Origin of the sequence: Streptomyces sp. ISL-43, from assembly GCF_018614195.1 — a bacterium.
Classification (GTDB): domain Bacteria; phylum Actinomycetota; class Actinomycetes; order Streptomycetales; family Streptomycetaceae; genus Streptomyces.
This window is the reverse complement of sequence record NZ_JAGGOT010000019.1, coordinates 1-57430: the sequence shown is the minus strand read 5'-3', so window position 1 is coordinate 57430 and position 57430 is coordinate 1. Positions and strand designations below refer to the sequence as shown.

General features: G+C 73.2%; 47 protein-coding genes and 1 pseudogene (1 of these 48 cut by a window edge). 16 read left to right on the top strand and 32 right to left on the bottom strand.

Features of this window, described 5'->3' with window-relative positions; translation table 11 throughout:
- The 3 genes from J7F03_RS11420 to J7F03_RS11410 all read left to right on the top strand — a co-directional run.
- Positions 1-558: the 3' portion of a fumarylacetoacetate hydrolase family protein gene (locus tag J7F03_RS11420; RefSeq protein WP_214948599.1), read on the top strand. Its footprint begins 357 nt before the window's first position; 558 of the gene's 915 nt are visible here — the last part of the coding sequence; the start codon falls outside the window, past its left edge; the stop codon is at positions 556-558.
- Between the two features lie 127 nt (positions 559-685).
- Positions 686-1429: an Asp/Glu racemase gene (locus J7F03_RS11415; RefSeq protein ID WP_214948660.1), complete on the top strand. Its 744-nt coding sequence runs from the start codon at positions 686-688 to the stop codon at positions 1427-1429.
- 65 nt (positions 1430-1494) lie between these two features.
- The gene (locus J7F03_RS11410) at positions 1495-2328 is read left to right on the top strand and encodes a PaaX family transcriptional regulator C-terminal domain-containing protein (RefSeq protein ID WP_214948598.1); all 834 of its coding nucleotides are present in this window, start codon (positions 1495-1497) and stop codon (positions 2326-2328) included.
- 22 nt (positions 2329-2350) lie between these two features.
- Here the strand turns inward: J7F03_RS11410 and J7F03_RS40960 are convergent, their stop codons facing one another.
- Positions 2351-2614 (bottom strand): substrate-binding domain-containing protein, encoded by a 264-nt coding sequence (locus tag J7F03_RS40960; RefSeq protein WP_374104307.1) that lies wholly within the window; start codon positions 2612-2614, stop codon positions 2351-2353.
- Entirely contained in the window at positions 2593-2964 is a 372-nt protein-coding gene (locus J7F03_RS40955; protein WP_251071755.1) for a substrate-binding domain-containing protein, read from the bottom strand. Before J7F03_RS40955 ends, J7F03_RS40960 begins: the two co-directional genes overlap by 22 nt.
- Here J7F03_RS40955 and J7F03_RS11400 point away from each other — a divergent pair.
- The 4 genes from J7F03_RS11400 to J7F03_RS42630 all read left to right on the top strand — a co-directional run bounded on the left by J7F03_RS11400 (position 2963) and on the right by J7F03_RS42630 (position 7070).
- Entirely contained in the window at positions 2963-3127 is a 165-nt protein-coding gene (locus J7F03_RS11400) for a hypothetical protein (protein ID WP_214948597.1), read from the top strand. The two genes, J7F03_RS40955 and J7F03_RS11400, sit on opposite strands and share 2 nt — an antisense overlap.
- Before the next feature lie 131 nt (positions 3128-3258).
- Positions 3259-4626 carry a GH1 family beta-glucosidase gene (locus J7F03_RS11395; protein WP_214948596.1) on the top strand — a complete coding sequence of 456 codons (1368 nt, stop codon included), beginning with the start codon at positions 3259-3261 and terminating at the stop codon, positions 4624-4626.
- Positions 4623-5870: an MFS transporter gene (locus J7F03_RS11390; RefSeq protein WP_214948595.1), complete on the top strand. Its 1248-nt coding sequence runs from the start codon at positions 4623-4625 to the stop codon at positions 5868-5870. The genes J7F03_RS11395 and J7F03_RS11390 overlap by 4 nt, the downstream gene beginning before the upstream one ends.
- A gap of 180 nt (positions 5871-6050) precedes the next feature.
- Positions 6051-7070, top strand: a complete 1020-nt coding sequence (locus tag J7F03_RS42630) for a VanW family protein (protein WP_214948594.1) — start codon at positions 6051-6053, stop codon at positions 7068-7070.
- Between the two features lie 39 nt (positions 7071-7109).
- Here the strand turns inward: J7F03_RS42630 and J7F03_RS11380 are convergent, their stop codons facing one another.
- The 4 genes from J7F03_RS11380 to J7F03_RS11365 all read right to left on the bottom strand — a co-directional run bounded on the left by J7F03_RS11380 (position 7110) and on the right by J7F03_RS11365 (position 9417).
- A complete protein-coding gene (locus tag J7F03_RS11380) occupies positions 7110-7637 on the bottom strand; it encodes a tetratricopeptide repeat protein (protein ID WP_214948593.1) in 528 nt (175 codons plus the stop codon).
- A 153-nt stretch (positions 7638-7790) separates the two neighbouring features.
- Positions 7791-8762 carry an NAD(P)-dependent alcohol dehydrogenase gene (locus J7F03_RS11375; protein WP_214948592.1) on the bottom strand — a complete coding sequence of 324 codons (972 nt, stop codon included), beginning with the start codon at positions 8760-8762 and terminating at the stop codon, positions 7791-7793.
- The gene (locus J7F03_RS11370; RefSeq protein ID WP_374104314.1) at positions 8759-8989 is read right to left on the bottom strand and encodes a helix-turn-helix transcriptional regulator; all 231 of its coding nucleotides are present in this window, start codon (positions 8987-8989) and stop codon (positions 8759-8761) included. The genes J7F03_RS11375 and J7F03_RS11370 overlap by 4 nt, the downstream gene beginning before the upstream one ends.
- Entirely contained in the window at positions 8986-9417 is a 432-nt protein-coding gene (locus J7F03_RS11365; protein ID WP_214948590.1) for a hypothetical protein, read from the bottom strand. The genes J7F03_RS11370 and J7F03_RS11365 overlap by 4 nt, the downstream gene beginning before the upstream one ends.
- 128 nt (positions 9418-9545) lie before the next feature.
- Between J7F03_RS11365 and J7F03_RS11360 the strand changes: the two genes are divergently transcribed.
- From J7F03_RS11360 to J7F03_RS11340, 5 genes are all read left to right on the top strand, one after another.
- On the top strand, positions 9546-10646 hold the full coding sequence (locus J7F03_RS11360) for a polyprenyl synthetase family protein (RefSeq protein WP_214948589.1): 1101 nt from the start codon (positions 9546-9548) through the stop codon (positions 10644-10646).
- Between the two features lie 90 nt (positions 10647-10736).
- Positions 10737-11378 (top strand): hypothetical protein, encoded by a 642-nt coding sequence (locus J7F03_RS11355; protein WP_214948588.1) that lies wholly within the window; start codon positions 10737-10739, stop codon positions 11376-11378.
- Positions 11379-11485: 107 nt separating this feature from the next.
- The gene (locus J7F03_RS11350; RefSeq protein ID WP_214948659.1) at positions 11486-11734 is read left to right on the top strand and encodes a ferredoxin; all 249 of its coding nucleotides are present in this window, start codon (positions 11486-11488) and stop codon (positions 11732-11734) included.
- Positions 11727-13118: an NAD(P)/FAD-dependent oxidoreductase gene (locus J7F03_RS11345; RefSeq protein WP_214948587.1), complete on the top strand. Its 1392-nt coding sequence runs from the start codon at positions 11727-11729 to the stop codon at positions 13116-13118. The genes J7F03_RS11350 and J7F03_RS11345 overlap by 8 nt, the downstream gene beginning before the upstream one ends.
- 28 nt (positions 13119-13146) lie before the next feature.
- Positions 13147-14388 carry a cytochrome P450 gene (locus tag J7F03_RS11340; protein ID WP_214948586.1) on the top strand — a complete coding sequence of 414 codons (1242 nt, stop codon included), beginning with the start codon at positions 13147-13149 and terminating at the stop codon, positions 14386-14388.
- Positions 14389-14395: 7 nt separating this feature from the next.
- Here J7F03_RS11340 and J7F03_RS11335 read toward each other — a convergent pair whose 3' ends face one another.
- Positions 14396-14647 (bottom strand): EF-hand domain-containing protein, encoded by a 252-nt coding sequence (locus J7F03_RS11335; protein ID WP_214948585.1) that lies wholly within the window; start codon positions 14645-14647, stop codon positions 14396-14398.
- A gap of 3 nt (positions 14648-14650) precedes the next feature.
- Between J7F03_RS11335 and J7F03_RS42625 the strand changes: the two are divergent.
- A pseudogene (locus J7F03_RS42625) lies at positions 14651-15028 on the top strand (RDD family protein); the annotation flags it as partial.
- 31 nt (positions 15029-15059) lie between these two features.
- Here the strand turns inward: J7F03_RS42625 and J7F03_RS11325 are convergent.
- From J7F03_RS11325 to J7F03_RS11270, 12 genes are all read right to left on the bottom strand, one after another.
- On the bottom strand, positions 15060-16355 hold the full coding sequence (locus tag J7F03_RS11325; protein ID WP_214948584.1) for an MFS transporter: 1296 nt from the start codon (positions 16353-16355) through the stop codon (positions 15060-15062).
- 13 nt (positions 16356-16368) lie between these two features.
- A complete protein-coding gene (locus J7F03_RS11320; protein WP_214948583.1) occupies positions 16369-17592 on the bottom strand; it encodes a 3-hydroxybenzoate 6-monooxygenase in 1224 nt (407 codons plus the stop codon).
- A gap of 31 nt (positions 17593-17623) precedes the next feature.
- Entirely contained in the window at positions 17624-19537 is a 1914-nt protein-coding gene (locus tag J7F03_RS11315) for an anthranilate synthase family protein (protein ID WP_214948582.1), read from the bottom strand.
- On the bottom strand, positions 19534-20196 hold the full coding sequence (locus J7F03_RS11310) for an isochorismatase family protein (RefSeq protein ID WP_214948581.1): 663 nt from the start codon (positions 20194-20196) through the stop codon (positions 19534-19536). The genes J7F03_RS11315 and J7F03_RS11310 overlap by 4 nt, the downstream gene beginning before the upstream one ends.
- Positions 20196-20957, bottom strand: a complete 762-nt coding sequence (locus J7F03_RS11305) for a 2,3-dihydro-2,3-dihydroxybenzoate dehydrogenase (RefSeq protein WP_214948658.1) — start codon at positions 20955-20957, stop codon at positions 20196-20198. Before J7F03_RS11305 ends, J7F03_RS11310 begins: the two co-directional genes overlap by 1 nt.
- Before the next feature lie 5 nt (positions 20958-20962).
- On the bottom strand, positions 20963-22372 hold the full coding sequence (locus J7F03_RS11300; protein ID WP_214948580.1) for an FAD-dependent oxidoreductase: 1410 nt from the start codon (positions 22370-22372) through the stop codon (positions 20963-20965).
- Complete coding sequence (gene shc, locus J7F03_RS11295) at positions 22369-24258, bottom strand: squalene--hopene cyclase (protein WP_214948579.1); 1890 nt, start codon at positions 24256-24258, stop codon at positions 22369-22371. Before shc ends, J7F03_RS11300 begins: the two co-directional genes overlap by 4 nt.
- Entirely contained in the window at positions 24258-24686 is a 429-nt protein-coding gene (locus J7F03_RS11290) for a DUF2834 domain-containing protein (protein WP_308379355.1), read from the bottom strand. Before J7F03_RS11290 ends, shc begins: the two co-directional genes overlap by 1 nt.
- Complete coding sequence (locus J7F03_RS11285; RefSeq protein ID WP_251071754.1) at positions 24670-26229, bottom strand: NAD(P)/FAD-dependent oxidoreductase; 1560 nt, start codon at positions 26227-26229, stop codon at positions 24670-24672. Before J7F03_RS11285 ends, J7F03_RS11290 begins: the two co-directional genes overlap by 17 nt.
- A 29-nt stretch (positions 26230-26258) precedes the next feature.
- Positions 26259-27155 (bottom strand): 1,4-dihydroxy-2-naphthoate polyprenyltransferase, encoded by an 897-nt coding sequence (locus J7F03_RS11280; protein ID WP_214948578.1) that lies wholly within the window; start codon positions 27153-27155, stop codon positions 26259-26261.
- Complete coding sequence (ubiG, locus tag J7F03_RS11275; RefSeq protein ID WP_214948577.1) at positions 27149-27859, bottom strand: bifunctional 2-polyprenyl-6-hydroxyphenol methylase/3-demethylubiquinol 3-O-methyltransferase UbiG; 711 nt, start codon at positions 27857-27859, stop codon at positions 27149-27151. The genes J7F03_RS11280 and ubiG overlap by 7 nt, the downstream gene beginning before the upstream one ends.
- 67 nt (positions 27860-27926) lie before the next feature.
- A complete protein-coding gene (locus tag J7F03_RS11270) occupies positions 27927-28982 on the bottom strand; it encodes a polyprenyl synthetase family protein (protein ID WP_214948576.1) in 1056 nt (351 codons plus the stop codon).
- A gap of 156 nt (positions 28983-29138) precedes the next feature.
- Between J7F03_RS11270 and J7F03_RS11265 the strand changes: the two genes are divergently transcribed.
- The gene (locus J7F03_RS11265) at positions 29139-30536 is read left to right on the top strand and encodes a cytochrome P450 (protein WP_214948575.1); all 1398 of its coding nucleotides are present in this window, start codon (positions 29139-29141) and stop codon (positions 30534-30536) included.
- A 43-nt stretch (positions 30537-30579) separates the two neighbouring features.
- On the opposite strand, the gene J7F03_RS11260 is transcribed toward J7F03_RS11265, so the two are convergent.
- The 13 genes from J7F03_RS11260 to J7F03_RS40945 all read right to left on the bottom strand — a co-directional run bounded on the left by J7F03_RS11260 (position 30580) and on the right by J7F03_RS40945 (position 54634).
- Positions 30580-31686, bottom strand: a complete 1107-nt coding sequence (locus tag J7F03_RS11260; RefSeq protein WP_214948574.1) for a mechanosensitive ion channel family protein — start codon at positions 31684-31686, stop codon at positions 30580-30582.
- A 246-nt stretch (positions 31687-31932) separates the two neighbouring features.
- On the bottom strand, positions 31933-32766 hold the full coding sequence (locus tag J7F03_RS11255; RefSeq protein WP_374104306.1) for an amino acid ABC transporter ATP-binding protein: 834 nt from the start codon (positions 32764-32766) through the stop codon (positions 31933-31935).
- A gap of 7 nt (positions 32767-32773) precedes the next feature.
- Positions 32774-33574, bottom strand: coding sequence for an amino acid ABC transporter permease (locus J7F03_RS11250; RefSeq protein ID WP_308379353.1), 801 nt, complete (start codon positions 33572-33574; stop codon positions 32774-32776).
- Positions 33571-34419: an ABC transporter substrate-binding protein gene (locus J7F03_RS11245; protein WP_374104304.1), complete on the bottom strand. Its 849-nt coding sequence runs from the start codon at positions 34417-34419 to the stop codon at positions 33571-33573. The genes J7F03_RS11250 and J7F03_RS11245 overlap by 4 nt, the downstream gene beginning before the upstream one ends.
- Before the next feature lie 172 nt (positions 34420-34591).
- The gene (locus tag J7F03_RS11240; protein ID WP_214948572.1) at positions 34592-35869 is read right to left on the bottom strand and encodes an MFS transporter; all 1278 of its coding nucleotides are present in this window, start codon (positions 35867-35869) and stop codon (positions 34592-34594) included.
- An 11-nt stretch (positions 35870-35880) separates the two neighbouring features.
- On the bottom strand, positions 35881-37158 hold the full coding sequence (locus J7F03_RS11235) for an alkaline phosphatase family protein (protein ID WP_214948571.1): 1278 nt from the start codon (positions 37156-37158) through the stop codon (positions 35881-35883).
- Between the two features lie 67 nt (positions 37159-37225).
- The gene (locus tag J7F03_RS11230) at positions 37226-38188 is read right to left on the bottom strand and encodes a galactokinase (protein WP_214948570.1); all 963 of its coding nucleotides are present in this window, start codon (positions 38186-38188) and stop codon (positions 37226-37228) included.
- Positions 38185-40119 carry a class I SAM-dependent methyltransferase gene (locus J7F03_RS11225; RefSeq protein ID WP_251071753.1) on the bottom strand — a complete coding sequence of 645 codons (1935 nt, stop codon included), beginning with the start codon at positions 40117-40119 and terminating at the stop codon, positions 38185-38187. Before J7F03_RS11225 ends, J7F03_RS11230 begins: the two co-directional genes overlap by 4 nt.
- Entirely contained in the window at positions 40116-41291 is a 1176-nt protein-coding gene (locus J7F03_RS11220; RefSeq protein WP_214948569.1) for a glycosyltransferase, read from the bottom strand. Before J7F03_RS11220 ends, J7F03_RS11225 begins: the two co-directional genes overlap by 4 nt.
- Positions 41288-42142 (bottom strand): alpha/beta fold hydrolase, encoded by an 855-nt coding sequence (locus tag J7F03_RS11215; RefSeq protein WP_214948568.1) that lies wholly within the window; start codon positions 42140-42142, stop codon positions 41288-41290. Before J7F03_RS11215 ends, J7F03_RS11220 begins: the two co-directional genes overlap by 4 nt.
- Before the next feature lie 7 nt (positions 42143-42149).
- Positions 42150-42476, bottom strand: a complete 327-nt coding sequence (locus tag J7F03_RS11210) for an acyl carrier protein (RefSeq protein WP_214948567.1) — start codon at positions 42474-42476, stop codon at positions 42150-42152.
- A complete protein-coding gene (locus tag J7F03_RS11205; RefSeq protein WP_308379351.1) occupies positions 42466-47118 on the bottom strand; it encodes a polyketide synthase in 4653 nt (1550 codons plus the stop codon). The genes J7F03_RS11210 and J7F03_RS11205 overlap by 11 nt, the downstream gene beginning before the upstream one ends.
- Entirely contained in the window at positions 47111-54634 is a 7524-nt protein-coding gene (locus J7F03_RS40945) for an SDR family NAD(P)-dependent oxidoreductase (protein ID WP_374104303.1), read from the bottom strand. Before J7F03_RS40945 ends, J7F03_RS11205 begins: the two co-directional genes overlap by 8 nt.
- A 482-nt stretch (positions 54635-55116) precedes the next feature.
- Here J7F03_RS40945 and J7F03_RS11190 point away from each other — a divergent pair, with 482 nt between their 5' ends.
- Complete coding sequence (locus tag J7F03_RS11190) at positions 55117-56010, top strand: LysR family transcriptional regulator (RefSeq protein ID WP_214948566.1); 894 nt, start codon at positions 55117-55119, stop codon at positions 56008-56010.
- 139 nt (positions 56011-56149) lie between these two features.
- The gene (locus J7F03_RS40940; protein ID WP_251071752.1) at positions 56150-57430 is read left to right on the top strand and encodes an Ig domain-containing protein; all 1281 of its coding nucleotides are present in this window, start codon (positions 56150-56152) and stop codon (positions 57428-57430) included.

Sequence of the window (57430 nt, the reverse complement as noted above, 5' to 3'; positions counted from 1 at the left end):
GTGCTCTTCAGCAAGCCCGCCACGGCCGTCACCGGACCCGGAGCGCCGATCCTGCACAACGCCGACCTCACGACGCAGCTGGACTGGGAGTGCGAACTCGCCGTCGTCATCGGGGCCACCGCCTTCCGGGTGACCGAGGAGGAGGCGTACGGCCACATCTTCGGCTACAGCATCGTCAACGACATCAGCGCCCGCGACCAGCGCCGCTCGGGCCAGTGGTTCTTCTCCAAGGGCCAGGACTCCTACGCCCCCTTCGGCCCCGCCGTCGTCACCGCCGACGAGGTCCCGGACCCGATGGCCCTGGACCTCGAACTGCGGGTGAACGGCGTCACCAAGCAGAAGTCCAACACCCGCCACATGCTGTTCCCCATCGCCCGGCTCATCGCCGACATCAGCTCCGGGGTGACCCTGGAGCCCGGAGACGTCATCGCGACCGGCTCCCCCTCGGGCGTCGGGGCCGGCATGGTCCCGCCCGAGTTCCTCGTGCCCGGCGACACCGTCGAAGCCACCGTCGAAATCATCGGCACCCTCGTTAACCCCGTCGTCGACGCCCGCTGATTTCCACTGACCCCGCTGACCCCGCTGACCCCGCTGACCCCGCCGGCCATCGCAACAGAACCGAGGAGTACCCGTGTCGCCCCGTACCTACCGCATCGGCCAGATCGTGCCGAGTTCCAACGTCACCATGGAGACCGAGGTTCCCGCGATCCTGCGCGCCCGCATGGACATCGCGCCCGACGAGCGCTTCACCTTCCACTCCAGCCGCATGCGCATGACCCACGTGACCCCGGAGCAGCTCAGGGCCATGGACGCCGACTCCGACCGCTGCGCCGTGGAACTCTCCGACGCGCGGGTCGACGTACTCGGCTACGCCTGCCTGGTGGCCATCATGAGCATGGGCCTCGGCTACCACCGCACCTCCGAGGAACGCCTGCACACGCGCACCGCGGAGAACGGGGCCCCCGCCCCCGTGGTCACCAGTGCCGGAGCCCTGGTCCACGGGCTGCACACCATGGGCGCCAAGAAGGTGGCCCTTCTGGCCCCCTACATGCGCCCGCTCACGCGGACCGTCGTCGACTACCTCACCCACGAGGGCATCGAAGTCCTCGACTACCAGGCTCTGGAGATCGCGGACAACCTCGACGTCGCCGCCCACGACCCGGCCCGGCTTCCCGGCCTGGCCCGCGCCCTGGACTACGCCGACGCGGACGCGGTCGTCCTGTCGGCCTGCGTACAGATGCCCTCGCTCGGCGCCATCGAGGAGGCAGAGCAGCTGCTCGGCAAGCCGGTCGTCTCCGCGGCCGTCTGCACCGCACACCAGATGCTGCGCGCCCTCGACCTGCCCGCCTTGGCTCCCGGAGCCGGGCACCTCCTCTCGGGCGCGTACGCGCAGGCACCCCTCGCCCAGGGGGCGCCGGCCGGGGAGTGACCGCGGGCGGCCCGGCCGCGCCGCCGCTCGGTAGGATCACCACCGCACACCACGGGAAGGTGATCATGTCCGACAGCCCCCTCAGGCCCAGCTCGTTGATCAGTACGGTCTACGGGGCTTTCGTGCGCGGGAGCGGCGGCTGGATCTCCGTCGCCGACCTGATCACGCTCATGTCGGAGCTCGGCGTGGAGAGCCAGGCGGTGCGCTCCGCCATCTCGCGGCTCAAGAAGAAGGGCGTCCTCGAACCGGAACGCCGCGGAGCCACCGGCTACCGCCTCAGCCCGGCCGTCCACCCCGTCTTCGACGCCGGCGACCGGCGCATCTTCGCCAGCCTCGAACCGGCCGACCTCGCGGACGGCTGGGCCATGGCGGTCTTCTCCGTACCGGAGTCCGAGCGCTCCCACCGCTACCAGCTGCGCACCAGGCTGACCTGGCTCGGCTTCGGCAACATCGCCCCCGGCGTGTGGCTGGCGCCGGGCCGGCTCCTGGAGGACGCGCGGGACATGCTCGTGCGGCTCGGCCTCAGCGAGTACGTCCACCTGTTCGCCGCGGCCGACTATGCGGCGTTCAGCGACCTGCCCGAGGCGGTGAGCTCCTGGTGGGACTTCCCCGCGATCCAGGCCCAGTACGCCACCTTCACCGGCTCATACGCCCCGGTCGCCGCGCGGCTCGCCCAGCAGGCCGGCATCGACGCCGCCGAGGCGTTCCGCCACTACGTGCCGATGCTCACCGAGTGGCGCCGGCTGCCCTACCTCGACCCCGGCCTCCCGGCCGAACTGCTCCCCGCGGACTGGAACGCCGTGGGCGCCCGGCAGGTCTTCCAGCAGTTGCACGAGGTGCTCGCGGGGCCGGGCCTGCGGCACGTACGGGACGTGACGGGCTCCGACGGGGGCAGTTAGCGATCGCCGTGTCGCAGGGGGGTCAGGACGATTCGCGGATCACGAGCTCGTTCGGCATGACCACCGGATCCTTGGGCCCGCCTTCGATCAGGCTCAGGAGCAGCCGCACCGTGGCCGTGGCCTGGTCGGCCATGGGGCTGCGTACGGAGGTGAGCGCCGGTGCGGTGTAGGCGGCGGCCTCGATGTCGTCGAAGCCGACGACGGCCACGTCCTCGGGGACCCGGCGGCCCGCCTCGCGCAGGGTGCGCAGCGCTCCGATCGCCATCAGGTCGTTGGCTGCGAACACCGCGTCCAGCGCGGGTCGTCCTCCAGCAACTGCCGCATGGCCTCGGCCCCGGAGGCCCTGCTGAAGTCGCCCAGTGCCACGATCGAGCGGCGGCCGGTGTCGCGCAGCGCGGCGCGGTAGCCGTCGAGGCGCTCGCGTGCCTCGAAGAGGTCCAGCGGCCCGGTGATGGTGGCGATCCGGCGTCGGCCCCGCTCCAGGAGGTGCCGTACGGCGAGTGCGGCGCCGGCCGCGTTGTCCAGTTCCACGTACGGCACGTCCTGGGCGCACGTCCGGTTGAACGAGGCGGTCGGCAGGCCCGTTCTGGCCAGCGCGGCCGGCAGCGGGTCCGTGCCGTGCAGGGCGACGAGCATGACGCCGTCCACGTGGCCGCCGGCCACGTACTCCATCCACGGCGACTTCTTCAACGCCTGGGACGACACCGCCCTGGGGCAGCGCGTGAAGGACTGCGTCGCCTCGATGGAGAAGGCCGGTTCCGAGCAGCTGGCCCTGCTCGACGCGACACATGCCGGATAGAAGTTGAGGATTGTTCACTTTCCATTGACAGGGCGGGCCCGGGGACCCGAAAGTGCCGTGAACGGCACGCCCGACCGCGCTTCCCCGCACCCTCCCCAGGAAGCCGCGCTCCCCGACCGAAGCGAGTCCGCATGACAGCGCCCGTACCCCAGTTCCCGCCCGGCTTCCTCTGGGGAGTCTCCGCCTCCGCCTTCCAGATCGAGGGCTCCCCCACGGCCGACGGCCGAGGCCCGTCCTCCTGGGACGCCTTCACCCGGGAGCAGGGGCGCGTCAAGGACGGCTCGCACGCGGAGGTGGCCACCGACCACTACCGCCGCTACCGCGAGGACGTGGCGCTGATGGGCGGGCTCGGCGTCGACGCCTACCGGTTCTCGGTCTCCTGGTCCCGCGTCCTGCCCGACGGCCACGGGACCGTCAACCGGGCGGGGCTGGACTTCTACGACCGGCTCGTCGACGAGCTGTGCGCCGCGGGGATCGCCCCGGTGCCCACCCTCTTCCACTGGGACACCCCGCTCGCCCTGGAGGAGCGGGGCGGCTGGCTGGAACGCGACACCGCCGAGCGGTTCGCGGCGTACGCCTCGGTGGTCGCGGAGCGCCTCGCCGACCGCGTGCCCATGTGGATCACCATCAACGAGCCCGCCGAGGTCACCCTCCTCGGTTACGGCCTCGGCGAACACGCCCCGGGCAAGCAGCTCGTCTTCGACGCCCTTCCCGCCGCCCACCACCAGCTCCTGGCCCACGGGTTGGGCGTACAGGCCCTGCGCGCGGCGGGTGCCCGCCGGATCGGGATAGCCGCCTCGCACAGCCCCGTCTGGGCCGCCGGCGAGAGCGAAGAGGACCGCGCCGCCGCCGAGTTGTACGACACGCTCACCAACCACCTCTTCGCCGACCCGATCCTGACCGGCGCCTACCCGGACGGGCTGGACTCCCTCCTGCCCGGCCCGGTGGCGGAGGACCTCAAGACGATCTCCGCCCCGCTGGACTGGTACGGGGTCAACTACTACAACCCGATGCTCGTCGGCGCCCCGGCGCCGGCCGGCGGCTCCGCCTTCGGCGGGATCGAGATCCCCTCCGGCCTTCCCTTCGCCATCCGGCAGATCGAGGGGTACGAACGCACCGACTTCGACTGGCCGGTGGTCCCGGACGGACTGCGCGAACTGATCGCGACCCTGCGCGAACGCTACGGCGACCGGCTGCCGCCCCTGTACATCACGGAGAACGGCTGCTCGTACGGCGACGGGCCGGACCCGGGCACGGGCCGGATCGAGGACGCGCGCCGGATCGCCTACCACGAGGGCCACGTGCGCGCCCTGCACCAGGCGATGGCCGAGGGGGCCGACGTCCGCGGCTACTTCATCTGGTCGATCCTCGACAACTTCGAGTGGGCGGAGGGATACCGGCAGCGGTTCGGGCTCGTCCACGTCGACTACGAGACGCTGGCGCGCACGCCCAAGGAGTCGTACGCCTGGTACCGCGACCTGATCAAGAGCGGCAGATGACCGCCGAGCCGAAGGCCGCGGAAGCCGCGGAGACCGGCGCCCCGCCCGGCGGCCGGTGGGTGAGCGCGCTGTCCCTCGCCAACCTCGGGGTCTGGGTCGGGTGGTTCGGCCCGCTGCAACTGCTCCTCGCACGCCAGGCCGAGCACCTCACCCCCGACCACAAGGCGTCCACGCTCGCCATCGTGACGGGATTGGGCGCGGCCGTCTCGATGGTCGCCAACCCCGTCTTCGGGGCCCTGTCCGACCGTACGACGGCGCGCGCGGGCCGCCGTATCCCCTGGGTGGTCGCCGGGGTGGCGGGCGGGGCCGCCGGCCTGGTGGTCCTGTCCCTGGCGCAGAGCGTCACGGCCGTGATCGCGGGCTGGTGCCTGGTCCAGCTCGCCCTCAACGCGGCCTTCGCCGCACTCACCGCGGCCGTCCCCGACCAGGTCCCGCCCCGGCAGCGGGGCCTGGTCGGCGGCTGGCTCGGCGTCTCCCAGATCGTCGGCATCCTGGTCGGCACGGCGCTGGCCACGGTCGCGGGCGGGATCACCGCCGGCTATCTGGCCTGCGCGGCCTTCTCGGTGCTCGCGGCCGTGCCGTACGTTCTGATGCGGCGCGACCGCGTGCTCGCCCCGGCCGCCAGGCCGGCCTTCCGGTGGCGGACCTTCCTCGCGGGCTTCTGGATCGATCCGCGCCGCCATCCCGACTTCGGCTGGGCCTGGCTGACCCGGTTCCTGATGAACCTGTCGTACTCCATCAGCACGATGTACCTGCTCTACTACCTGACCGACGCCGTGCGCTACGAGGGCGACGCGGGCACCGGCGTGCTGATCCTCACCGCCCTCAACGCGCTCACCCTGCTCTGCACGGTGGTGATCGGCGGCATCCGCTCGGACCGCAGCGGCCGCCGGAAGTCCTACGTCATCCGGTCGGGGCTGGTCATCGCCGCGGCCACCGTGCTGCTCGCCGTCTGGCAGACCTGGACCGGCGCGGTCGTCGCCTCGCTGATCCTCGGCCTCGGCTTCGGCGTGTACACCGCGGTGGACTTCGCCCTGCTCACGGACGTGCTGCCGACCGCGGAGGACCGGGGCAGGGACCTGGGTGTCATCAACATCGCCAACGCGCTGCCACAGGTGCTGGCCCCGGTGATCGCGGCCCCGGTCGTCACCCACCTCGGCGGGTACACCGTGCTGTACGGGCTCGCGGGCGGGCTGGCCCTCGCGGGATCATTGCTCGTGCGCCGGATCCGCTCGGTTCCGTAAGCGAAGCGTGACGGCCTGAGTGCGCTCCGGGGTCTCCGCCACCCGGGCCTCTCGTGAGAACCGGCACATTCTTGACCCTTTTCGCCGGATTTGATCCAAGATTGTCTCCGGTTCTGGCGCCTTCCGGTTTTCGAGCGGGCGCCGGGCACCGGACCGGGTTCCAGAGCGACAGGGAGAGACATGCGACGCGCACACGGCCGTACGGCCACCACGCGGATCGCCCTGATATCGGCGGCCACGGCCGCCGTACTCGGCCTCGGCGGACTCCAGGCCGGTTCCGCGGCCGCCGAGGGCCGGACCCCGGCGGACCGTACGGCGGCCGCCGGGGCCGCGACCGAGGCCACCGCCGGGCACAAGGCGCTCTCCTCCTTCACCGTCGCCTTTCCTGCCGCGCCGTACCGCACCCACAACATCGCCCGCGCCGTGGAGCTGATCAACGGCGCCGTGGTCCAGCCGGGCGAGATCTGGAGCTTCAACCAGGCGGTCGGCGAGCGGACCGAGGAGAACGGCTTCGTCGACGGCATCATGATCAATGACGGCCGGTACGTGAAGTCGCCCGGCGGCGGCGTCTCGGCGGTCGCGACGACGATGTTCAACGCCATGTTCTTCGCGGGCCTGAAGCCGGTGGAGTACGGGGCCCACTCCTTCTACATCGAGCGGTACCCCGAGGGCCGCGAGGCCACCGTCGCCTGGGGCACCCTCGACCTGCGCTGGCAGAACGACTCCGGCCACCCCGTCACCGTCCGGGCCTCGTCCACCGGCACCTCGGTGACCGTCACCCTGCTCGGAACCAAGAAGTACGACGAGATCAAGGCGACCAAGGGCCCCCGCACCCACATCACGCCGCCGGGCAAGCTCACGGCCACCGGCCCCACCTGCGAGGCGCAGACCCCGCTGGAAGGCTTCGACGTCTCCGTCGACCGCGTCTTCCTCCAGGGCGGCCACGAGGTGGGCCGGGAGACGTTCCGGACCCACTACACCCCGCGCGACGAGGTCACCTGCGTCCCCGAGTCCCCCACGGCCACGCCCGGCGCGACCGCACCGGCCGGCTCCGGCGCGTCGGCCACGCCCGTCGCCCCCGGCACGCCGGCCGCGCCCACTTCGCCGACCACGCCCGCCACGCCCACCGCGTCCGGCACCCAGGGCGCCCCCGCGAGCCCGGCCGCCACATCCGCCGCACCCTTCCCGAACCTCGGCTGAGGGGCCCGGGCCCGGCGGGAGCGCGGGCTCAACCTGCCGTCACGAAGCTTCCGGCAGCCGCTCCAGACGCCCCCGTACCCCGCGCGCCCGGCCCGAGTCACCGGCCCGCTCGAAAGCCGGGAGCGCCCTCTCCCAGCAGGCCCCGGCCTCGGCCAGGGCGCCCTGGTCGGCGTGCGCGTCGCCGAGGCCGACGAGCGTGAGCGACTCGCCGTACACGTCCCCGAGCTGCTTCTGCAGGGCTACAGCACGCCGGTACGCCTCGGCCGCCTCCGCCGGACGGCGGGCCTTGCGCAGTACGTCGCCCCTGATCCGCAAGCCGATGGCCAGGCTGAGCTCCGCCTCCCGGCCCGTTTTCCTGCGGTGGATCTCCAGGGCCCGGCGGAAGTAGTGGATCGCACCGGTCGGCTGTCCGGTCCTCACCCCGTGGTTCCCGATGCCGTTGAGCATCCATGCCGCCGCCCGCTCGTCCCCGTCGGACGTGGCGGCGGCGAGTCCGGCACGGTGGGTGGAGAGCCAGTCGTCGAACGAGCCGAGCCTGACGTACGACCAGAGGGCCGCCGCCGTCATCCAGGCGGCCGCGTGCAGAGCGGACTCGTGGACCAGGGAGACGCTGGCGACCAGCAGCTCGTGTTCCCTTTCGCACCAGGCGCGGGCCTCCTCGTAGGAGGAGAAGGCGACCGGCCGCGCCCGCTCCTGCTCCGCCTGGACCGTCTGCTGGACTCAGGGGGTGATCAGGATCTTTCCGCGCGCCTCGCCCCGGTGGAGCCGGTCGATCGCTTCGGGGGCGTCGGCCAGCCGGCAGGTGCGCTGGACGGCCGGGGACAGGGTGCCGTCCTCGACGTGCCCCTTGAGGACTTCGAGGTCGGACTGGCGCTCGGCGGAGATGAAGCCCTTGAGGCCGTGGCGCACGAAGGGGTTCAGCAGCGCGGCGCGCAGGACCCGGTCGACGCCGCCGAGCCAGCGGCCGCCGCCCTCGCCGCCGATGAGGACGAGCGTTCCGCGCGGGGTCAGGGCGCGCCTGAGGTGGGACAGGGTGCGGTTGCCGGCGGTGTCGAGGATGAGGTCGTAGTGACGGACGCCGTCGGCGAACTCCTCGCGCGTGTAGTCGATGACCTCGTCCGCGCCGAGCGAGCGCACCAGCTCCGTCTTCGTGGTGCTGCACACCCCGGTGACGTGCGCACCGTAGGCCTTGGCCAGTTGCACCGCGAAGGTGCCGACCCCGCCCGCGGCGCCGATGACCAGCACCCGCTGGCCGGGCCGCACGCGTCCCGCGTCGCGGAGCGCTTGGAGCGCGGTGAGGCCGGACATGGGGAGCGCGGCCGCCTCCTCCAGCGGGAGGCCGGCGGGCTTGTGCGCGAGCTTGTCCTGCCGGGCGCTCGCGTAATCGGCGAAGGAGCCCTCGCAGATGCCGAAGACCTCGTCCCCCGGGCGGAAGGCGGTCACGCCCTCGCCGACCGATTCGACGACGCCGGCGACCTCCCGGCCGCGTACGGGGACCTTGGGCGCGCGCAGTCCGAATCCCATGAGCCGCAGCAGGTAGGGCCGGCCGCTCATCAGGTGCCAGACACCGGCGTCCACGGCGGCGGCCCGGACGGCTATGAGCACCTCGCCCCTGCCCGGCTTCGGAGTCTCGACGTCCCTCAACTCCAGTACGTCACTGGAGCCGTACGTGTCCTGCACGATCGCCTTCACGGCGCCGTCCCTTCCTCGTCCGCGTACTGGAATACCTGTTCGAGCAGCACCGCGAAGACGCGGGCGATCCTGAACGCCGTCTCGAGCGAGGGCGAGTAGCGGCCCTTCTCGATGGCGATGACGGTCTGCCGGGTCACGCCGATGCGCTCCGCCAGCTCCGCCTGGGTCATCTCCGCATGCTCGAAGCGCAGGGTCCTGATCCGGTTCGTGATGCCGGTCGGCTTCACCACGACTGGAACCCCCAGCGGTAGGCGGCGAGCTTCACGACGGAACCGAGCACCGCCGAGAGGACGAAGCCGAGGTAGATCGCGTTGGAGATCCAGAAGCGGTCCGCGCCGGCCATCGACAGGATCAGCGCCGCCACGGCGCCGACGACGAGGAAGGACTGCCCGGCGTGCTCGCCGAGGCGGCCGATCTCCTTGTCCCGCTGGTCCTTGACGTCGGCCTCGCCGGGCGAGGCCGCCGCCACCGCGATGTTGAGGAGGATCGCGGCCACGATGGCTCCGCCGACCGCCCAGAGCAGGGGTGCGATGTACGGGACCTCCACGAGGGGAACGCCGTCACCGGCCCTGCCCAGCACGAGGGCCAGGTAGACCGCGTACCCGGCGACCGCGACTACCCCCATGATCCACGCGCGCTTCTCTTCGAAGGCCACACTCGCTCCTATGTAAAACAACTTTGACATGAGGAATGTAAAAGGATCCATACCCGATGTCAATGATTTCTTACATCAGTAGCGGGCGGTGGCGTCCGCCACCGGGTCGCGGCCCGATACTGATCTTCATGAACGACACGGCCACCGCCCACGCCCTGGAACGGATATCCGGACACCGCAGCCGGTTCGACGCCCGCTTGGAGCAGTACTTCGACACCCTCGGAGAGCGGCTGGACACCCCGACGCACAGCCGCTTCGCGCCGCACTGTCTGGAGCTGCTGCGTGAGCTGTCGATGCGCGGCGGCAAGCGCCTGCGGGTGGTCCTGCTCCACGAGGCGGCCCGGCTGGTCACCACCGACGAGCCGCCGGGCCTGGCGGAGGCCGGTCTGAGCCTCGAACTGCTGCAGACCCACGGGCTCGTCCACGACGACATCATCGACGACGCACCCCTGCGGCGCGGCGGACCGTCGACGTACTACGCCTACCGCCAGGAGCTGCCCGGCGACCTCCCGGCCGCCCTCGGCCTCGCCGTGCTCGCGGGCGACCTCGCCGCCTTCCTGTCGATGCAGGTGCTGCTGGAGGCCGATGTACCCGCGGAGCTGCGGCTCGCCCTGCTGGCCGTCCAGACGCGGACGGCAGGCGAGACCGTCGTCGGACAGATCGCGGACCTGGAGCGGGACACCCTCACGGGTCCCGGCGAGGACTTCCTGCACGAGGTCACCGACTTCAAGAGCGCGCGGTACTCGATCCTGGCTCCGCTGACCATGGGCCTGCTGGCCGCGGGCGAGGACCCCGCGCCACACCGCGAACGGCTGCACCGGTACGCCCGCCTGGTGGGGATCGGCGAGCAGATGCGCGACGACTACCTGGACCTCTTCCACGAGGCCGACCACGTCGGCAAGTCGACCGGGGCCGACATCCGCTCCGGGCGCCGTACCTACGCCGTCAACGCGGTCCTGGCCTGCGCGAGCGGGGCCGACGCCGCCCTGGTGGAAGCCGCGCTCGGCGACCGGGACTGCCCGGACTCCACGATCGCCCGGATCCAGCGGATCGCGCGCGACGGCGGCGCGGACCGGCGGCTGCGCGCCGAGATCCGCCGGTACGCCGAGGCGGCCGCCGCCGAGGCCGCGTCCTGGGCCCCGTACTGGCGGGCGGAGGCCGTGGGCTTCTTCCGGAGCCTGCCCCTGTGGCACATCGACCAGTTGGACCGCACGGACGGGGCGGCCTGAGCCCGCGCCGCACCGCGCCGCCCGGGACCCGTGTCACCCGGGCGCGCGGCCCCGCTGGCACCACGGCCGGGCCCCCGGCTTGCTGGACGAATGACACAAGGAGCACCGGGGACCGCCCCGGGACAGAGCCTGAGCACCCCGCGGGCGGCAGGGCTGGCGGGGATCCTCTTCGCCGCCCTCATGGCGGCGGCGATCGTCCTCGCCCGGATCGCCCTGCCTGAAGGAGGCGGCGCGGACCGGGTCGAGGTCACCTCGGGGCAGCGGCAGGCGGTGACCACGGCCCTGGAACTCGTCCCGTTCGCCGGCATCGCCTTCCTGTGGTTCATGGGCGCGCTGCGGGAGCACGCCGGGGAGGCCGAGGACCGGTTCGTCTCCACCGTCTTCCTCGGCAGCGGCCTGGTCTTCGTCGCCAGCCTCTTCGGCGCCGCCGCGGCCGCCGGGACGGTGCTGGACGCCGATCAGCCCCAGGAGTTCGGCCGCCACTTCGCGTACACGCTCCTCACCACGTACGGGATGCGGATGGCCGCCGTGTTCGTCTTCGCGACCTCGACGATCGGCCGCAGGCTCGGGGTCTTCCCGCGCCCGCTGGCCCTGGCCGGGTACCTCGCCGGGCTCGTGCTGCTGGTGGTCGGCTCCTCCGTGCCGTGGTCCGAGCTGGTCTTCCCGGCCTGGGCCGTGATCGTGAGCCTGTACGTCCTGCGGTCGGGCCGGGCCGGTCCCCGTACCCCCTGACGTGCGCCGGGCGTCACTCCGACGGCTGCGGCGGGCGGGCCCCGGGGGGCCGGGGGACGCAGGCTGGTCCGGGAAGCAGAGGGGGGCACCGAAAGGACCACACCTTGCTGAGGCTCGTCGTCGATCTCAACCGGTGCCAGGGATACGCGCAGTGCGCCTTCCTCGCCCCCGACGTCTTCGCGATGCACGGGGACGAGGGTCTGCTCTACGACCCGCAGGCCGAGGAAGCCCAGCGCGAGCGCGTGGCCCAGGCCGTCGCCGCCTGCCCCGTGCAGGCGATCCTCGTGGACGAAGCGGACCTGGCGGCAGCCCCCTCCGCCCCGGCGGCCCACACCAAGGGGGCCTCCGATGCCTGACACCGCCCTGGACCAGCTCAAGCGGTCCGGCAGGATCGTGGTCGTCGGCGCCTCGCTGGCCGGACTGCGCGCCGCCGAGACCATGCGGGAGAAGGGATTCGCCGGCTCGCTGACCCTGATCGGCGACGAACCGCACGAGCCGTACGACCGCCCGCCGCTGTCCAAGCAGGTACTGCTGGGCCGGGCGGACGCCGAGCACACCGCGCTCCCCCGGCGCCGTGCCCTCGACGCCGAGTGGCGCCTGGGCGTAGCGGCGAGCGGCCTGGACATGGCGGCCCGAAAGGTCCGGCTGGCCGACGGCGACGAGGTGCCCTACGACCGGCTGCTGATCGCCACCGGGGTGCGGGCCCGGCCCTGGCCCAACGAGGCCGAGGGCGAGCTCGAGGGTGTCTTCACGCTGCGCACCCGCGACGACGGAGCGGCCCTGGCCCGGCGGCTGGCGGCCGGACCTCGCCGGGTCCTGGTCATCGGCGCCGGTTTCACGGGTTCCGAGATCGCCTCGGCCTGCCGTGAACGCGGACTGGAGGTCACCGTCGCCGAACGCGGTGACGCCCCGCTGGTCGGCGCCCTGGGCGGGGTGATCGGCGCCGTCGCCGCCGAACTCCACCGGGAGGCCGGCGTCGACCTGCGGACGGGGATCATGGTGACCGGCCTGGAGGGCGACTCCTCGGGGCGGGTCCGGGCCGCGCACCTGTCCGACGGCACCACGCTGGAATGCGACGTGGTGGTCGTCTCGCTCGGCGCGCAGCGCAACACGGAGTGGCTGACCGGCTCCGGACTCGGGGCGGGCCCGCGGGGCATCGCCTGCGACGCCGGCTGCCGGGCCTTCGACATCCGCGGGATCGTCACCGACGACATCTACGTGGCGGGGGACGTGGCCCGCTCCCCGCACGCGCTGTTCGGCTACCAGTTCCTGTCCCTGGAGCACTGGGGCAACGCCGTGGCGCAGGCCGAGACCGCCGCCCACAACATGCTCAGCGAGAGCACGGAGCGTCGCCCGCACCTGTGGGTGCCGGCGTTCTGGTCCTCCCAGTTCGGGGTGAACATCAAGTCCGTGGGCGTGCCCTCCATGGGCACGGAGATCATGATCACCCAGGGCTCGCGGGCCGAGCGCCGCTTCACCGGGGTCTACGGCTACCAGGGCCGGGTCATCGGCGCGGTCACTTTCGACAACGCGCGCTGGCTGCAGTTCTACGAGCGGCAGATCGAGTCCACCGCGCCGTTCCCGCCCCCGTTCACCACGGTGGACCGCCGCGCCGACGGTCAGCGGCCGATCCCCGCGGACTTCCCCGACCCGTCCGTTCCCACGCACGGCCCGACCATCACCCTCAGCGGGTACTCGCCGGCCGACCGCCGGATCACCTTCACCCCCGCCGGGCACTGACCCGCACGCCCACGGAGGACCACCCGCCATGAGCCACGGCATCCTGAGCCAGATCCTGGACTACGCCAACCGCGCGAACCCCTACCCGCTGTACGAGGAGCTGCGCAAGACCCCGGTCTTCCACGACGGGACCGGCCCGTACGTCATCAGCACCTACTACGACATCCAGAGCCTGCTGCACGATCCGCGGCTCAGCTCCGACTCCCGCAACCTCGCCACGACGGCCGGGGACCCGCTGGCCGAGGGCGGGGACGAGGAGGCGATGGCGCTGCCGCCGAGCTTCCTGAAGCTGGACCCGCCGGAACACGACCGGCTGCGCCGGATGACCAACCGGCCCTTCGGCCCGCCACACTCCCCGCACCGCGTCGACGGGATGCGGGACGGACTGCGCGACATCGTCACCGGTCTCATCGACCACCTCGGGGACACCGAACGGATCGACCTGGTCGACCAGTTCGCGTACCCGTTCCCGGTGACGATGATCTGCCGGCTGCTGGGTGTACCGCGCGAGGACGAGGCCCGATTCCACGTCTGGGCCGACACCCTCGCCGCGAGTCTGGACCCCGATCCGGACTCCGATCCCGCCGAACGGCAGCGCGGCACCCACGACGCCCGGATGGAGCTGGGCATGTACCTGGCCGGGCTGGTCGAGGAGCGGCGCAAGAACCCCGGCGACGACATGCTCTCCCAACTGGCCGTGGGGCGCGGCCCGGACGAGTCCATGTCCACGATGGAGCTGCTCAGCACGGCGGCCCTGCTCCTCATCGCCGGCCACGAGACGACGGTCAACCTGATCACCAACGGGATGCTGACGCTGCTGCGCAATCCGGACGTGCTGCGGCAGTTGCGGCAGGAGCCCGGGCTGGCCGTGCCCCTGGTGGAGGAGCTGCTGCGGTTCGAACCGCCGGTGCAACTGCTGCCGCAGCGCACCCCGCTCGTGGACATCGAGGTCCGCGGGACCACCATCCCCAAGGGGTCCTCGATGTGGCTCGTCCTGGCCTCCGGCAACCGGGACCCCGACCGCTTCCAGGATCCGGACCGCTTCGACCCGAACCGCAAGGACATCCAGCACCTGGGCCTGGGCAGCGGCATCCACAGCTGCTTCGGCGCCCCGCTGGCCCGGCTGGAGGCTCAGCTCGCGCTGAGCGAGCTGGCCCGGCGCCTGGAGAACCCCCGCCTCCTGGAGGATCCGCCGCCCTACCGGCAGAACGCGGTCCTGCGCGGTCCCCGGCACCTGCGGATCGCCTGCGACGGGATCCTCCCCGCCTGACCCGCTGCTACCAGCCGAAGCGGCGGTCGACCTCGCGCTCGAACTCCTCGAAGGTCAGTACGTCGTCGCCGTCCAGGTTGGCCCGGTCGAAGAGGGCCGAGGAGGCGTCCGGGTCGCCCAGACCCCAGAAGGGCAGGTCGCCGGCGGCGGCGAGCGTGGGCCCCTTGGCCCGCAGGGCCGAGATCACCTCGTCGCGCGTCAGGACGCCGTCGCTGTTCAGATCGAGTGCGTCGAAGAGCTTGCGGGCCTTCTCGCTCATGACGTGGTCCTTTCAGCAGGAGGGAACCGCGGGCGGAGATCCGCCGGACCGACAGCCTATGACCCGCCGCCGCCCCGCCCGCCGCCGGTCTCCCCCTCGCCCCGGAGGGCGGGCGGGGGGACCGCGTGGTGTCATACAGGGGAGAGGCCAGGCAGGCCGCGCGCGGCGGCACGGACCCGGGCGGAAGCATGGGCCCCGCTGAGCGTGTCCCGCTGGGGCGCCACGCCCGGCAAGCGGGCGCTGGGGCTGGAAGTGGTCCGGGCCGGCACCGACGAGCGCCTGGGCTACGGCAAGGCGGTCGTCCGGCACCTCGTGAACCTCTTCGCCACGGCGATCCCGGTGCTGATGATCGCCAACATGTCCGCGATGGCCCTCGGCCAGGACCGCCGCGGGGCCCGCTCTCGCCCCCGGTTCATCCCGTGCTCGCGCGGGTCTTGCGTTCTCCCTGGTCCGGATGATCCGGACGGTCCTGCTCCGGCTCCGGCGGGCGGGTCCCGTCGGGCCGGTCCGGGCGGTACCTCGCGGACACGAAGATCAGTACGAAGGTCACGGCCAGCGAGGCGAGGCCGCCGCCCCAGAGCACGACCCGCACGCCCCAGTGCTCCGCCAGCCAGCCGCAGAGCAGGGCGCCGACCGGCGTGGAGCCCTGGAAGATGAGGAAGTACAGCGCCATCACCCGGCCGCGGTACTGCGGGTCGCTCCCCAGCTGGATCCGGTGGTTGGCGGCCTGGGCGAAGTACGCGGCCGCGAATCCGGTGGCGGCCAGCAGGGCCAGGGCCGCGGCGTAGCCGGTCACCAGGCCCGCGGCGGTCTCCACGGCGGCGAAGGCGACGGCCGCGCCGAGGACGAGCCGCTGTGAGGGCCGGCCGCTGCGGCCGGCGGTCACGAAGGCGGCGGCCAGCGAGCCGGCCGCCAGCGCGGTGGTCAGCATCCCGAAGGAGGCCGAGCCGGTGTGGAACACCGTCTTGGCCAGCAGGGGCAGGACCAGCTGGAAGTTGAAGCCCAGCAGGCCGACGCAGGCGACGAGGACCAGCGGGAGGACGAGGTCCGGGCGGCCGGAGAGATAGCGCAGCCCGTCGGACACCTTGGCGTCGTGCGGCCGGACCTCGGGGCGCGTCAGCTCCTGCGGACGCATGAACAGCAGCGCGGCGACCGTGGCCACGTAGCTGACCGCGTTGAGCAGCACCACGGACACCACCCCGAAGCCGCTGATCGCCACGCCCGCGATCGCCGGCCCCGCGATGCGGGCCACGTTGAAGTAGGCGGCGCTCATGGCGGAGGCGTTGGGCAGCAGGTCGGGGCCGACCATCTCGCTCACGAAGGACATCCGGGCCGGGGTCTCGACGGCGTTGACCGTGCCGAGGGCGAGGGCGAAGACGTAGACGTGCCACAGCCGCTCGGCGCCGGAGAGCAGCAGGAGGCCCAGCAGCAGGGCGAGGGTGCCCGCCGCGATGTTGGCCAGGACCAGCAGGTGGCGCTTGTCGTGCCGGTCGGCGAGCCGTCCCGCGTAGAGGCTGCACAGCAGGACCGGGGCGAACTGCAGCGCGGTCACCACGCCGAGCGTCTGCGCCGAGTCGCCGGACATCGACAGGACCAGCCAGTCCTGGGCGACGAACATCATCGAGCCGCAGGTGACGGAGAGCACCTGCCCGAGGGTGAAGTAGCGGAAATTGCGGACGGACAGGGACCGGAAGGAATGTCTCACCATGAGACCTTCTCGCCTACGACAGTCGAACACCGCTCAAGGCGGGCACGGCACGCGGGGCGGGCACCACGAGGCGGTGGCCGTGCAGCCAGGACACTTTGTCGTACAGGTCGTCCTCGGTCAGCGACCTCAGCATCGCGTCGCGCGCCGACGCGGACTCGCCCGCGGGGTGGTAGAGCCGCGTGCCCATCTCCCTGGCCACCAGCTGGACGCGCGCGGTCCGCTCGCGCCGCACGGCGTTGTACTCCGCCAGGCGCCGCGCCACGTCGTCGCCCGTGGTGTGAGCGAGTACGCCGCCCAGGACCACGGCGTCCTCCAGGGCCTGGCACGCGCCCTGGGCGGCGTACTGGAGCATCGGGTGGGCGGCGTCGCCCATCACGGCCACCCGGCCGTCCGTCCAGACGTCGACCGGATCGCGGTCGCAGAGCACCCACTCCCGCCAGCCCTCGCCCAGTTCCAGCAGGCGTCGGCCGGCCGGTCCCAGCTCCGCGAAGCGCCCCAGTACGGTGTCCCGGTCCGCCGGGCGTCCGGACACGGGCTCGCGGGCGCCGTCGTCCAGTGTCGCGGCCAGGTTGAGGTAGTCGCCGCCGCCGATGAGGTAGTGCACGAAGTGCCAGTCGGGGCCCGCCCACAGGGTCACCGCGTTCCACCGCAGCTCTCGCGGCACCCTCCCGATCGGGATCACCGACCGGTAGATGGTGTGGCCGCAGACCCGGGGCGCGCCGTCGCCCACCAGTTGCGCGCGGACGGCCGAGCGGATGCCGTCGGCTCCGACGAGCAGGTCGCCCGTGAACGTCCGGCCGTCCGCCGTGGACACGGTGACCGACGCCCCGTCCTGCGCGTACCGCCGTACGCCGGCCCCCGCCACGAGCTCGACGCCGTCGGCCGCCCGGCACGCCGACAGCAGCGGGTGGTAGAGATCGCCGCGCGCCACCACGGCGTACGGGTTGGCGAACCTGTGCCGGTAGCGCCCGGTGAGCGGCATCGCGGCGACCTTCTCGCCCGTCGTGCCGTCCATGAAGCGGAGTTCGTCGATGAACACCGCCCGGCCCCGCACCCCCTGGCCGACGCCCAGGAGGTCCAGGGCGTGGAAGGCGTTCGGACCGAGCTGGATGCCCGCGCCGATCTCGGCGAAGCCGTCCCCGCGCTCCAGGACGGTGACGCGGTGTCCGCGTCGGGCGAGGGAGAGGGCGGTGGCGAGGCCGCCTATGCCGCCTCCGGCGACGAGTGCGTGAACCATGACGCTTCCCGTGTCCCTTCCCGTCGGACGGCTATCGCGTGCACGACCCCATCACCTCCGTGATCAGGGAGCCGATGATCCGCGGCCCGTCCTGGGTGAGGACGGACTCCGCGTGGAACTGCACCGAGGCGAAGTGCGGGCCGCGCAGGGCGTGCACCTCGCCGGTCCCCGGGTCCCGGCTCACGGCGGTGCGGCCGAAGGCGGGGTGCTCGATGGCGTCGCCGTCGCAGCGGGCCGCGAACGTGTTGTAGAACCCGACCCGTTCCCGTCGGCCGAACAGGTCGATCTCGCGCTGCACGCCCTGGTTCGGGACGGGGCGGCGTTCCAGGGCGAGCCCGAGCCGTGCGCTCAGCACCTGGTGGCTCAGGCACACCGACAGGAAGGGGCGCCCTTCTTCCAGCAGCCGGGACACCGCCGCCCAGAGGTGCGCGATCTTCGGCCGCAACACCTGCCTGGGGTCGCCCGGCCCCGGCCCCAGCACCACGAGGTCGTAGGCCGTGATGTCGTACTCCTCGTCGAAGCGCCGTACGGTCACCTCGGCCCCGAGGGAGCGGATCTGATGGGCGAGCATCACCGTGAAGGTGTCCTCGGCGTCGACCACGAGGACGCGGCGCCCCGCCAGTGCGGCGGCCTCGCCGATCCTGCCGTCCGGCTCGTCCAGCCAGAATCCGGAGACGAGTTCGTTGCGTCCCGCCAGCGCGGCCCGGACCTCTGGGTGGGTGGCGAAGCGGCTGGGCGCGGGCTCGGCCAGCGCGGCGAGCAGTCCGGAGACCTTGGCCCGCGTCTCCCGGGCCTCGGACTCGGGATCGGAGTGGCGTACGAGCGTCGCCCCGACGCCGATCCGCAGGCGGCCGTCCGCCGAGATGTCGGCGGTCCGGATCAGGATGGACGAGTCGAGGGTCCGCTCCCCCGAGGCGTCCCGTCCGATGAGGGCGGCCACGCCGCTGTAGTAGCCGCGACCGTTCGGTTCGTGGCGGCTGATCACCTTGGCCGCGTTCTCCAGCGGTGATCCGGTCACCGTCGGTGCGAACATCGTCTCCCGCAGGATGTCGCGGACGTCGCGGTCGGTGCGTCCCTTGATGAGGTACTCGGTGTGCGCGAGGCGTGCCATCTCCTTGAGGTAGGGGCCGACGAGGCGCGCGCCGGAGGGGCAGACGCGGACCATCATCTTCAGCTCTTCGTCCACGACCATGTACAGCTCGTCGGTCTCCTTGCGGTCCGTCAGGAAGGACATCACTCCGTCGAGGGTGGGGCCGCCGCCGGGATAGCAGTACGTGCCGCTGATGGGATTCATGACCGCCGTGCCGTCGCGCACGCTGATGTGCCGCTCGGGGGTCGCGCCCACCAGCACGCGGTCGCCCGTGTGCACGAGGAAGGTCCAGTAGGCGCCGGTCTCCCGTTCCAGCAGCCGGCGGAAGAAGGACAGGGCGCCGACCGGGGAGAAGCCCGGCAGCCATGCCGTGAACGTCCGCTTGATCACGAAGTTCGCGCCCTCCCCGGTGCCGATCTCGTCGGCGATGACGCGCCGCACGATCCGCGCGTACTCCTCGTCCGGGATGTCGAAGGCGTCCTGGTCGACCTTGACCGGCTCGTTCGGCAGCCGGCGCAGGGCCGCCGCGAGCGGCAGCGCCTCCTGACCGGTGACCGTCATCGCGATCAGCGGTTCGCCGTCGTCGTGGGCCGCGAATCCGCGCTCGGTGATCTGCCGGTAGGGCACCAGGGCGAGCAGTTCGTGACCGCCCCCGGGGGCCTCGGTGTCGGGGAGCGGCAGGTCGGCCAGAGTGCGGCAGGGGGACGCGTCGCCGAGCAGCACCTCCAGGGTGTCCGGGGAGGTGGCCTCGGGACGGTGCAGGAGGGCGAAGGCGGGCGCGGTCCCCTCCAGTACGCGCGCCAGGAGGTCCGGGGCTCCGTACGGGCCGGCCGCGGCCCGGTTCCCGGCGCTCACCGCGATCCCTCCGCCGGTACGGCCGCGAGGGCCTCGCACAGGGCTGCCGTGGTCACGACGGCGGCGCACCGCTGCGCCGCGTACTCCAGGGCGAGCCGGTGGTGGTCGGCGGAGAAGTCGGCGACGGCGTCGGCGACCAGGAACGGCTGGATGTCGTGGGTGAAGGCGTCCACGGCCGTCATCAGGACGCCGACGTGCGCGTAGACACCGCAGAGGACGAGCTGGTCGCGGCCCTCGGCCCGCATGCGTTCCAGCAGGTCCGTCCGGAAGAAGGCGCTGTAGCGCCACTTGGTGAGCAGCCAGTCGCCGGCCGCCGGTTCGAGGGCCTCGACTACTCGGCGGTGCTCGGGTGCCGTCCGCATCCCGGGACCCCAGAAGTCCACGAGCAGGCCGCGCTGTTGCGGCGTCATCCCGCCGGGCTGGGCGGTGTAGGCGACCGGGATGCCGAGTCCGGCGCAGCGCCGGCGCAGCAGTGCCGCGTTGTGGACCAGGGGTGCTCCGGGCGAGGCGTCCCGTGGGAAGGGTTCGAGGAAGTACTCCTGCATGTCGTGGACGAGGAGCACGGCACGCCGCGGGTCGGCCTGCCAGTCCACGACCACCGGGGGGAGTTCGCCCGGCAGGGGCAGCGGGTAGGGGGCGATGGGAGGTATGCCGGCCATCAGGACACCTGCGCTCCGAGGGTCGCCCCTCCGTCGACGGTGATGCCGTGCATGGTGATGTGTCCGGCCTCCTCCGACAGCAGGAAGCGCACGGCGTGCGCGACGTCCTGCGGGCTCGCCACCTTGCCCAGCGGGATGCCGGCCCGGTATGCGGCCGGGTCCCCGGTGATGGAGGCTACGGACGCCCGCCCGTCCCCATGCATGCCGTGCAGCATCGGGGTGTCCGTGGAGCCGGGGGCCACGAGGTTGCAGCGGATGTTGTACCGGGCGACTTCGAGGCCGAGGCACTTGGTGAAGGAGATCGCCGCCGCCTTGGACGCGGCGTACGCGGCCATGTTCCAGCGGGCGGTGCCGGCCGCGTTGGAGGCGATGGTGACGATGGCTCCCCGTCCGCGCGGGATCATGCGGTTGACGACCGCCCGGGACATGAAGAAGACCCCGTTGGTGTTGACCGCGAAGGTGTCGTGCCAGTCCTGATCGGTCGTCTCGGCGGCTTCTCCCAGCCGGAGCACTCCGGCCGAGTTCACCAGGTGGTCGATGGGCCCGACGGTCCGTTCCACGTCGTCCACCACGGCCTCGGCCTCGGTGCTCGACGCGACGTCCGCCGGACGGGCCAGTACGTCGAGCCCGTCAGCGGTCAGCTTCCCGACCAGGGTGGCCAGCCGGACGGGGTCGCGGTCCACCGCCGCGACCGTGGCGCCCTGCTGTGCGAGCAGGCGCACCACCGCCGAGCCCATGCCACCGGCCGCGCCGGTCACCATGGCGATCACGACGCGCCGCCCGTGTTCTTGGCCAGCAGCCTGATGCCCGCCGCGACCGGGGCCAGGGCGACCCGCAGGGTGCGGGCGAGCGCCGGGCTGACCCCGCCGATCCGGTCGATCCGCACCGGCTGGGCGTCGGGCCGCAGGGCCCGCCGTACCGACTCGGCGGCCGCGAGGCCCGAGCGCACGGCGCCCTCCATGCCCGCCACGCCGGCCGGGCCCGCGCAGTAGTCGCCGGCGACGTGCATGTTGCCGAGTGCGGTCGTGGCCGTCGGCCGGTGCCGGTCGGATCCGGGCCCGGGGGCGAAGAACGGCGCCTTGTCGTGGGGTTGGTAGCAGACGTGCTCGATGTCGTCCCAGGTGAGGACGGGTATGTAACTCATGAGCTCCTCCACGAGGACTTTGACCGCCTCGTCTTCGGACAGGTGCGCGAGCTGCGAGGCGCGGCCGACCACGCAGTTGAGGAGGCTGGTGTCGTGCCCCTCCCAGACCTGGCCGATGTCGATGAGGGTGATCGCGTGCGGCGACTCGACCAGGCGGATGTGCTCGGCGGGCACTCCCGGCAGCCGCCTGCGCAGGTAGATGTGCAGCGCCCCCAGCGGTCGCGACACCAACTCGTCGACACCGTACGGTGGTTGCAGCGCGCCGGTGACGCCGACGCCGAGCCCGGACAGCCTCCCGTGCGGGACCGCGAGCACCACGTGGCCGTCCACGTCCTCGGTCACGGTGTCACCGTCGCGCACGGTCAGGGTGTCCAGCCGGCCGCCGTCCACGGAGACCTCCAGGAGTTCCGCGCCGGTGCGGACCTCGACGCCGGCCGCTTCCAGCCGCTGCCGGAAGGGGCCGATGAACCATTGCTGGAGGTCCCCCCTGGGCATGCGCACCTTGCCGGGGTGGCGTGCGAAGGCGGCGATGCTGCCCCGGAAGCTCGCGGCCGACACGGCCCGGCTCTCGGCGGCGCTGGAGGCGACGAAGAGGTGCTCGACGTCGGCGATCGCCGCTTCGGTCAGGTACCAGCGACTGTGGAGGAACCGGTGGAGCGATTCGTCTCGGTCCCCGTACTTCTGGGCGAGCAGGTCGATCACCCCGTAGAAGAACAGCAGTTGGTCGGCGACGGGGGTGACCGCCGACCGGAAGGTGGGGAACTCGCCCGGCACCAGCTGGTGGAGGCTCCCGGTCTCGCGCAGGTTCCCCGCTATGCCCAGTTCGTCGACGAGCTTCAGCGTGTTGCGGTACCAGGCGGGGAAGATGTGCACCCCGTGGTCCTCGACCCGGCCGTCGATCACCCGCGACCCGGCCATCCCGCCGAGCTCCGGGCCGGCTTCCAGCAGCCGTACCGGAATCCCGTACTTGCGGACGGCCCAAGCCGCCGTCATCCCGGCGAGGCCTCCTCCGACCACCGTCACACGGGTCATCGCCGCTGCTCCGATCCACTGGTGGCGGCCTGGTACGCCGACATGGCCATCGTGGGATAGATGAGGCGCAGCAGGCTGTCGCGCCAGTACAGGCCGTCGTGGTGGACCACCCAGGTGTGCCACGGTTCGGCCCAGTCGCCGTCGTCCTGCTGGGTGCGGACCAGGAACTCAAGGCCCGCGCGGACCTCTTCGCTGTCGGCGCGGCCCGCGGCGATGAGCGCGAGCAGCGCCCAGCCCGTCTGCGAGGGGGTGCTCTCGCCGGTCCCGATCCACGCCGGATCGTGCAGCGCGCGGATGTCCTCGCCCCATCCGCCGTCGTCCTGCTGGTGCGCGGTGATCCATGCGCAGGCCCGGGCCACGGCCGGGTCGGTTCCCGGGATCCCGCAGGCGGTGAGTCCGGTGACGGCCGCGCTCGTGCCGTGCAGGTGGTAGCAGGCCCACCAGCCGGGCCACGACCCGTCGGGGTGCTGGTTGCGGCGCAGCCACTCGATGCCGCGCAGGGCGGCCGGGGTGCGGGCCTGGCCGTCGGAGCCCAGGGCTTCCAGGACGTGCCCGGTGACGTCGGCGGAGGGCGCTTCGAGGAATCCGATCGCGGCCAGTTTGTCGCGTCCCGGCAGCCGCCAGCGGAGCGGTTCGAAGGCGGCCCAGCCGCCGTCCTCGCACTGCTGGGACTCCATCCACCGGCCGGCCCGCTCGCACGCCTCGTCGACGGCCGCGTCGCTGCCGCGCGGATGGAACCGGCGCAGGGCGGCCACCGCGAAGGCGGTGTCGTCGGCGTCGGGGTTGGCGTTGTTGGTGAACTCGTACGGCCATCCGCCGGCGACCGGGTCCTTGGTCAGGACGGCCCAGTCGCCCAGTTCGGTGACCTGGTTGGCGAGCAGCCAGCGGACCGCGGGGTCGGCGGCGGACTTCGCGTCGGGGCCGCCGGCGGCGGCGGTCGCGTTCAGGGCCAGGGCGGTGTCCATGACCACCGAGGTCCACATCTCCACCCGGCGGTGGCCGTCCTTCTCGACGACGTAGCGGTCGAGTCCCTCCATCGCGGCCTTGACGACCGGGTGGTCCTGTCCGAAGCCGACCGCGTCCAGTCCCATGACGACGTTCGCGGTCTGCGGCCAGTTGCCGCCCCAGCTGCCGTCCTGTTCCTGGGTGCGGACGAGCCAGTCCGCCGCCTTGCGGATCGCCCTGCGGCGCAGGAAGCCGACCGGGTGGCGGGCGTACCAGTGGCTGAGCGCCGTCCCGATCCTCAGCGCGGCGGGCCTCGGGAGCTTTCGCCGGGCGCTGGGCCGGGCGAACAGTTCACCGATGCCGAAGCCGGCGGGGACGACCGGCCGGTCGGCCATGAACAGGCTGTTGGCGACGACGATCCCGCGGGCGGCGGCGCCTATCTGGTAGATGTTGCCGGGAAACCTGCTGGGCAGCAGGACGATCTCCGCCGGGATGAGCGGGATGTCGCGCCACGGCCACAGCCCGATCAGGGCCAGCCAGGCGAGCATGATGAGGTTGTCGACGCTCTCGATGCCGCCGTTGCCCCGGATCGACCCGGCCGCCGCGCGCATCGCGGGTTCGTCCGGGTCGTGGCCGGCGAGCCGCAGCGCGACGTAGCAGAAGATGGAGAGCAGGAGCTCGTCGGGCCCTTTGTAGTAGGACGCCCAGCCGCCCGAGGCGGACTGCTCGCTGAGGATCGTCTTCGCCGCGGCGGCGACCGACCCGTCGTCCGCCAGCCGCAGGAAGTGCCGCAGGATGACTTCGCCGGATTCGCCGATGAGGCTGGTCTCGAAGTCGCCCTTCCAGTGGCCGGCCGGATCCTGGCGCTCTCGGAGCGTACGGGCGGCCAGGGCCAGGGAACGGTCGACGCTCGCGGTCAACGCGATGGCCTCGGTGGTCATCACTGCATCCCTCTCGTCAGTTCGTGGGAAGCCGCGGCGACGGGGCTCGATCCCTCGTCGCCCGCGGCCGCGATCTTCAGCTGGCGGACGTACATGAAGGCGGTGAAGCTGGCGCACAGCGCCAGCGCGGGGGCGCCGATGATGTACGCCCACACGTGGCGGATGCCGAACCGGCGGGCCTCGACGACCATGAAGGCCGCCAGTGCCGCCCAGATCAGGAACAGGTCGGCGTAGACGAACCGGGCCGCCGGGTTGGTCAGCGCGTCGCGCAGGAAGTTGCGGATGACGCCGAAGGGGCCGTCGTGGATGTTGTCCACGACGAAGTCGACGGCCAGCGCACCCATGACGCAGGAGCCGGCGGCGGAGAAGAGTCCGTAGAACAGGCACAGCGCACGGTCCCTTCCGTGCACCTCACCGAGTCTCAGCACGTCGGCCTCCAGAGCGGTGGTCGTATCGGGTGTCGTATCGGGTCTCGCGTGGTCGGTCGTACCGGTAGGCGTCGAGGTCGAAGTGCCTGGCCCGCCAGGCGGCCTCGTAGCGGGTGGCCGGGCGGACGGCCGGCGCGTCACCGCGCTCGTCGAGGTAGTAGGTGTTCGCGCCCCTGCAGCTCTCGTCGAGGAACACGGTGTTCGGCTGCCTGCGCAGCGTCCTGCGGAAGGACTTGTCGTGTTCCTCCGGCCTGACGGAGGCTTGCGTGGCGCGCCGCCGCCGGGCCTCCGCGATCACCCGCAGCGCATGGGTGACCTGGTAGTCGATCATGCCGAACCAAGACCCGCCGGTGAACGAGTACGGCCCGACGATGAACCAGAGGTTCGGGAAGCCCTTGACCGAGCTGCCCTCGTACGTCTGGAAGCGCTCGGTCCTCCAGAACTCCTTGAGCTCCCGGTTCCCGGGACCGTGCATCGGGAAGGGCGGCAGGTTCTCCAGGACGTGGAAGCCCGTGGCGAGCACCAGCACGTCGAGCCGCTGCTCCTCGCCGTCCGCCGTGTGGATCCCGGTCTCGGTGATCCGCTCGATGCGTTCGGTGACGAGCTCGACGTTGTCCCGGGTGAAGGCGCGCCAGTAGCCCTTCGCGAACGACGGCCGCTTGCAGCCCAGTTTGTACGTCGGGGTGAGCTTCCTCATCAGCTCGGGATCGCCGCCCACCTCGCGGCGCAGGTGGCGCCGGGACAGCGCTTCGCCCGCCTTCACCAGGAAGGGGAACTGCCGGTGGTAGATCATGGCGATCACGAAGCCGAGCTCCGTCACCGTGTCCGTGAACAGCCGGACCGCGCGCTGCGTCCACGGAGCCGCCCGGAACAGCCGGCTCAGGGCGGCGGGCATCGCGAAGTCCGGCTTCGGGAAGACCCAGATGGGGGTGCGCTGGTAGACGTGGAGCCGCTCCACCCGGGGGGCGATCTCGGGGACGATCTGCACGGCCGACGCGCCGGTGCCGATCAGTCCCACGCTGCGGCCGGCCAGGTCCAGCGAGTGGTCCCACCGCGCGGTGTGCACGATGTCGCCCTTGAACCTGTCGAGTCCCTCGATGCCGGGCGCCTTGGGCTTGGTGAGCCAGCCGGTGGCGCAGATGACGAACCGTCCCGTGGTCGAGGTGCCGTCCGCCAGGAAGACCGTCCACAGGTGCCGCGACTCGTCGTACTCGGCCCGCACGACCCTCGCGTTCAGCCGCAGGTGGCTCCGCAGGCCGTACTTGTCGACGCACGTCTGCGCGTAGGCCTTCAGTTCCGCGCCGGGCGGGAAGGCCCGGGACCAGGACGGGGAGGGCTCGAAGGCGAAGGAGTAGGAGAAGGCGGTGATGTCCACGGCGATGCCGGGGTACTGGTTGGCGTGCCAGCTGCCTCCGATGTCGTCCTGCTCGTCCAGGACCACGAAGTCCTCGATGCCGGCCTGGCGCAGGCCGATCGCCGTGCCTATTCCGGAGAACCCGGCGCCGATCACCAGCACTTCGTGGTCGGGCTTCACCGGTGTCATCGGTGTGACCGGTGTCCCGCTCCGGCCGGTCACAGGGCCAGTCCGATCGCCAGCAGGGCCCCGTACACGAGCAGCAGCACGCACGTGTGCTCCAGCGCCGCTATCAGCTCGCTGCCGCGCGCCCCGCCGAGCACCCGGCGCAGCGGGATCACGGCGAACGGGGCGGCGGCGAGCACGAGCAGCACCCAGGGCCGGGCGGCCGCCAGGAGCAGTCCGGACGCGAAGGCGGCGCCGACGCAGAGGAGGTAGTAGACGCGGGTGCGCCCGTCGCCCAGCCGCACCGCGAGGGTGATCTTCCCCGCGGCGGTGTCGGTGGGTATGTCGCGGAGGTTGTTCGTGGTCAGAAGCGCGCAGGCGAGCAGGCCTATGGGCACGGACGCTCCGAGGGCGAGCAGCGGCACGCGGCCGAGCTGGATGTAGGCCGTGGCGCACACGGCGATGACGCCGTGGAAGAGGAAGATGCTGACGTCGCCGAGTCCCAGGTAGCCGTAGGGCCGGGACCCGCCGGTGTAGAACCAGCCGCCGAGCGCGCAGAGCGCCGCCAGCGCGAGCAGCCACCACGAGACGGTCACGGCCATGACCACTCCGGCCAGGACCGAGAGGCCGTACAGGGCGAGCCCCATGCGCAGGACCTGTCGCGGCGACGCCTGTCCCGAGCCCACCAGGCGGACGGGGCCCACCCGTTCGTCGTCGGCTCCCCGCACCCCGTCGCTGTAGTCGTTGAAGAAGTTCGTGCCGAGGACGAAGCCCAGGGCGAACAGCAGGGTCAGGGTGGCGCGCCACCAGCTGAAGTGACCGAGCGAGCGGGCGACGGCCCATCCCACCACGATCGGCGCCAGGGTCACGGGCAGGGTCTTGAGCCGGGCACCGACCAGCCAGTTCCGCAGCACGGTGTTCCGGGCCGGCCGTTGATGAGTCGTCACCATTTCGTCCCCGCCCCGAGGAAGAGGACTCCGGTGGACGTGACGGGCACCATGCGGACCTCTTCGCGGCGCCGGGCCAGGTAGCCGATCCCGTCACGGAAACTCGGACGCAGGCCTTGCAGCTTCAGCTCCACCCCGTGCGACCGCGCGGTACGCGTCAGCCGTTCCCGGTTGACGAAGAGGCGGTGGTCGTGGGTGCCGCGGGCCGGCCTGCCCGGCAGGGGAAGATTCTCGGCGAGGGTGATGGAGACCAGCCGCGCCAGCCTGGTGTCGGCGATGGTGTCCACGACCAGCGTGCCGCCGGGGCGCAGGACGCGGCACAGCTCCGCCACCACCCCGTAGGGATCCGGCACGTGCTCGAGGCACTGACCCGCCGTGACGACGTCGAACGACTCGTCGGGGAAGGGGAGTTCGGCGATGTCGGCGCGGACGACATCGTCGAAGCCGTGGCGCAGCGCCTCTTCGAGGGACTTGGCCGACAGGTCGACGCCGACCACGCGGTAGCCCTTGCCCGCCAGGTGGGGGCCGAACAGGCCGCCCCCGCAGCCGACATCGAGCAGTCGGGCCTGCTCGCGCGCGGCGGGCGGGATGTACTCGGCGCGGGCGCGGGCGATCCAGCCGAGCGGTGCCAGCGGCCCTCTAGGGTCCCACCACTGGTCGGCGAGACCATCGTAATCGTTGATGAAATCGGTTCGGAGCCCTGACACGACAACCCTCCGGGATCGACCCAGCCGAGCCCGGCTGAGCGTTGGCACGACTTGCTGCGCGATCGGTTCACGCCGTGTCGACGAGCGCTTCCTGGGCGGGGTGCTGGGACGCGAGCCCGTCCACGAGGTCGCGAAGACACCGCCGTACGAGAGGAGCCCGGTGCACGAAGGACGGATGGGATTCCAGCGCGTCCAGGGCATCCGCCATGTAGCGCTGCGCCACATCGGCCGCCCGGCCGATGGACCCGGACTCGTGCATGGCATCGATGATCGCCTGGCACTGCGCCGGGGAAATCGGCTGCTCGCGCAATACCGGAAGAATACGCTCCGGAGAATCCCTCACGGCATAGATCACCGGAAGGGTGTACACGCCGTTGAGAACGTCCTTCCCGGGCTGCTTTCCCGTTTCCTGGCTGCAGATGTCCAGGATGTCGTCCCAGATCTGGAACGCCATGCCGAGATTGTGCCCGAAGCTCTCCAGAGCCTCCTGAGCCGCTGTATCGGCACCGGATTGCGACGCTCCCATCAGGGAGGCGGTCCGTATGAGGCGCGCCGTTTTCCCCGAAATCGACGTGAGGTATTCCTCTTCGGTTCGCAGGGGATCGAAGAGCTGGCTGGTCTCCAGCATCTGCCCCACGCACAGGTCGATCAGCGTCTGCGCCATCGTCATCATGCGAGAGGCCCCGAGAGAGGCCGCGGCCTGCATGCAGCGCGCGAGGAGATAGTCCCCGGTCAGCAGGGCGATGGCGTCGCCGTACTTGGCGTTCGAGGTGGGCCTGCCCCGCCTGACCTGTGCTTCGTCGATCAGGTCGTCGTGGTAGAGGGTGGCGATGTGAAGGATCTCGACGATGGCGGCCCCGTCGATGACGCGCTGGGGCGTGACCCCGGCCGGCTCGCCCTCCAGGAGGTACGAGGACAGGAGCGCGAGCGTGGGCCTGAGCAGACGGCCCGTATGCTCCACCGCGTACATGATCGGTTCGTGAATCCTCTGCTGTGGCGGCACCGCCAGGGAGTAGAGACTCTCCCTGACCCGCTCCAAGTCGTCCTTGAGTCGTTCTTGAATCTGAACGAGTCCGCCGTCGGTCGGAAATTCACTTCCGATCAGGGCCGATATCTCCTTCATTGATGCTTCCTTCCCCCGAATCCTCCGTGCCGCCTTTCGACAGGCCAGGAGGACCGGCAAAGTCTCACGAAGGGTCTAGGTTGCCTCAAGTGCGATGCAACCCTGCATGGGACATTAGGAGGAAGGATTGAGAACGAGTAGAGAATGGATGGCGACATGGAAAGCGTTTCCGCGGTACCGAAGGCACCTGGTGCGACCGCTGTCCTGGGGCACCTGCCCGCACTCCTGCGGGCGCCGCTGGCATTCCTGCGCGGCCTGCCCGCGCACGGTCCGCTGGTGGAGATCCGCCTCGGCCGCAAGCCCGTGGTCGTGGTGTGCGATCCCGAACTGACCCGTTCGCTGCTGGTGCAGGACCGCGTCTTCGACAAGGGCGGCCCCCTCTTCGATCGGCTGCGCGAGGCGGGCGGGCAGGGTCTCGCCACCTGCCCCAGCGGGGAGCACCGGCGCCAGCGCCGGCTGATACAGCCCGCCTTCCACCAGGCCCGCTTCCCCGGTTACGCCGGCATCATGACGGAGCGGATGGACGCGATCCTGGCAAGCTGGCGCGACGGCCAGACCCTCGACCTCAGCGTGGAGATCCGCAAGATCGCCGCCGACGTGGTCATCGCCGCCGTCTTCGGCACCAGTCTGGAGAACGGCATCCACACCCGTCTGGCCACGGACTTCGACACCCTCCTGTCCGGCTTCACCCGGCACAGCCTCCTGCCGAAGCCGCTGCGCAAGGTGCCCACGCCCGGCAACGTCCGCTACGACCAGGCCACCAAACGCGTGCGGGAGACCATGACCGGCCTCGTCGCCGAGCACCGCGAACGCGGAGCCACCGACGAGACGAACCTGCTGGCCATGCTCATCTCGGCCCGCGACCCGGAGAGCGACTCGCCCGCCCTGAGCGACGAGGAGCTCGTGGACCAGGCCGTCACGATGTACTCCGCCGGCACGGAGACGACGGCGGGCTCGGTGGGCTGGGCGCTGTACCTGGCCGCCGTACATCCCGAGGTCCTGGGCCGCCTGACGTCAGAGATCGACACGGTGCTCGGCGGACGGACCGCCGGCTGGGAGGATCTGCCGCAACTGACCTATACCCGCCAGGTGTTGAGCGAGGCCCTGCGCATGTACCCGCCCGGCTGGTTCCTCACCCGGCAGACGATGACGGACACCCACCTGGGCCCGTACGCCCTCGCCGAGGGCACGACGATGGCGTACAGCCCCTACCTCATCAGCCACCTGCCGGACCTCTACCCCGACCCGGAGCGCTTCGATCCCGACCGCTGGATCCAGCGCGGCCGGCAACCGCAGGTACCCGTCACGGTGTTCGGCGGCGGCGCCCGCAAGTGCATCGGCGACGAGTTCTCGCTCATCGAGGGCGTCCTGTTGCTCGCGTCCCTGCTCAGCCACTGGAACGTCGATCTCCACCCCGGCAGCCTGACCCTCCCCAAGCTCCCCCAGCTCACGCTGAACCCGGGCAGGATGGTGGCCACCATCACCGCCCGGAGCCCTCGCCGCCCGTACGCGGACCAGCCCGAGCCGGCGCGGGCGGCGGGCCCGGACATGTGACGGACACCGGGTCGACCCGCCGCCCGCCACCGCCCGCCGTCCCCTACCGCCCGCTGTCCGCCAGTATCGAGGCCGGCGCCTCGCGCTGGTGCGGGACCGGCGCCGGCGGTGCGGGCCGGGGGGCGTCCTGGTGGAGCGCGACGGTCCGCGTGGGGGCGGGGATCGAGATGCCCTCTTCCCGGAACCGGCGGTGCAGCCGCTTGATGAACTCGTGCTTGATCCGGTACTGGTCGCTGAACTCGCCGACGCCCAGGATCACCGTGAAGTCGATCCTGGAGTCCGCGAACGTGTGGAAGCGGACGGCCCCTTCGTGATCGGGGACCGCGCCGTTGATGTCGGCCATCACCCCGTCGACCACGTCGAGGGTCACCCGCTCGACGTGCTCCAGATCGCTTTCGTAGCCCACTCCCACCTGGACGAGCATCGACAACTGCTGTTCGGGCTGGGTGAAGTTGGTCATGTTCGTGCGCGCGAGCCGCCCGTTGGGGATGATCACCAGGTTGTTCGACAGGTTGCGGACCACGGTGTTGCGCCAGTTGATGTCGACGACGTAGCCCTCCTCACCGCTCGTGAGGCGGATGTAGTCACCGGGCTGCACCGTCTTCGAGGCGAGGATGTGGACGCCGGCGAAGAGGTTGGCGAGGGTGTCCTGCAGCGCCAGGGCGACCGCCAGACCGCCCACCCCGAGCGCGGTGAGCAGGGGTGCGATGGACACGCCGACGGTTTCGAGTGCGACGAGCAAGCCCATCGCGAGCACCACGACCCGCGTGATGTTGACGAAGATGGTGGCCGATCCGGCCACTCCCGTCCGCGCCTGGGCCACGGACTGGACGAGACCGGCGACGACCCGGGCCGCGCCGAGCGTGGCCATGAGGATCAGCAGGGCCGTCAGCGACTGGTTCACCCAGCCGGAGACCCGCGTGCTGAGGGGCAGCGTCGAGGCGGCCACGGCGGCGCCCGCGATGACGGCCGCCCCCGGGGCGAAGGTGCGCAGCGCGTCGACGACGATGTCGTCCCCGCTCCAGCGCGTCCGCAGGGCGTGCTTGCCCAGCCACCGTACGAGGGCCCGCAGGAGCAGGCCGGCCAGCGCGCCCGCGGCGAGTGCGATGCCGGCGACCAGCCAGTCGTGCAGGACGAGGTCCCGGTTCAACGGACGACCTCCATCCCTCGTCGGACCGGGGAAGCGGAGGCGGGAGCCGCCGCCCGCCGTATGAGGTGTGTCGTCACCTTGTCACCTGTCAGTTCGTCGTGCGGGAAGCCGCGTTCGGACATGCGTGCGCATCCGGAACGGGCTGCCATCCTGCCCCATGGGCACGGCGACGGCGGAAGTGGGCCGGGTTTGCCGCCCGGCGTCCTGGCGCGCCGGGCGGGGCTCGCGTCAGGGGCTCGACGGGATCTAGTCGTCCTCGCCCGGCCGCGGGCCCTTGCCCTCGGCCCCGGGTGCCTCGGCCGCCGCCGGGTCCAGGATGCGGTTCAGGAAGCTCCTGGTCCGCTCCTGCCGGGGATCCCCGACCACCTGCGCCGCCGGACCCTGTTCGACGATCACTCCGCCGTCCATGAACACGACCCGGTCCGCGACCTCGCGGGCAAAGCTCATCTCGTGGGTGACGACCATCATCGTCATGCCCTCGCCCGCCAGGACCCGCATCACCGCCAGTACCTCGCCGACGAGTTCGGGGTCGAGCGCCGAGGTCGGCTCGTCGAAGAGCATCACCTCCGGGCCCATCGACAGGGCCCTGGCGATCGCCACCCGCTGCTGCTGGCCGCCGGACAGCTGGGCGGGGAAGGCCTCGGCCTTGTCGGAGAGGCCGACGCGGGCGAGGTTCTCGCGGGCCACGGCCGCGGCCTTGGTCTTGTCCCTGCCCAGCACCCGGCGTTGGGGCAGGGTGAGGTTCTCCGTGACGTTCACGTGCGGGAAGAGGTTGAACTGCTGGAAGACCATGCCGATGCGGCGGCGTACGGCGTCGATGTCCACGTCCAGGTCGGTGACCTCCGTGCCGCCGACGAAGACCCGGCCCTCGCTGGGCTCCTCCAGCAGGTTCACACAGCGCAGCAGCGTCGATTTGCCCGAGCCGGACGGCCCGATGACGCACACCACTTCGCCCCGCGCGATCTCCAGATCGATGCCGCGCAGGACGTGGTTGTCGCCGAAGGACTTGTGCAGTCCGCGGATCTCGATCTCCGGGCCCGTCGTGGCCATCACGTCCACCGCTTCCGTCTCCTGTGGCATCTCGTCCTCACGCGGCCTTGGCCGCGCGGGCCTCCAGGCGGCGCACCACGAAGCTCAGCGGCACGGTCACCAGGAGGTAGCACAGGCCCGCGACCAGGATCGGGGTGGAGTTGGCGGTCTGGCTGGCGAGGTCCCGTCCGAACTTCGTCAGTTCCCGCTCCTGCAGCGTCACACCGAGGAACAGCACGAGCGAGGAGTCCTTGAACAGCAGGACCAGTTCGTTGGTGAGCGGCGGGATGACGATGCGGAAGGCCTGTGGAATGACGATCGAGACCATGGCGCGGGCGTGCGAGAAGCCCAGCGAGCGGGCGGCCTCCAGCTGCCCCTTGGGGACCGCCTGGATACCGGCCCGAATCGTTTCCGCCATGTAGGCGGCGGCGACGAGGCCGAGGCCGAGTGCGACCTTGCCGTACGTGCCGCCGGGGATCTCCGTACCGGGGAACGCCAGTGGCACCGCCACGCCGACGAAGATGAAGATCAGCAGGGCCGGAAGGCCCCGGAACAGTTCGATGTAGACACTGGCGACCCACCGGTAGGGGGCCACCGAGGACAGCCTCATCATGGCGATGACCAGGCCGAGGACCAGGCCGAGGAGGAACCCGGACAGCGTGTAGACGACCGTGTTGCGCAGGGCCGTGGTGATGATCTCCGGGAAGAGCCGCAGCGCCAGGTCCTTCTGGGCGAACTGGTTCTGCAGCCGGTCCCAGTCGGCGTTCACGCCGATCAGCACCAGCACGGCGCCGAAGAGCGCGTACTGCACGCCCTGCGAGACGCGGCGGCGCTGACGGCGGGTCAGCCGAGAGGTCACGGCGCGGCCTGGGGCAGCGGGCCGATCCACTGCTCGTAGATCTTCTTGTAGGTGCCGTCGGCCTTGGCGTCCGTGATCGCCTTGTCGAGCGCGGCCACGAGGGCGGTGTTGCCCTTCTTCACCGAGAAGCCGTACTGCTCACCGGTGTCGATGTTCTGCGCGAGGGTGAACTCGGCCGCGTTCTTGGGGTCCTTGAGCCAGCCCTGGACGACCGGGTAGTCGATGACGACGGCGTCGACCTGACCGGTGCGCAGTCCGTTGATCACCGCGTCCGAGCTCTCGAAGGCGACGGGGTCGAATCCCTGGCCCTTGGCGTAGCTCTCGCCGGTGGTCTCGGCCTGCGCGCCCAGCTTCTTCGACTTCGCCTTGAGATCGGCGAGCGAGGTGACGCCGCTCTTCCTGGTGACGAGCAGTGCCTGGGTCGCGTCGAAGTAGGGCAGGGAGAAGTCGACGTTCTTCTTGCGCTCGTCGGTGATCGTCATGCCGGCCGCCGCGAGGTCGCACTCGCCGGAGTTCAGGAAGGCACCGGTCTTGAAGTTCTCGAAGGGCGTGTCGAGGATCTTCTGCTCGACCTTGAGCCGGCTCGCCACCAGGTCGACCAGGGCCACGTCGAAACCGACGACCTTGCCGTCCTTCTCGAACTGGAACGGCGGGTACGGCAGATGGGTGCAGGTCGTCAGCTTGCCCTTCTCGACGACGGGCACTCCGCCGGCCGCCTCACCCGGTCCGTCGCCGCCCGAGGAGCATCCCGCGACGAGGAACGCGCCCGCCGCGGCGGCTGAGGCCGCGACGCGGATACGGAGGCTGTTGCGGCGACTGCGGTTTCCTCTGGCCGTCCGGGACACGGTTGACCTCCACGAGTGCGGGGCGAGCGGCGATCACGGGACGGGACCGTCCGCCGAGATCGTAAGCCACGGGCGGCGCCCGCTGAGGGATCTTCGGCGATGCGTTCCGGGGACTCCCGCCGGACCCGCACGGATCCGGCCATGATCACGAAGGTCGGGCGGCCGCTCCCGTCTACGGTGCGCCGTCCTGCGGGCCGCGGCCGTCACCGGACCGGCCCGCGCGCCGGCGGCCGCCGCCGGCCACGGCGGTGGCGGTCAGGGCCAGCAGCAGGCCGCCGGCCGCGGCGCCCAGCGCCGGGCCCGGCCCCCACAGCGTCCAGGCCGCCCCGAACAGCAGGGAACCCGCGAACCGCGCCAGTGCCTGCGCCGTCTGGAGCACCGCGAGCCCGGTGGTGCGCAGTCCGGCGGGCAGCAGCGGCCCGGCGGCGGCCATCAGTACCCCGTCGGTGGCCGCGTAGAAGAGGCCGAGCAGCCCGAGGACCCCGAGGACGAGTACCGGCCCGGGCGGCACCGGGGCCAGGAGCAGCAGGCAGGCGCCGAGCAGCAGCAGGTGCCCGCCGAGGAAGACCCGGTGGCGCCCCAGCCGGTCGGCGAGCCGGCCCACGGGCAGCGCGGCCAGCAGGAACACGGCCGCCGTGGCGACGGGCAGCAGGGGGAAGTACGCGACCGGCAGGTCCAGGCGACGCTGGAGCAGGAGGTAGAGGAAGGCGTCTCCGACGGTGAACAGCCCGAGCGCGGCGGCGGTCAGGCAGAGCCGCCGCAGGCCGGGGATCCGCAGGAGGTCCCGTGCCGGAGGCGTCCCGGCGGCCGGCGCGGGCGCGGGGCTCTCGCGTACGAACAGGGCCAGCACGACGACCCCCAGCACCGCGAGGCAGCAGCTCACGGTGAAGACGGCCGCGTACCCGTCCACCGCCACCCACAGCACCCCGAACGCGGCCAGTGGCCCCAGCAGCGCCCCGGCCGTGTCCAGCGCGCGGTGCACTCCGAAGGCCCGGCCCTGCTCCCCCGGCCCGCAGGACAGCGAGATCAGCGCGTCGCGCGGGGCCGTCCGCAGGCCTTTGCCGGTCCGGTCGGCGGCGAGCACCACCGCCACCGACCAGGGGGCGGTGACCGCCAGGAGGGCAGCCTTGCAGGCGGCGGAGATCGCGTAGCCGGTGCCGGCGACGAGCTTGCGGCGGTGGGTGCGGTCCGAGACCCGTCCGCCCACGAGGCGCAGCAGCGCGGTGGCGCCCTGGTTCAGCCCGTCCAGGGCGCCGAAGGCGAGCGGGGACATCCCGAGTCCGGCCACCAGGTACAGCGGCAGGACGGCGGTGATCATCTCCGCGGAGACATCCGTGACCAGGCTGACCAGGCCGAGCGCGAGCACCGTGCCGGGGACGGCCCGCAGGGGGCCCTTCGGGGCCGGAGGGTCTGCGGCGATGTCCGCCGCACGGCTGGTCGACAGGTACACGGATGCCTCCTTCAGAACCAGTTGATGGTGAGGGGGAAGGTGGTGTTGGCGGTGGCTCCGGTGGAGTCGGTGGCGGTGGCGGTGAGCTGGATGGTGCCACTGGCCCACGGTTTGCCGGTGATGCGTCCGGTGGCGGCGTCGAGGGTCAGGCCCCAGGGAAGGCCGGTGGCGGCGTAGCGGACGGGGGGCTTTCCTCCGGTGGTGGTGAGCTGGATGGTGCAGCTCTGGTTGAACTTGCAGGTCTGCGGGCCAGGGTTGGCCAGTTTCAGATCACCGGCGGTCGGGGTCGGAGTGGGCGTCGGGGTCGGGGTCGGTGTGGGGGTGGGCGTCGGGGTCGGTGTGGGAGTCGGGGTCGGCGTGGGATCCGTGGAGCCGCCGAACACCTCGCTGATCGGCTGGACGTTGGCCGCGTTCCCCGCGTGACCGGTGCCGAACAGGTCCTCGAAGGTGCGCAGCAGGTGGTGGTGGTTGAAGGCGGTGGCGTACTTGCCCGTCTTGACGTTCGCCCCGTAGAAGACGGTGGCGATCTGGTTGGAGCCGAGGTAGTTGTCCTCGTCCCATGTCAGCACCAGCAGGCTGTTGTTGGCCTTCGCCCACTGCGCGTAAGCGTCGATGTTGTTCTTCGTCCAGGTGTCGCCCGTGGCGACCGAGCAGGAGTGCATGTCGTTGCACTGGTTGGGCACCACGAACGACAGGTTCGGCAGCGCCGCGAAATTGCCCTGCGGGAACTGCGCCCAGGTCTTGCCGGTGTTCAGCGGCACGTTCTTGAAGGCGAACCACGGGTTGTGCTTCTGCGCGTACTGGCCGTTCGTGCAGGCCGTGGAACCCTCGCTCGGCAGGTCCTCGTTGTACGTCGCGAAGGTCTTGCCGGCCGCGATCAGCTCCTGGCCGAGGTTGGGCGCGGTCATCGACTGCGGGGTGTAGCAGCCGTCCCCGGTGATGCCCTGGGTGGCGCCGGAGAAGAGGTTGAAGTAGTTCGGCTGGCTGGGGTGGGTCAGGGCCTTCATACCGGTCAAGCTCGCGCCGCCGTTGGCGAGCTGGTTGACGTACGGGGCGTTGGCGCTGCCGATGACCTCGCCGTACTGCTTGTTCTCGTACACGACGACCACCACGTGGTCGTAGGCCGGCAGCGCGGCGGCGTTCACGAGGGTGGTGGAACCACCCTCGGCGGCCTGGGAGTTGGCTATGGTGAAGGCGCCCAGCAGGCCGAGCGCACCGAGTCCGGCGACGAGCGCGGACCGGCGGGCCCGGTGTCTCGCGCCCGCCGTCGTTGACGGATGGATGGGCATGGGTGGTTCCTCCTCGTGATGAGTGGTCCGTGGTGGATGGTGGGTGGTCAGTGGCAGGTGAGCGGTGTCATTGCTCGCGCCGGGCCGCACCGGCCACGGCGATGTTCAGGAACCGCGGTACGGGCCGCCCCCGGTCGCGGAAGTCCTCCGCGACCGCCGCCCGCACCGCCGTCAGCCGGGCCTCGGGCAGCAGCACCAGCACGCTCCGCCCCGGCCGCTGCCCGGGCGGCCACGCGCTCAGGGACCCGGCCCGGCGGGCGCACCCCACGGCCCGCGCCAGGTCCGCGGCCCTGGCCGTGCTCCCGGAACTTCCGCGCACGGCCATCAGCACCAGGCGCGCCCCCGATTCGGCCGGGTCGAAGGCGACGTACCGCTGTCGCAGCCGCCGGGGCTCCCGTGGGCGCGAACCCTGGCCCAGCAGGAGGGCCCTGCCGGGCCGGGCGAAGAGCGCCCCCCGGCGCAGCGCGTCGTCACCGTCCGGCAGTGCCCTGGCCATCAGCCGGGCCAGCTGCGCGCGGTCGGGGTCCTCGCCCGCCGGCGTGTGCACGTCGGCCACCGCGAGGGCCACCGCGCAGTCGACGGCTTCCTCCGTGGCCAGCCCGGCGGCCGGGGTGAGGGAGCCCTGCACGTGCAGGTCGGTGCCGCCGCGGCCGTAGCCGGCCCGGGCCAGTGCCCGGAGCAGGGCGTACGGGCGGGCGGCCCAGGCCGGGGTGGCGGGCGGCGGCCCGTACAGCGTCAGCGGCAGATCGCAGCTGTCCGCGGGGTGGCCGAGGGAGCTGAGCCGTACGAGGCCGTCGCTGCGGGGCGCGGCGGCGGCCGCGACCGGCCAGCCCGCGGCCGCTACGAGGCCTGGTGAGCCCATGTGGAAGGTGTAAGGGGCGCTCCAGACGGTGGCCGGGGGCCGGCCGTGGGCGGCTTCCAGGGCGTAGGCGACGAGGCGGAAGAGCGGGTCGGCGGTGGCCCGGCGGGCGAGCTCCCCACCGGCGACGGCGGCGGAGGCCGCCGCGGCGGGGGCGACGGCGCCCGTCACCGCTCGTCCTTGCGGGCCAGCATCCGATAGGCGTTCCCGCCGTCCGTGCGCCTGGCCACGACCGTGCGCAGCCCGTCGAGCACCGCCGCGGCGGCGAAGCACGGCAGCGCTGCCACCCGTACGGCGTGGCCGAGGGCACGTCGGCCGGGCGTGGCCGGGGCGGCCCACGGCCGGTCCGGGTCCGGGGCCAGCCGCGTCGCGGTCAGGGCCACCGCGCCGAAGAAGTCGTTGCCCTGGTGGGCCGGCCCGTGCTCCTCGGCGATCACGGTGAACCCCCGGTCGGCCAGCGCCTCGCGCAGGTTCCCGGAAGGGATCAGGTGCTGGTGCTGCGGCTGGAACCAGGGCAGCCAGGCCGGGCCGAGGAGGCGGGCCATGCGCGATTGCGGGTCGGGGAGCTCGATGGTCAGGTATCCGCCGGGGGCCAGAACGGCGGCCGCCGTGTCCAGTTCCGTGAGCGGGTCCCGGGTGTGCTCCAGGTAGTGGTACATGCTGACCACCTCGTACTGGCCCGCCAGTTTCACCGCGAACTCCGGGAACTGGCCCTGGTATCCCGTCTCCACCCAGCCGCGCCGCTCGGCCTCGCGGACCCCGTCGCCCATGTCCAGCCCGTCGAAGCGGGTGTCCGGCCAGACGTCCCGCGCCGCATTGCAGAAGTGGCCGTGCCCGGTGCCGACGTCGAGCCAGGAGGCCGGGTCGGCATGGGGGCGGAGCATCTCGGCGCGGCCCCGGTAGGCGGCGCCGAGCCGTCCGAAGACCGTGGCCGCCCCCTCGCCGCCGCGACCGTCGTAGAAGTCGCGGTAGTAGAACTCCAGCCCCTCCGGGCTCAGTCGGGGGTTCTGGAAGACGTGCCCGCAGTCTCCGCAGCTTTCCAGGGTGAACCGGCCGGGCTTGGCCTGGAGCAGATCGGGCACCCGGACCCGGACGGACAGCTGCTGGGAGCCGCACCAGGGGCAGTCCAGGCGGCGCGGTTCGAGGAACCGGTCGGTTCCGGCGGCCAGGTCGGCCCGGTAGGTAGCGGCCCGGACGGCGGCCCGCGCGAGCTCCCGGCCGCTCGCGGGCGTGGCGTCCCGGTCGCGCCGGGTACGGGTCGTCGCGGCGGCCGTGCGCAGGGCGGCGCCGAGGGAGCGCACCGGCCGGGCGGCGGTGGCCAGGGCCAGATCGGCGGGGCGCAGCGGAGCGCCGGGCCGGCCGAGGGCCAGGTAGGGCTGGATCCAGTACAGCCCGGCGGCGGCGGCGCCCCACCGGCCCTGGCGCACGGCCACGCCCGCGAGCAGTGCCAGCCCGGCGAGCTGCGCGGCGGCCAGCGGCCCCGCCGGCAGCCCTTGGGCCCGGAGTTCGCCGGCGCGCGCCGTTCCGGCCGCGTCCGGCGGTGGCCCGCAGCTCAGAGCCGGTGCGACGGCCAGTCCCGTGGCGTCGGCGGCGTATTCCTTCAGACGGCGGGTCAGTGCCAGGAGTTCCGTCGGGGTGGGGTGCGGCTCGGCCGGATCCACCCCGGCCCGCGCGAGCACCTCCTCGGAGACGAGCACGGCGAACCCGGCCCCGCGCCCCTCGCCGAGCCGGTCGTGCCGGTAGGCGGCCGGGTCGACCAGTCGCAGCAGGCCCAGTGCCCGCTCGGTGGCCAGGTCCGCGGGCAGCAGGTCCAGTACCTCCAGTCCCTCCCGGTCGGCATGCGCGCAGGCGGCGAGGAACGTGGCCGCGTCGGGCTCGACCCCGCGAGCGGTGAGCAGCCGCCACCCGGCGGCGCGCGGCACCCCGACGGCCGCGGGCCCGGTCATGGGAGGGGTCATGGGCAGTACCGGGATCGCCCGCAGCCGGCGGGCGGCGCGCACGGTGCCCGCGCCGAGCGCGACCAGCAGCACCACGGAGGTCCACCGGACGCGGGGAAGGGAGGCGGAAAGCGGGTGCAGGGGAGGGAGCGCGGAACGCGTCATATGAGTTTCTCCAACCGGTCGGCCGCGGCGGCAGCCCCGCCCGCCGCGGCGAATGAGGCCTGGATCCGCCGGGCGCCCCGGCGGTGGACGGGTTCGTCCAGGACGGCCGTCAGGGCGTCCCGCAGTTCCTCGGCCCTGGTCCTGCCGAACCGCACCCGCACCCCGGCCCCGGCATCGACGACCTGCCGGGCGACGATGGGCTGGTCGTCGCGGATCGGTGCGACCACCAGCGGCAGGCCGTGCGCGAGGGCCTCGCAGACGGTGTTGTGTCCGCCGTGGCAGACCACCGCGTCCAGATGCGGCAGCAGCTCCAGTTGTGGCACGCTCTCCCGCAGCAGCACGTTCCCGGGGACCTCCCCGACCAGGGAGGCCGGGGCCGCCAGGACCAACTGGACGTCTTCGCAGAGCCGTTCGGCGGCTCCCAGCACCGCTCCGTAGAACCGGCCGCCGGCCTCCTGGTTGAGCGTGCCCAGCGATACGAGCACCCTTCGCCGCGCGGGGTCCAGCTGCTCCCAGGGGAACGCGGGCGCGGGCGGGCGGGCGCCGAAGGCCGGGCCGACGAAGGCGTAGTGCGGCGGGAAGTCCTCGCTCACGCCGACGAGTTCACGGCTGGAGAACACCAGGACCAGCCGGTCCGAGAACCGCGGATCCCACTCCGGTCCGGCTGCCTCCCGGTCGGCCCCGCACTCCGCGAGCAGTCCGCCGATCTGCGCGGCCACCCACTCCCCGACCTTGGGGAAGTCCGCGAAGGGCCGGGTGAGTTCGGCCGAGGTGCTGGCGGACGTCACCCACGGCACTCCGAGCCGCCGCGCGACCACGGGACCGGCGAGGGCCTGCTGATCGGCGACGAGCACGTCCGGCTCGAAGACGCGGACCGCTTGCGCCACGCCCGGCACCATCGCCCTGGCCAGCGGTACCAGCGCCTCTTCCCACAGGAACCGCAGCGCCCCGACCCCGCGCAGATCGCGCCAGCGGGCGTGCAGCATCGCGTATCCGCCGCCCGCCTCCTCTCCGGCGGGCAGGATCCGGGCGTGGTCGGGCAGCAGCCGGGACAGCGCCCCGGCCGGACCGGTCCAGGCGACCTCGTGGCCTCGGGCGGCCAGTTCGGAGCCGACCGCCACGGTCGGATTGACGTGTCCGGCCAGCGGCGGCACCGTGAAGAGCACCTTCATGGGACCAGCACCCCCGCCCGCGGCCGCGCCGGGGCCGGTGCGGCCGCATGGGCCACCGCGTCGAGATGGGCGAGTACGGCCTCCCGCAGCGCCCCGCTGCTCTCCTTCAGAACGTCGTGCCCCAGGCCCGGCAGGATCTCGATCGCGGTGACCCGCGGGGCGTGGCGGGCCAGTTCCCTGGCGCCCGGGACCAGTTCGGAGTGCTCGCCGCAGACGATCAGGACCGGGCAGCGCAGTGCGGCGTAGTCGGCCGGGGTGAAGGTGCGGCTCGCCGCGACGTCGTCGATGAGCGTGGTCCGGTTGAGCAGGTCGTCGGCGATCGCCGTGAGGTTGGCCGCCTTGCGCAGGCGCAGGGTGAGCAGCTCGGCGGGTACCGGACTGTCCTCCAGGCTGAGGGCGGCCGCCGACAGGGTGTCCACCATGTTCTCCACCCAGGCTCCGCTGAGCGGCGGTTCGAGCAGGGTGAGCCCGGTGACGCGGTCGGGCCGGGCGAGGGCGGCGTGCAGCGCCAGGGTGCCGCCGTAGCTGTTGCCGACCAGGTGCACCGGGCGCCGACCGAGGCCGAGCTCACCGAGCAGGGCGAAGAGGTCCCGTACGGCGGTGCGGCTGTCGTAGCCGGTGGCCGGCCGTTCGGTGCGGCCGTGGCCGCGCAGGTCGTAGAGGACGACCTCGTGCCCGGCCCGGGCCGCCGGGACGGCCAGGGGGCAGTAGAAGGAGGACAGGTTGTCGACGACCAGTCCGTGCAGGAACACCACCACGGGGCGGTCGGGACGGTCGGGGCCGGCCGCGCCCGGGCCGGCCGGGAGCTGCTGGACGTGGAAGCGGACGCGATCCGCCGGGACGAAGGCCATGGCGGGATCAGCCCTCCGACGCGGGCGCGGCGGCCGTGGCGGCCGAGACCCGGGCGAGGGAGGCGTGCGTGATCCAGCCGATGTGCGTGACGAGTTCGCCGACGGACATCGCGAGGATGGCGTCCATGTCCTTCTCGGACAGGAAGCCCATCAGGTCCACTTCGGCGCCGTAGCGGTGGTGGAGCAGTTCGGCGAGGGCGACGAACTCGATGCTCTCCAGGGCGAGGTCCTCGTTGAACGTCGTCTTCATCGTGACCTCGTCCGCGAGGAGGAACTCGTCACCGACGATCTCCACGAGCATGCCCGTGATCTCGGCGAGGATGTCAGCTGCCATGACTGGTCTCCGTGAGGTGGAAGGGGGCGGGGGACGGAGCCGCGGGACGGTCGGTCCAGGCGACGATGTGGTCGGGTGGCGCGTCCGCGAGCAGGGTGGTGCGGATCGGGTACGGGTGTCCGTCCGGGGACAGCACCCGCAGTCGGCCGGAGCCCGGGTCGCCGGCCGCCCGCCAGTCGCGCGGCCGGCCGCCGAGTCCGGTTCCCGCCGCCTTGGCCGCCGCCTCCTTGGCGCACCACAGCGCCGTGAGCGCGGCCGGCAGGCCGGTGCCCTCGTGGGCTGCCAGCCGTTCGGCGAGGCCGAGTTCGTCCGGTGTGAGCGCGATGCGGATCAGTGCGTCCGGGTCGGTGGTGACGGGCTCCACGTCGATGCCGACCGGCTGGTCGCGGTGGGCGAGGGCGACCGCGATCCGGTCCTTGTGGGCGATCGTCAGCCGGATCCCCCGGGCCAGGACGCCCTCGGCGACGGGCCGGCCGGCCGGGTCGTTGGCGACCGGCACCTCCACCGGGAAGACCGGCCCGGCTCCGCCGTCCCACAGCAGTTGCCGCAGCGCGTCCTTGGCGGCGATCCGGCCCAGCAGCCAGGGCGCCCGGGCACGCGGCGCCAGCCGCTCGTACGCCGCGCGCTCGGCGGCGCCGAGGTAGCGGCGCATGACCAGCTCCTGCGAGGCGGGGTCGGTCCAGCGGCGCCGGGCCAGGCACCAGCCCGCGGGCTGGGGTTCGCCGATGCCGCAGACCTCCGGGGTGAACTTCATCGGCCAGACCCGCTCGTCCGCCCCGAAGCGGCGGTACGTCCAGCCGTCGATCCGGGCCCACACCTCGCCGTCGGCCCGGCACAGCTCGATGTCACCGCGCACGGTGACGTCGCGCACCTCCCGGATCCGGGCCGTGGCGGCGACGAGCTCGTGCGGGGCGGGCGGGGGCCCGGAGAACCGGATGCGGTCGACGGTGGCCGGGAACACCAGGCGGTCCACCGGGAGCCGCAGCTGCATCCAGTGCCCGAACAGCTGCCCGGCGGCGTCGAGCAGCGCCCCGGGGTCGGGCAGTGCCCGCAGCACCCCGCGGATGCCGTCCGAGCCGACGGCCCGCACCTCGTGCACCCCGGCGAAGCGGGGGCCGTGGAACATCCAGCGGTCCCGGTAGAGCGCCGCGGCGCTGACGGGGGCCGGCCGCGGGTCGTGCAGGGGCGTGGGATCGGGCCCGGGCAGGCGCCCGTACCGCTCGCCGAGGAGTACGACCACGTCGGCGTACTCCCCGAGGACGACGCGCATCCGGCCGGGCCCGTCGGCCCGCACGGTGACCTCGACGTCGAGGGCCGGTTCGACGGGGAGCCACCGCAGGGCCCGTACCCGGTCGTAGCCGGTGACGGCCAGGCCGGGCGGGGCATGGCGCAGTGCTGCCTCGGCGGCCAGCTCCAGCATGGTCGTCATGGGCACGACGGGGAACCAGTCGGATTCCTCGGCCCACCTTTCGGGCTGCAGGTACACGCAGTGGTCCCGTACGTAGGGCAGCGCGGCCAGCGAGAGCCGCAGGGTCTGCTTCCCGGCGGCCCCGCCCGGGCCCGGCGCCCCGCTGGGCATCGCGGGACCCGCCGCCGGCGGCGGGCTCGCGGCCGGCCGGGCCCCGCTGACGGCCCGGGCGGCCGGGGCGGTGTCGGTGAGGACCTCGTCCAGGGCGGAGAGCAGGACCGGCCGCGATCCCGTGGCCGCCGGCGCTGGGGGCGGGGCCGCCGGGGACGGGGTGCCTGCAGCGGGCAGGAGGCCGCCCAGGGCCGTCCGCGCCGCCTCGCCGAGACGGACCAGCGGCGACCCGAGATCCAGGGGCACGGTACGCCCGGGTGCGGACGGGGCGGACGGGGCGGGCGGGGCGGGCGGGGCCGACGGTGCGGCCGGTGCGGCGGCCGTCCGGCCGGTGCCGTCCTGCTCCGCCGATGACAGCCGGTCCCAGCGCGGGGCGTGCCCCTCGGTCCACAGGGCCGCGCAGGTGCGCCGGAGGGCGGCGAGGCCCGTGAGGCGGGGGGAGGAGGCCGACACCGAGAGGTGGGGGCGCTCGCGCAGGGTGTCCTCGACGAAGCCCGGAAGGCTGCCCGGGCCCAGCGTGACGAAGCTGCGGACGCCCGCGTCCTCGTACAACCGGAGCGTCAGCTCGCGGAACCGGACCGGCTCCAGGAGATGTCGGACCACGAGCGACCGCACGTCGTCCGGGGCCGGGGGGAACGGCGCGCATGTGGTCGCCGACCAGAGGGGCAGGGTGCCCGGCCGCAGCGGCAGCCTGGCGAAGGCGGCGCGTACCTGACCGAGGTAGGGCTCCCACATCGGGGTGTGGAAGCCGGAACGGAAGGGGAGCTCCTGGCCGAGCACTCCCTCGGCCCTCAAGCGGGCGAGAGCGGAGGCCACTTGGGCGGGCTCCCCGCATATCACCGACTGGTGCGGGCAGTTGTCGTGGCTGACCACCACCTCGTCCAGGCCGTGGAGCGCCGCCTCAGCCCGCCGGGTCCCGCATCCCAGGGCCGCGTAGACCAGATCCGGGACCTTCAGCGACCCCGGGCGCAGCGAGTCCAGGAAGGTGTCGGCCGCGTCCTGCGGATACATCCCGGCCGTGACCATCGCCGCCCACTCCCCCAGGCTGTGGCCCGCCAGCACATCGGCGTCGACGCCGAGTTCCGGCAGGACCCGGGCGAAGAACCGGCCCGTCGCGATCGCGTCCAGGGCCCGTTCCATCAGCTCACCGCCCCGGCTCAGCGGGGGTCGCTCCAGCCCGAGCCGGTCCGCCACGTCGTCCAGGGCCGGGGTGAACTCCGGCTCCAGGCCCGGGAACAGGAACGCCACCCGGCCGCCCAGCGGCTCCGGTGCGAACCACACGTCGCCGCGCCCGCGCCAAGCCCGGCCGCGCGCCACCACCTTGGCGGCCAGCGCGAGCCGCTGGGGCGTCGGCCCCACCACGGCGAGCCGGCACGGCCCTTCGCCCCCGGATGCCGGGGAGCCGCTCGCCAGCCGGACCGACAGCTCCGTCGCGTCGGCCGCCTCCATCAGGAGTACGTCCTCCCGCGCCTCCGCGTCCGCCCCCACCGGCGCGGCCGAGCCGCCCAGGGGCAGGAACCGGCGTACGGGCGCGGCCCGGTGCACGGCGCCGGGCGCCTCCTCCAGCACGACGTGGGCGTTGATCCCGCCGAAGCCGAACGCGTTGACCCCCGCCCGGCGCGGAGCCGGCCCGCGTTCCCACGGGCGGGCCGTCGTCACCGGCCGCATCCGGGTCCGCGCCAGGTCCTGGTGCGGCTCCTCCAGGTGCAGCGTCGGCGGGAGCACCCCCTCGTAGACCGCGAGGGCCGCCTTGATCAGCCCGGCCATGCCGGAGGCCTGCATGGTGTGGCCGAGCATGGACTTGACCGAGCCGAAGCCGATCCCGTCGCCGGTCCCGTCGCCGATCCCGTCTCCGGCACCGTGTCCGGTCCCGCGTCCGGTCCCGCGTCCGGTCCCGCGTCGGGCGGCCTCCCCCGGGGCTCCGAACACCTGGGCCAGCGTGTCCAGTTCGGCCGCGTCCCCGACCGGGGTCCCGGTACCGTGCGCTTCCAGCAGTCCCAGCGCGCCGGGCGCCCGCGGGTCCAGACCCGCTTCCCGCCAGGCCCGTTCCAGCGCCCGCACCTGACCCGCGACGAGCGGGCTCATCAGGCTCGCCGCCTTGCCGTCCCCGGCCACGCCCGTGCCGCGGATCACCGCGTAGATCCGGTCGCCGTCCCGCTCCGCGTCCGCCAGCCGTTTCAGCAGCACCACACCGGTGCCCTCGGACAAGAGGGTCCCGTCGGCCCGCCGGTCGAAGGGCCGGATGCGCTCGCTGGGGCTCAGGGCCCGCAGCTGCGTGAACACGCTCCACAGGGTGGCGATGTGGCAGTGGTGCACGGCCCCCGCGACCACCGCGTCGCAGCGCCCGCCGGCCAGCAGCCCCACCGCCTGGTCGACCGCCAGCAGCGAGGAGGCACAGGCCGCGTCCAGGGTGTAGGCGGGGCCCCGGAAGTCCAGCCGGTTCGCGGTCCGCGCGGCGGTGAAGCTCGGCACCAGTCCGATCGACGCTTCCGGCCGCTCGGGACCCAGGGCGTCCTGGAACGCCGAGCGCACCGCCGCGATCCGCCGCTCGCCCAGCTCGGGCGCGAGTTCCCGCAGGGTCTGCGCCAACTGATGTGCTGTGCGGACGCGTTGGTCGAGCCGCGCGGTGGCCACGCCCATGAACCCGCCGCGCCCCAGCACCACCCCGATCCGGGAGCGGTCGGCCGGCAGGCGGGCGTCGCCGCCCGCGTCGGCGATCGCCTCCGCCGTCGCGTGCAGGGCCAGCATCTGGTCCGGTTCGGCCCCTTCCACGGCGGCCGGCATGATCCCGAACCGGGTCGGGTCGAAGGCCGCGAGCCCGTCCACGAAGCCGCCGCGCCGGCAGTAGAACCGGTCGCCGGCCACCGGTCCGGTGGCACCGTCCGGGTCGTAGTACACCTCGGGGTCCCAGCGCCCGGGCGGCACGTCGCCTATGCAGTCCGTACCGGCGAGGAGGTTGCGGCGGTACGAGGCCAGGTCCGCGGCGCCCGGGAACACCGCGCCCATCCCGACGATCGCCGCGTCGGTCGGCCGGGGGCCGCGCTGTCGCCGCCGGTCAGCCACGCTCCTCACGTCCCTCGGCCATCAAGACCACCTGCACGTCGCTCCCGTGCGCGAGTTCCGCGAGGAACGCGGCGGCACCCGCGTCCGGTTCGATGAGCGGGATGCCGCGGCGGGCGTACGCACGGGCCAGTTCGGGGCTGACCATCCCGCCCGCCTCCGCGGCCCAGGGGCCCCAGTCGACGGACAGCACCCGGCCCGGGAAGGACTCCGCCCAGGTGTGGGCGAGGCCGTCGAGGGCGTCGTTGGCGGCGGCGTAGTCGCTCTGGCCCCGGTTTCCGTACACCCCGGCCACGCTGCCGAACAGCGCGAGGAACCGGGGTGCGGGCGCCGTTCCGTGCTCGGCCGCCGCGGCGGCCAGGTGGCGGGCGCCGGCCACCTTCGTGGTGAACACCTCGGCGAATGCGGCCGGTTGCTTGTCGCGGAGCAGCCCGTCGCTCAAGGTCCCGGCTCCGTGCACGATGCCGTCCAGCCGGCCGTGCCGTTCCCGTACGCCGGCCACGACGGCCCGTACCGCCTGCTCGTCCGTGACGTCCGCGCAGTGGTACCGGACGGAGGCGGCCACGGCGGCGAGGGCCGACAGGGTGGCCCGCACCTCGCGCTCGGCGAGGATCCGCGAGGCCGCCGCCTCGATCTCCGCGGGGGTGCGCAGACCGGTGGCGATCAGGGCCGCGCGCAGGGCGACCCGGTCGGTGGCGTGCCCGAACTCATCGGCTTCGGACGGGGGTTGCGGCGTACGTCCCATCAGCTCTACGTGGCATCCGGTGGCCCGGGCCAGTGCGAGGGCGGTCCTGGCGGTGATCCCGCGGGCCCCGCCCGTGAGCAGGACCACGGAGCCCGCGTCGAGCGGCGGGGGTCCGCCGGCGGGAGCGAGCGGCGCGGGCACGGGCCGGCGGGTGACCCGTACGCCCTCGGCGCTGTACCCGACGGAGGCGGGGCCGTCGGCGGCTCCGTGGTCCTCGAAGGAGCCGGAGGCCGCGGCGGGCACGGGGAGCTCACAGCTCAGCTCGGCGAGGAGCTGCGCCGTGATCCGCTCGGGGTCCTCTTTGGGGTGGACGTCCACCGCGCGGATCAGACTTCCGGGGAATTCGAGGGCGGCGCTGCGGGCGAAGCCGTGCAGACCGGCTCCGGGGGTGCCACCGTGCGCGGTGACGAGGAGGAGCCGTCGTACACCGCCGGTCAGGGCCCGCTGCAGCCCGGGAAAGGCCTCGGGCAGGACGGGCGCCGTGCCCGGCCGCAGGGCGGACAGATCGAGGACCGCGTCGAACCCGGCATCCGCTTCGGCGAGTTCCCGTACGTCCGCTCCCTGGGCCCGCAGGGCCCCGGTGAGCGCCGGTGCGACGCCCTGGCCGTCCCCGACGAGGCCGATCCGCAGGCCGCGCAGGGCCTCCGGGTTCGCGGGCGCAGCGGACAGGGGCAGCAGGTCGACGCGCAGGCGGCTGACCGCGGCCGCGGCCGTGGCGGGCTGCGGGTCGCCCGCAGGGGCCCCGGTGGCGGCCGGGGGCGCGGTGTGGGCGGTGACCCAGTCGACGATGCCGCGCAGGGTCTTGATGCGGGACAGCTCCTCTACCGCGGACTCGGCGGAGCCGCCCGGGTCCTGCGGGAGACCGATCCGGTCGGCCAGGGCGCCGATGATCTCGACCCGCTTGATGGAGTCGATGGACAGGTCCGCCTCCAGGTCCAGCTCGGGATCGAGCATGTCCCGCGGGTATCCGGTCCGGGTGTGGACGATCTCCACGATCACGTCCATCACCTCCTCTGGGGACCGGTGGGCGCCACCGGGCGGTGTCGCCGCGTCGGCCGGAACGGCTCCGGGGTGGGCGCCCCCGGGCAGTGCCGCGTCCGGGGCCGCGCCCCCCGAAGCCGGCGGCCAGGTGCCGGATCCCCCGAGCCCGTCATCCGCGCCCGCCGGAGCCACGCCGTAAGCCGTCGACCACGAGCCGCCGGCGCCTCCCGGCATGCCCCGGCCGTCCGGTCCGGCCGCAGGGCCTTGGCCGGCGGCGTACTGCGGGAGCCCCAAGCCCGGAGCAGGGCCCCTGGCTTCGCTTGCGGGCGCCCACGGGCCCGACCCGGCGGCGAGAGCGGGAAGCGGGGCGGCAAGGGCCGACAGCGGGGCCGCACCGGCCGGGGTCCGCGTCGCGACCGGGTCCGCGCCCGCCCAGGGCCGTGTCGCGACCGGCGCCGCCGAGCCCAGCCAGCCCAGCAGGACGTCACGCTGCGCCTGGACCAGTTCGCGCGAGCCGCGCAGGTACTCCAGGACCACCTGCTCACGGCCGTCGACAGCACCGGGCTGGTGGCCGCCGGCGGCCGGCGTGCGGTCTTCGCCTTGGATCGGGTGGCCGCCCACCCACCCGACGGCAGGGCCCCCCACCGGCGCGGAGCCTCCCGCCGGGCCGTCGCCGGCGGCCTGGCTCGCGAAAGAGCCCGGCACCCCTTCGGTGGCCGGAGGCCAGGGGCCTCCGGCCGGGTCGCCCTGCGTGGCCTGGACCATCTGATGTCCTCCCATGTCTTGTGCTGCCGCGAACCGGAGGCCTCCGGGGGCCGAAGCCCCGTGGCCGTTCACCCGCTCGGCGGCCGGAGCGGGGACCGCGGCCGCGGACACCGCCGTGGAGATCCGGCGGGCCGGGCGGAGGCCGCCGGCGACGGGGGCGCCGTCGGACGTGCGGACCAGGTGGCCGTCCACCAGCCAGCCCGGGCGCCGCGGTGCGCGCTCGGGGAGCCGGGAGGTACGGCCGCGGAACAGCGCCTCCGGCGCCACGGACACGCCCGCCGCCGTCAGTTCGGCCAGCGCGGTGACCAGCCGGACCAGCCCGTGCTCCCCCGGTACGTCCAGCGGGATCACGGTGTGCGGCCGGTCGTGCAGGATGCGGCCGACGAGACCGGACAGGACGCGGCCCGGCCCCGCCTCCACGAAGGTCCGGACCCCGGCGGCATACATGTTCTCCACCTGCTCCACGAACCGGACCGGCTCGGCGACCTGACGGGCCACCAGACCTCGTACCTCCTCGGCGGACTCCGGGTACGGGCCGGCCGTCGTGTTCGACCAGACCGGGACGGCGGCGTCGGCCAGCGCCGTCCCGGCCAGCTCCTCGGCGAGGGCCGTCGACGCGCCCGCCACCACCTCGCTGTGGAACGCGCAGGCCACCGGGATCGGATCCGCCGACAGGCCCGCCTCCCGCAGCGCCGCCACGGCCTCGGACACGGCGGCGGCCGGCCCCGAGATCACGCACTGCCGGGGGGCGTTGTGGTTCGCCACCACGCAGCCGGAGCGCTCGGCGATCGGCCGCACCTCCTCCGGCGCGGCCGCCACCGCCGCCATCGACCCGGGATCCGCCCCGGCGGCCGCCAGGATGGCCTCGGCCCGGCGCGCGCTCAGCCGTAGCAGGCTCTCGGTGTCCCAGACCCCGGCCGCCCACAGCGCGGCGAGCTCACCGTACGAGTGCCCGGCCACGCAGTCCGGCCGGACGCCCAGGGTCCCGAGCAGCAGGTGCGCCGCAGAGCCGGCCAGGCCCAGGGCGGGCTGGGCCACCCGGGTGTCGGTGACCGCGGCCCGCTGTGCGGCCCGCTGCTGCGAAGTGAAGGCCGCCGGGGGGAACATCGCGGAGGCCACATCGCCCGGCGCCGCCTCCAGCAGTTCCCGCAGGGCGGGGAACGCCGCGAACAACTCCCCGAGCATGCCGGGTCGTTGGCTGCCCTGCCCGGGGAACAGGAAGGCGACCTGACCCGGATCCGCCGACTCCTCCCGTACGTGGACCCCCGCGCCCGGGGCGAAGGCCCGCGCCCGCTCCAGCCGGGCGGCCAGCTCGTCCAGGCCGGCGGCCACGACCGCGACCCGAACGGCGCCGGAATCGGCCGCGACCTCCGCCGCGAGGTCCCGCAGCGCCCACGGCCGCCCGGCCGCGTCGTTCTCCTCCAGCCTGGCGGCCAGCCGCGCCATCGCCCGGCCGGCCGCGCGCCGGTCCGCGCCGCGGAAGCAGAACAGCTCGGCCGGCCATTCCTCCAGCCCGTGCCGGGGCTCCTCGGACCCGGCGTAACCGCTCAGCACGGCGTGGTAGTTCGTGCCGCCGAAGCCGAAGGCGCTCACGCCCGCGATCCGCCGCTGCGGGGGCGCCGCCCACGGCCGGGCCTGCGCGTCGAAGAAGAACGGGCTGGTTTCCGCCTGCCAGGCCGGGACCGGGCCGTCGATGTGCAGGGTCGGCGGCCGTACGCCCGAGTGGACGGCCCGGGCCGCCTTGATCAGTCCGGCCAGCCCGGCCGCGCACTTGGTGTGCCCGATCTGCGATTTCACCGACCCCAGCGCACAGGTCCCCGGAGCGGCACCCGACTCGGTGAACAGTCGGCTCAGCACCGCGAGTTCGGTGCTGTCCCCGACGACCGTGCCGGTGCCGTGCGCCTCGACCAGGCCGACTTCGCCGGGGCTGACGCCGGCCCGGGCGTAGGCCCGTTCCAGCGCCCGCCGCTGTCCTTCCGGCCGGGGCGCGGTCAGGCCGAGGGACCGTCCGTCGCTGGAGGCCCCGACCCCCTTGATCACGGCGTACACCCGGTCGCCGTCCCGCTCCGCGTCCGCGAGGCGCTTCAGTACGAGAGCTCCCACACCCTCCCCGAGGGCGATTCCGTCGGCGGCCGCGTCGAAGGGCCGGCAGCGGCCACCGGGGGACAGCGCGCGGACGGAGGAGAACAGCAGGTAGTCGTTGATGCCGTTGTGGACGTCGGCGCCGCCGCACAGCACCATGTCGCTGTCCCCGGCGCCCAGTTGGCGGCAGGCGAGGTCGAGGGCGGCCAGCGAGGAGGCGCAGGCGGCGTCGACCGTGCAGTTCGCGCCGCCGAGGTCCAGCCGGTTGGCGACCCGGCCCGCGATGACGTTGGCGAGCACCCCGGGGAAGGAGTCCTCGGTGAGCCGCGGCAGCTGCTCGTCGAGCTCGGCGGGGAGCTCGCCCAGATAGGCGGGGTGCAGCGCGCGCAGGCCGTACGCGCCCGCCAGTTCGGTACCGGCCTCGGCGCCGAAGACCACCGAGGTCCGGGACCGGTCGAACTCCCGGTCCTTGTCGTACCCGGCGTCCGCAAGGGCCCGTGCGGAGATCTCCAGGGCCAGCAGCTGCACCGGTTCGATCCCGGCCAGCGAGGCCGGCGGGATGCCGTGCGCCAGGGCGTCGAAGGGCATCGGGCCGAGGAAGCCGCCCCACCGGGACGGGGTCCGCTCGCCGGCCCGCGCCGGGTCGGGGTCGAAGTAGAGCGCCGGGTCCCAGCGCTCGGCCGGCACCTCGGTCACCGCGTCGGTCCCGGCCAGGATCCGTGCCCAGTAGGCGGCGAGGTCCGGTGCTCCGGGGTAGGCGCACGCCATGCCGACGATGGCGATGTCCAGCGGCTCGGGCGCCGCCGCGCCGCCCGTGGGCGCGCTGAGCTCCTGGGCCCGCCGCCGGAGCAGCTCGGTCGCGCCCTCGGTGACCTGCGCGTGCAGCGCGGCGATCGTGGTGGTCGCGGAGCGCAGCGTGGCGGCCTGGCCGAGCATGAACAGCCCCTCGGCGTCCTGCTGTTCCTCGTCCACGGGCTCCAGCCCGGAGCCGCCCGCAGCGCGCCGCAGCCCCTTGCTGGCGATGCGCAGCCGTCCCAGGTTGAGCCGTTCCAGCTCCTCCCACACCTCGCGCGGTTCGGCGCCGCCGTCCTGGAGCCGCCGCCGGGTCGCCTCGAAGGTGTCGACGTACGGGGTGGCCGCACACCGCGTGGCGTGCCCGGGCGCGGTGTGCAGCAGCACGGTGTCCGCGCATTCCATCGCCGCGCGCTGGAAGCGGGGCAGCACCGCGCCCGCGGCCACCGCCTCGTCCGTGAACAGGTAGGCGGTGCCCATGAGCACCCCGATCCGCGCGCCGCGTTCGGCCAGTGGCGCCGCGGCCGCCGCCGCCATCGCGGCGGAGCGTTCGTCGTGGATGCCGCCGGCGAACAGCACGTCCAATGCGGCCGGTTCGGGGCACGCCAGCAGCAGCTCGATCTGCTCCTCCCACAGCGGGAACGAGGCGCGCGGCCCGACGTGGCCTCCGCACTCCAGCCCCTCGAACACGAACCGACGCGCCCCCTCGGCGAGATAGCGCTCCAGCAGCCCCGGCGAGGGCACGTGCAGATGGGTCCGGATCCCGGCCGCCTCCAGCGGGGCCGCCTGCCCCGGCGTACCGCCCGCGATGATCGCGTACGGGGGGCGCACCTCGGCCACGGCCGCCAGCTGCTCCGCCCGCAGTTCGGCCGGGGCGAAGCCGAGCAGTCCCACGCCCCAGGGCCGGTCTCCGAGCCGCTCGGCGGCCTCGGCGAGGAGCCGGCGCACCTCCGGTCCCTCCATCACGGCGAGCGCCAGGTAGGGGACTCCGCCCTCGGCCGCGACCGCTTCGGCGAAGGCCGCCTGGTCGCTCACCCGGGTCATCGGCCCCTGCGCGACGGGGAGCGGCTGCCCCGGGCCGCGGCCGCTCCCCAGCGGCCGGGCCCGTACGGCGGCCTCCAGATGTCCCGTGACGGCTGCCCGGATGCCCTGCAGGACACCCCCGGTCGTCCGGTGGCGCGCGGCCAGCCGGGCCGCGGAGGCCCCGTCCTGCCCGACCGGGAGCAGCTGCGTCCGCAGGTCCCGGGCGCCGAGCAGGGTGGCGGCCGGCCCCTCGGGCGGGGTCAAGTCGGGTCGGGCGTACACCCGGTGGCCCTCCACGAGCCTGGTCTCGGAACCGTCCATGGCCCGCAGCGCGGCGGCCACCTCGGAGGGCAGCGCGGCCTCGCCCTCGGGGGTGAGGGCCAGTTGTACGTCGACCAGCACCCCGCAGGCTCCGCCCGCGACGGCCGCGGCCGCCGTGTGCGGCCCGATCCCGCCGAAGGCCCGTACGGGCACCCCGATCGCGGGGTCTGCGAGCAGCTGTTGGAGCAGGACGAAGGTGGTCGCCCCGCCCACCCGGCCGCCGGCCTCGTGCCCCTTGGCGACGAGCGCGTCCACCCCGGCGGCCACCGCCGCCAGGGCCTGCGCCGGATCGGTGACCTCGGCCCATACACGCGGCCGCCCCTCGGCCGCCGCCCAGCCCGCGACCAGCTCCGGGGTGTGCGACGCGGGGTCGGCGAGGAGGACCGTGTCCACCCCGCCCGGCAGCCTCCCCGGCCCGATCGGGCATCCCACGGGCACCCGTACGCCGTAGCGGCCCCCGCCGAGGCGGCGGGCGAGCTCGGCGAAACCGCGCCGCGCGAGCCCTTCGTCGCGGCCGAGGTCCAGCAGGCCGAGGGCTCCGGCGCGCTCGGCGGCGATGACGATCCGCGGGTTGGGCTCCTCGAACGGACTGACCGCGACGACCAGCTCGCGGTCGGCCGCGGCGGGTCCGCCGGGCTCCCGGACCGGCGGGGACTGCGAGGACTGCGAGGACTGCGGAGACCGTGGTGCCTGCGGAGACCGTGGTGCCTGCGGGGACGGCGGAGGCTGCGGGGGCCGTGACGCCTGCGTGGGCCGCCGTGGCGGAAGGGGATGCGGAGGCTGCGGGGACGGCTCGGGCTGGGGGGACACGGGCGCTCCTCTTCCAGTGCTTTGTGACATGGCCGAGTGCATGGCGGAAGACGGGGGGAGAGCGGCGGGCGAGCACCCGCCGGGTCGGAGCCGAGGTGTGCGACGCGCGAATCGGCCGGGTGATCCGCCGAGGCAGGGTTGAACGGTGGTCAAATTCCCTGACGCCGGGATGCATCGTGCGGTGGCGGCCCCGCACTGTCAACGGCCACCCGGAATACGTTGCTTCCCTCCGCCGGCACTCACGGCCCGCTCGGGCGGCCCCCCGGCGACCCCGTCCGCGCAGTCCTCGCACCGCGGTGACCTGCGGTGTTGCGGCCCGAGCGGCCCGACCCGGGGCGCGGGCCGACGTACCGCAACCGGGCGGTGTCATGCCGCATGGGTATGGCTTGCCACCCGTCCAGCATGAACCCCTTTGCGAACTCGGGGAGTTGTTAACCCGACATGGTCTTACAGGTGCACGCATGCGCGGTTACCGTCCGGTCATGACGCCCACCCTCGCGCAGCTCCGCTACCTCGTCGCCGTCGCCGACTGCCGCTCCATCACCAGCGCGGCCGCCTCGGTCTTCGTCGCCCAGTCCGCGCTGTCCCGGGCCGTCCAGGCCATGGAGCGCGACCTCGGCGTCGAACTCCTCGCCCGCCGGGGAAGGGGGGTGGACCTCACGCCGGAAGGGGCCCGGGTCGTCCGGCTGGCCCGCACCGTGCTCGACGCGGTGGACGCGATCGACGACATCGGGGCACCGCACGGCAAGGGCAGCCGGGCCACGCTCGTCCTCGTCACCACTCCCACCCTGGCCCTCGACCTGGCCTCCGAGCTGGTTCCGGCCTTCACCGAGCGGCACCCCGGCATCGACGTCAAGCTCCAGCAGTACGACAGCCGCGAGGCCCTGGTCCAGGAACTGGGCCAGGGCCGAGCCGAGTTGGCACTCGTCGACCTGCCGGTCGACAAGGAGCTCTCCACCCACCACATCCAGGAGCGCGAGGTGGTGCTCATCTCCCCGATCGGCTCACCCCTGCCCGACCCGCTGCCGCTGCGCGCCCTCGACGGACTGCCGATGGTGCTGCCCACCCCTGGGACCGGTCGGCGCACCGAGATGGAGGCCATGTTCAGCTGCCTGGGCGTGCGCCCGGTGCCCTGCCTCGAGGTGGACGAGCGCCTCGCCTGGGTGACGGGCGTGACCGACGGCCGCGGCTCCCTCATCTGGTACCGCGACGTGGTGGCGAGGGCCTTCGGCAGCAGGGCGGAGATCCGCTCCTTCACACCGCCCCTGCTGCGCCCCGTGGGCATCGCGCACGCCCGGCGGCCGCTGAGCCGCGCGGCCCGCGCCTTCATCGCGCACGCCCGGCACAACTCGCCCCTGCGGGAGCCGGCCCGCTGAACTGTTCGCGCCAAAATGGACCGCGCCGAGCGGAAGACGCCTTGCGGCGCCAAGACATGCCCGTCCGGCATTGAACGATGCTCGAACGGCAGGTGGTTGACCCTGGCGCCTCGACCTGACGTCCCATCACATGGTGGGCATGTCCCGACTACTCCTGACACCCCCACAGGCTGCCGCCCTCGCCACCGCGGTGCTCGCCACGATCCTGCCGGCCGCTGCCTGGCTGGCCGGGTCCTCCGCCAGCGCCGCCCCCGCCACGGCCGCGGCCGCACCCCTGGCCGGCTCAGCCCTGGCCCCCGAGCGCAAGTGCACCCTCCCGGGGGGCCTGGCCGAGCTCAGCGGCCTCGCCATGAGCCGCAAACACCCTGGCGTCTTCTACGCCGTCAACGACAGCGGCAACACCAACCAGGTCTTCGCCATCGACTGCAACGGCGCCACCGCCCGGCTCCTGGCCACGCTCACGGTCTCCGGAGTGGGCAACACCGACTGGGAAGCGCTGGCCATCGGCAAGGACGCCGCCGGCGGCCCCACGATCCTGGTCGGCGACATCGGCGACAACTTCGGCGGCCGCGCCGAGATCACCGTGCACTCCTTCGCGGAGCCCGATCAGCTCGCCAACTCCACGGTGACGCCCACGACGTACCGCTTCGCCTACGCCGACGGCAAACACGACGCGGAGTCCCTGCTCGCCGACCCCGGCACCGGCCGGATCTACATCGCGAGCAAACTCTTCGGAGCGGCCGGCCAGTTGTACCAGGCCCCGCTGCCGCCGGTGTCCGGGCAGCTCAACACCCTCACCGCGGTCCGGCCGGGCCCGGTCTTCGCCACCGACGGGGCGTTCTCGCCGTCGGGTGCCTCGTACACGCTGCGCAGCGGCGGGCCGCTGGGCGCCAACACGGCCTCGGTGTACGACACCGCGGGCACCAAGCTCGCGGACGTCGCCCTCCCCGCGCAGTCGCAGGGCGAGACGGTGACGTACGCCGACTGCACCAGTCTGCTCGTCGGGTCGGAGAACGACACCCAGATCTGGCGCGTTCCGCTGCCCCCGGAGGCCACCCCGGGCTGTGGCGGCACGCCGACCCCGACGCCCACCCCTACCCCCACCCCGACGCCTACGCCCACTCCTACGCCTACTCCTACGCCTACACCTACTCCGGGTGATCTGAAACTGGCCAACCCGGGCCCGCAGACCTGCAAGTTCAACCAGAGCTGCACCATCCAGCTCACCACCACCGGAGGAAAGCCCCCCGTCCGCTACGCCGCCACCGGCCTTCCCTGGGGCCTGACCCTCGACGCCGCCACCGGACGCATCACCGGCAAACCGTGGGCCAGTGGCACCATCCAGCTCACCGCCACCGCCACCGACTCCACCGGAGCCACCGCCAACACCACCTTCCCCCTCACCATCAACTGGTTCTGA

Excerpts from the sequence above, each read along its gene's own strand:
- J7F03_RS11415 (WP_214948660.1), top strand. The coding sequence starts at position 686 with ATGGAGACCGAGGTTCCCGCGATCCTGCGCGCCCGCATGGACATCGCG.
- J7F03_RS11410 (WP_214948598.1), top strand. The coding sequence starts at position 1,495 with ATGTCCGACAGCCCCCTCAGGCCCAGCTCGTTGATCAGTACGGTCTAC.
- J7F03_RS11400 (WP_214948597.1), top strand. The coding sequence starts at position 2,963 with ATGACGCCGTCCACGTGGCCGCCGGCCACGTACTCCATCCACGGCGAC.
- J7F03_RS40955 (WP_251071755.1), bottom strand. The coding sequence starts at position 2,964 with ATGCTCGTCGCCCTGCACGGCACGGACCCGCTGCCGGCCGCGCTGGCC.
- J7F03_RS11395 (WP_214948596.1), top strand. The coding sequence starts at position 3,259 with ATGACAGCGCCCGTACCCCAGTTCCCGCCCGGCTTCCTCTGGGGAGTC.
- J7F03_RS11390 (WP_214948595.1), top strand. The coding sequence starts at position 4,623 with ATGACCGCCGAGCCGAAGGCCGCGGAAGCCGCGGAGACCGGCGCCCCG.
- J7F03_RS42630 (WP_214948594.1), top strand. The coding sequence starts at position 6,051 with ATGCGACGCGCACACGGCCGTACGGCCACCACGCGGATCGCCCTGATA.
- J7F03_RS11380 (WP_214948593.1), bottom strand. The coding sequence starts at position 7,637 with ATGACGGCGGCGGCCCTCTGGTCGTACGTCAGGCTCGGCTCGTTCGAC.
- J7F03_RS11360 (WP_214948589.1), top strand. The coding sequence starts at position 9,546 with ATGAACGACACGGCCACCGCCCACGCCCTGGAACGGATATCCGGACAC.
- J7F03_RS11355 (WP_214948588.1), top strand. The coding sequence starts at position 10,737 with ATGACACAAGGAGCACCGGGGACCGCCCCGGGACAGAGCCTGAGCACC.
- J7F03_RS11345 (WP_214948587.1), top strand. The coding sequence starts at position 11,727 with ATGCCTGACACCGCCCTGGACCAGCTCAAGCGGTCCGGCAGGATCGTG.
- J7F03_RS11340 (WP_214948586.1), top strand. The coding sequence starts at position 13,147 with ATGAGCCACGGCATCCTGAGCCAGATCCTGGACTACGCCAACCGCGCG.
- J7F03_RS11335 (WP_214948585.1), bottom strand. The coding sequence starts at position 14,647 with ATGAGCGAGAAGGCCCGCAAGCTCTTCGACGCACTCGATCTGAACAGC.
- J7F03_RS11325 (WP_214948584.1), bottom strand. The coding sequence starts at position 16,355 with ATGGTGAGACATTCCTTCCGGTCCCTGTCCGTCCGCAATTTCCGCTAC.
- J7F03_RS11320 (WP_214948583.1), bottom strand. The coding sequence starts at position 17,592 with ATGGTTCACGCACTCGTCGCCGGAGGCGGCATAGGCGGCCTCGCCACC.
- J7F03_RS11310 (WP_214948581.1), bottom strand. The coding sequence starts at position 20,196 with ATGGCCGGCATACCTCCCATCGCCCCCTACCCGCTGCCCCTGCCGGGC.
- J7F03_RS11305 (WP_214948658.1), bottom strand. The coding sequence starts at position 20,957 with ATGGTGACCGGCGCGGCCGGTGGCATGGGCTCGGCGGTGGTGCGCCTG.
- J7F03_RS11300 (WP_214948580.1), bottom strand. The coding sequence starts at position 22,372 with ATGACCCGTGTGACGGTGGTCGGAGGAGGCCTCGCCGGGATGACGGCG.
- shc (WP_214948579.1), bottom strand. The coding sequence starts at position 24,258 with ATGACCACCGAGGCCATCGCGTTGACCGCGAGCGTCGACCGTTCCCTG.
- J7F03_RS11285 (WP_251071754.1), bottom strand. The coding sequence starts at position 26,229 with ATGACACCGGTGAAGCCCGACCACGAAGTGCTGGTGATCGGCGCCGGG.
- J7F03_RS11280 (WP_214948578.1), bottom strand. The coding sequence starts at position 27,155 with ATGGTGACGACTCATCAACGGCCGGCCCGGAACACCGTGCTGCGGAAC.
- J7F03_RS11270 (WP_214948576.1), bottom strand. The coding sequence starts at position 28,982 with ATGAAGGAGATATCGGCCCTGATCGGAAGTGAATTTCCGACCGACGGC.
- J7F03_RS11265 (WP_214948575.1), top strand. The coding sequence starts at position 29,139 with ATGGAAAGCGTTTCCGCGGTACCGAAGGCACCTGGTGCGACCGCTGTC.
- J7F03_RS11255 (WP_374104306.1), bottom strand. The coding sequence starts at position 32,766 with ATGCCACAGGAGACGGAAGCGGTGGACGTGATGGCCACGACGGGCCCG.
- J7F03_RS11235 (WP_214948571.1), bottom strand. The coding sequence starts at position 37,158 with ATGCCCATCCATCCGTCAACGACGGCGGGCGCGAGACACCGGGCCCGC.
- J7F03_RS11225 (WP_251071753.1), bottom strand. The coding sequence starts at position 40,119 with ATGACGCGTTCCGCGCTCCCTCCCCTGCACCCGCTTTCCGCCTCCCTT.
- J7F03_RS11220 (WP_214948569.1), bottom strand. The coding sequence starts at position 41,291 with ATGAAGGTGCTCTTCACGGTGCCGCCGCTGGCCGGACACGTCAATCCG.
- J7F03_RS11215 (WP_214948568.1), bottom strand. The coding sequence starts at position 42,142 with ATGGCCTTCGTCCCGGCGGATCGCGTCCGCTTCCACGTCCAGCAGCTC.
- J7F03_RS11210 (WP_214948567.1), bottom strand. The coding sequence starts at position 42,476 with ATGGCAGCTGACATCCTCGCCGAGATCACGGGCATGCTCGTGGAGATC.
- J7F03_RS11190 (WP_214948566.1), top strand. The coding sequence starts at position 55,117 with ATGACGCCCACCCTCGCGCAGCTCCGCTACCTCGTCGCCGTCGCCGAC.
- J7F03_RS40940 (WP_251071752.1), top strand. The coding sequence starts at position 56,150 with ATGTCCCGACTACTCCTGACACCCCCACAGGCTGCCGCCCTCGCCACC.